The organism is Spongiibacter sp. UBA1325 (genome assembly GCF_002306875.1).
GTDB classification, from domain to species: Bacteria; Pseudomonadota; Gammaproteobacteria; order Pseudomonadales; family Spongiibacteraceae; genus Spongiibacter; species Spongiibacter marinus.
On the sequence record NZ_DBTD01000010.1, the window covers coordinates 201,348 to 259,018 of the forward strand.

A 57,671-nucleotide genomic window follows, 5' to 3' on the forward strand; every position below is an offset into this window, starting at 1 on the left:
CGGCGGCGACAGCCGACGACAGTGGTGCGGGGTGCGCTTTTGTTGCCTACTTATTTTTCGCATAAAAATAAGTAGGTCGCCCAGCAAGGGCGAAACCAGTGCTACCAGCAACCGCGAGAATGAACTTTTCGTTAGACCATCAGAGCTGGGACCACATATCCTAATCGCGGTTGAAACCGCTCCTACAGGCGCTACGGGTTGGTCGCGGTCAGGCCCGCTCCTACAGGTCGGGCAACACCGCCCTCCCCTTAACGCCGTCGCAGGGCATCAAAACGGAGCCAAGATAGATAAACAGGTATTGCGTGTATGGAGCCGCTTAGCTGCCCTCTTCCCCGTTCCTCTCATAACGCTGCCGCCGAGCCCGATCCGGCGTAATATGTATACGCATCTCCGTCTCACACTTGGGGCATTCCCAACAGGTAAACCCCTCGGGGTTAATAGCATCCGGGTCGTGAGGATGACCACAGCGCGGACAGATAAAACCGGCAAGTTCTTCACGCATAGACTAGCTCAGCATCCTTACAAGCGATGAGTAATGAATAACGATGCTGCGCTGGAGTGGTCGCTATGCCATCTGCGCCATGACCGCATCGTAGTCCCAGTAGGCTTTCAAGGAGGTGATTTTACCCTCGGCATTGGCGGTGTAGACCACCACCATATCCACGATAATTTTCATATCGCCGGGCATGGTGTTTTCCATATGAACAACATTGGCACATTCATCGCCCGCGGGGTGAGAGCTCAGGATAGTAAAATCGATACTGCCGGGGGCAATGATCATATCCCAAAACGCGGCGATCGCGTCTTTGCCTTTGTGCCCCAGCCCTGTTGGGTCCAGTGGGGAGACGCCGACCGGGTCTTGTACGACGGCTTCATCGGCAAACAATGCCAGCCACGCCTCGCGGTTACCCGCTGCCACGTATTCGCCCGATTTACGACTGGCTTCCAGCGCTAACTTTCCATACGACATATTCACTTCCCCAAAAGAGCCACCCGAGTGGGCGGCACTTACGTTCTTATAATGGTTTAAAAGCTCAACTTGAGATCGAGGCCGTAGCTCTTTGGCTCGCCAAAAATCGCGGAACGATAGAGCCCCAGACTGATGGCATGAACCTTATATTCCTCATCGTCGAGGTTTCGCCCCCATACTGCGATTTCAAGATCACCGGCGCCCACCGCGATGTCTGACAGGGCCAGGCGCGCGTTGACGATGCCGTAATCATCCATTTTGAAACCTTCGATATCGTCATTAAAGGCGGTGCCGAAACGCTCATCGGTCCACGCGTAGTCAACGGAAGCCGTTAGCATCGCGCCGCCTTGGATATTGCCGCCGCTTAGCGGGCGCTGATATTCAAGCCCAACGGTGTAGTTGTGCTCGGGCGCATAGGGCATCTCTGTGCGGTCGGCGACGTTTTTACCGAAGTCGGGGTTAGCCATGTTCTGACCGGGAATCGGGCTGGCAACGGTCTCGCGCTGATCCAAGTACTCAATAAAGTCGGCGTCGGTATAGCCGTAGGAAATTTGCAGGGTTAAACCGCGCGCCAGCACCGCCATCAGGTCCATTTCGAAACCGTCAATTTCGGCCTCGCCCACGTTGTAAACGTCGGTGAGGAAAATGGTGCTGTTGTCAGTAATTTGCTGGGTTTGCAGGTCTTCATACTCGGCGTGGAAAATCGCCGCGTTCAGGGTCATGCGGTTATCCAGCCAGCTCGACTTAATACCAAGCTCGTAGGAGGTCATATTCTCTTCGTCGAAGGGCGGCTGAAAACCTTCCTCCGTGCTGCGAACGTTATAACCGCCGGCTTTATAAGCGGTAACAACCTTTGCAAAGGTGCTGACTTGGTCTGTCCAGGCGTAGTCCAGCGTGAGGCTTGGATTAAAGTTGCTCCATTCGTCACTGCCCGACTGCTCGCCATTAGCGAAGTAGATGGAGCTGTCCTTGGTCGCCGCTCGCTTATCGACGGTGTAGCGCCCGCCCAGCGTCACGTCCAAGCGATGGGCCAATGCCGCGGGCGACCACGTGATCTGCCCATAAATAGCCGTTGCTTCTGCCTCAGAAGCAATTTGCCGATCCTCGTTCGGCTCATAGGAACCGGGCACCAGGCCAATACCGCGGTTAAATTCCGCTTCGTAGGACTCTTCTTCAAAGTAGTAAAGGCCGGCCACATAGCGCCAGCTTTCACCCACATCGCCCACCAGCTGAAACTCCTGGGAGAACTGGTCTTGATCGATATCCACATTTGCTTCAAAGAATTTGTCACCGGAGCCGTAGTCTTGGGTGATGCTCTCTTCCAATTCGCGATAACCGGTAATCGACTTCAACTGGCCAATGGCGGTGTCCCAGGTGACGGTCAGTGAGTGGCCGGAAATTTCTGTGCGGCTGGGATCGGCCTTGCGCCACCATGATCCCTTACTCTGGCGACCTTCGTTGGCAGGCGCATTGAGTTGGAACAGCGTGGAGAAAACCGGGTCGAGGGTGACGGTTTTTTGGTAGTAGTGCTGCGGCCCTTCGATTTCCGAAAAGTCGTAGGCGTAATCAACGGTAATGCTGTCGCTAACATCCCAACGCAGTGCAACACGGCCGGCCTCTTTGCGCTCTTCACCAAAGTTGTCGCCCTCGCCGGTGTTCTCTACCCAGCCATCGTGCCCGGATTTAAGGTAGCTGAGTTTGCCCGCAACGGGCCCGATTTTGCCTGATTCAATTTTGGTGAGTGACTGCCAGAAGCCGCGGTTGCCCGCACCGACTTTTTGACTAAACCCAAACTCGTCGCTGGGTTTGGCGGTAATCAAGTTGATGGCGCCACCGGTGGTGTTGCGTCCATAGAGCGTACCCTGGGGGCCACGCAGCACTTCAATGCGCTCCAGGTCGGCGACATCGCTACTTAAACCGACGCTGCGAGCGACATACACGCCATCAATATACACCCCTACTGCCGGGTCTTGAGTCGTTTGACTGTCGTTATTGCCCACGCCGCGCATAAATACCACCAACGAGCTGCGACTGTTGGGGAAAGGGGTAATAGTGACGTTGGGGGCTAACCCTGCAACATCGGCGAGATCGGTAATGCCGAATCGCTCCAAGCGCTCATTGGAAAACGCCAGCAGCGATATCGGCGTGTCTTGCAGTGAGCTTTCTCTTTTTTCCGCTGTGACTAGGATTTCTTCTAATGCGAGACCATCCGCCTGGGCGCCTGTAATCAGGCTATAACCCAGCGCAAGTGGCAGCAATGAACGAGCGCCTGAGAACGGCATTATGATTTTTCTAAACATATATTCCCCAAACAAAATCGCCGCCATTGCTGGCGGCGCTTGGACAAGCAACTGTGTAACTTAGAAGCTTAGTTTTACATCGACACCGTAGCTTTTTGGCTCGCCGAAGTAGGCCGACTGATACGCTCCCAAACTGATGGAGTGAACTTTATACTCCTCGTCGTCGAGATTACGCCCCCAGAAAGCAACTTCCAGCTCAGTAGAGCCGATAGTCATGCCAGACAAGGCAACGCGGCCGTTGACGACGCCATAGTCATCCAGGAAGTAGCCTTCGATATCGTCGTTAAAGGCGGTGCCATAACGCTCATCAGTCCAGCTGTAGTCCAGCGATGCGGTCAGCATTGAGGTGTTGGCGCCAGTGCCTACCGCGCGCTGATACTCCAGACCAATAGTGTAATTGTGCTCTGGTGCGTAGGGCATTTCCGCTTGGTCAGCAATGTTCTGGCCCTGGGTCGGCGCGCCATTACGCTGATCGATATACTCAACAAAGTCTGCATCGGTATAACCGTAGGACAGCTGCATGGTTAAACCAGGCACCAGCACCGCCATCACGTCCAGTTCCAGACCATCGATTTCAGCTTCACCTACGTTGTACACATCGGTGAGGAAGATGGTGGCATTGTTGGTCACCTGCTGAAGCTGCATGTCTTCGTATTCGGCGTGGAATACCGAGGCATTGGCGGTGATGCGATTGTTCAGCCAGCTCGACTTCATACCCAGCTCGAAAGAGGTCATGTTCTCTTCGTCGAAGGGGGGCTGGAAGCCGGCTTCGGTACTGCGCACATTATAGCCGCCAGCTTTGTAGGCGGTAACGACCTTGGCATAGGTGCTGAGGTCGTCACTCCAGGCGTAATCCAGGGTTAGGCTCGGGTTGAAATTGCTCCACTCATCGCTGTCCGATTGCTCGCCGCCAACAAAGTACACGCTGCTGTCTTTGGTGGCCGAGCGCTTATCCACGGTGTAGCGACCGCCAAGGGTAACGTCTAAGCGCTGCTCCAGCGCTTCAGGCGACCAGGTGATCTGCCCGTAGGCCGCATAGGCCTTGGCGTCAGACTTAATGGTGCGGTCTTCCACGGGGAAAATCGCAAAGGTAGGCGGCACTGGCGCGGTGTCAAACTCTTCTTCCAGGCCGTCTTCTTCAAAGTAGTACAGGCCCGCCACGTAGCGAATATTCGCTCCGGCATCACCGACCAGCTGGAACTCTTGCGAGAACTGGTCCTGGTCGATATCCACGCTCACGGCAAAGCCGGGCGCACCGCCGCCGTAGTTCTGCTCAATGCTCTCTTCCAGTTCACGGTAGCCGGTGATCGACTTCACGGTACCCACAGCGGTATCCCAGGTGACGGTTAGGCTATGGCCAGAGATATCGGTATTACTGGGCTTAACGCCGCCGGACCACGAGCCCGTTTCAGAACGTTGATCGCTGGCGTTGGGATACAAACCGGGTACAAAAGACTCGGTAGGCTGGTAATACTGCTGTGGACCTTCGATTTCTGAAAAGTCGTAGGCGTAGTCAACGGTAACGCTTTCGCTGGCGTCCCAACGCACGGCGACGCGGCCCGCTTTTTTGTCTTCAGCGCCGAAGTTGTCACCGCTGCCGGTGTTCTTCACCCAGCCGTCGTGGGCCGATTCCATGTAGGTGAATTTACCGGCGAATTGACCAACCTTGCCGCTTTCAATTTTGGTGAGCGACTGCCAGTAGTCGCGGTTGCCGACACTGACTTTCTGGCTAACGCCGAATTCGTCAGCGGGTTTTGCAGTAATCAGGTTAATGGCACCGCCCGTGGTATTGCGGCCGTACAGTGTGCCTTGCGGGCCACGCAGTACTTCGATGCGCTCCAGGTCGGCAACGTCGCTGCCCAAGCCGATGCTGCGCGCCACATACACGCCATCAATATAGATACCAACAGCGGCATCCTGGGTGGTTTGGCTGTCGTTGTTACCCACGCCGCGCATGAAAATAACCAGGGAGCTGCGACTGTTGGGGAACGGTGTAATGGTGACGTTTGGTGCTAAACCGGCCACGTCGGCCAGATCGGTAATACCGAAGCGGTCCAAACGCTCATTGGAAAATGCCAGTAGTGAAATGGGGGTGTCCTGAAGCGAACTCTCGCGCTTCTCTGCCGTTACCAATACTTCCTCTAGCGCGAGGTCGTTGGCAACGGCACCAGCCGACATTAGCCCGCAGATTGCGGTTGCCAAAAGTGAACGGCGGCCAAGAATTTTTGTCATGAGTATCTCCCGTGTCATACTGCTTTATTATTTATTGGAAGCGCAGAGTGTGCATCCATGCGCTACACCAGTAGCCGCCTATAGTCGCAGTTCCAAACCAGCACGGCCTATCGTCCATTCGGCTTAGCAAAAATCGAGTAGTTTCAACAATGTCTCACACCAGTGAATTTGCCCCACCCGCGCTACTGCAAAACCCCCATGTGCAATCGCTGTTGGCCTCGACGGCGCCGCGCAAAATACGCTTGATGCCACGGGTTCGCCAATTGCAGAGTGCCAGCAAGTCGGTGATTCTGGACTGCGGCAATGGCAGCCAATTGCTCGGTGAATACAGCCCTCAGCAACAGGGCCGCAGTCGCGGTTTAATCACCCTGATTCACGGCTGGGAAGGCAGCTCGCGGTCGACCTATTTGCTCTCCGCCGCCAGTGCCTTCTACCGCGCTGGCTATGATGTGTTTCGATTGAATCTTCGCGACCACGGCCCCAGCCACCATTTAAACCGAGAGCTTTTCAATTCAACCCTGCTTGAAGAAGTGCTGGGCGCATTGCGCGCCATACAGGCCAACTACCCTCACGACTGGCAGTTTCTCGCCGGCTTTTCACTGGGCGGAAACTTTGCCCTGCGACTGGCTGCCGCGGCCACCGAGGCGGGCATTCACATTCACCAAACCATTGCGATATGCCCCGTTGTCGACCCGGTAAAAACCATGGCGGCCATTGAGCAGGGCTGGTGGGTGTACGAACAATATTTTGTGCGCAAGTGGAAGCGCTCACTGAAAAAGAAACTGGCGCTCTACCCCGAGCTGAACTTTTCTGAGCAACTGCACGGCATGAAACGATTGCGGGACTTTAACGATTATTTTGTTCCCAACCACACGCCGTTTAACGAACCCGACGAGTATTTTCGCGCCTACGCCCTGAGCGCAGACCTGCTGAGCACATTGAGCAACCCCGCCCATATTATTGCGGCCCAGGATGACCCAATGATTATTGCCGAGGACTTCGAGCAACTGCGCGGGGTAAAACCGCTGAGTATAGAAACGCCGCGCTTTGGCGGGCATTGCGGCTTTGTTAAAAACTGGCGGCTGGACAGCTGGGTCGATGACCGAATGCTGGAGATCGTCCAGCTGCGAAAGCAGCAGCCTCGACAGGCTGCCAGCACCGAAGCCGCAACGATGACCTAACGCGCCGCCAGCGCGTCACCAATGGCAAGGATTCGCAGCGCTTCGTCAACATGCAGCGACTCCACCAGGCGGCCATCCACAACAACCACGCCCAACCCCTGGGTCTCGGCTTCTACCCAGGCTTGGTGAATTTTTTTCGCTTGCGCTAATTGTTGCTCGGACGGGCCAAAGGTTTGGTTAGCCGCGGCAATCTGTTTCGGGTGGATCAGCGTTTTGCCATCGAAGCCCAATTGCACGCCCTGCTCACAGGCTTGCACAAAGCCCGCCTCATCGTCGAGGTTAAGGTGCACGCCATCGAGCACATCCAAACCGTGGGCGCGCGCCGCCAGCACGCATTGGCTAAGCGATACCTGCAGGCCCAACCGGTCCGGAGTGTGCGGTACGCGAAGCTCCTTGGCCAGGTCCGAGGTGCCCATCACGATGGCCTCAAGCCGCGAATGGCTGCCCGCTATCTCGTCGATGGCCAATACGCCTCTGGGCGTTTCTGCCATTGCCCAAAGCTTGAGCGTCTCCGGCGCTTGCTCCTGAACAAGTAGCTGCACCACGGCCTGCACTTCTGCGGCGGATTCCACTTTCGGCAAGCACAGGGCAGAGATCGGCGCGTGAGCAAAGGCGGCTATTTCTTCTCGGCCCCAGGGGGTATCAAAGCCGTTAACGCGCACCACCAATTCGCGGTGCCCGTAACCACCTTCGGCGAGCGCATCCAGAATGTGCTGGCGGGCCTGCACCTTTTGCGACGGGGAAACGGCATCTTCAAGATCGAGGATCAATACATCGGCGTCGAGGCTTCGCGCCTTTTCCAGGGCGCGGGTATTCGCGCCAGGCATGTATAACACTGATCGACGGGGAAGGTACGCCATTGAGGTCACTCCGCAAAAAAACGCCAAGTCTAGCATAGGGCTGAACCGCCGGATCGCCCAGACCCGAGGAATTACAATTGCGAATCATTTTCAATTAGCGCAAAATATCCCGCTGCTTTACCGTCGCCAACTTGAGGACTCTTCATGACTAAGTATGTGCTAACACTGCTCTTGCTGTGCCAGTTTGGCGTTGCGCAAGCCGCGCCGGACAATCGCCGCGCTATCGTGACGCACTACACCAATTTGGCACACGCGGTGTTCGACGATGCAAAAACGACAGCGCAAACGTTGTTGAGTCGTGTTGAGGCCCTGCTCGCCGAGCCATCAGAAAAAACCTTAATGGCGGCGCGCCAGGCCTGGATCGCCGCGCGCATCCCCTACCAGCAAAGTGAGGCCTTTCGCTTTGGCAACCCAGTGGTTGACGACTGGGAGGGGCAGCTCAATAGCTGGCCGCTGGATGAAGGCTTGATCGATTACGTGGACCAAAGCTACGCCGCGAGCCTGGGCAATATCGCCGCCGACATGAATATCATCGCCAACCCCACTATTACACTGGGCGGCGGCGCGATAGACGCCACCACGATCACCCCGGCGTTATTACAGGACTTACATGAACTGGCCGGCAATGCCGCCAACGTGACCAGCGGCTACCACGCGATTGAATTCCTGCTATGGGGCCAAGACCTCAACGGCCATCAAGCCGGTGCGGGCGAGCGCCCCTACACCGACTTCAGTAAGGGTGAAGCCTGCACAAACGGGCACTGCGAGCGCCGCGGTCAATATTTGCTGGCCGCGACACAATTACTCGTTAGCGACCTCGCCTACATGACCCAGCAATGGGCTGCCGAGGGCGACAACTATCGCCATGAATTACTGTCGCTGCCCACCGAACAGGCGCTGGCGCGCATCTTCTACGGCATTGGCTCACTGAGTTTGGGCGAGCTTGGTGGCGAGCGTATCAAGGTGGCCCTAGAAGCCAACTCAACCGAGGATGAGCACGACTGCTTTAGCGACAACACGCACTGGTCCCACTACTACAATGGCCTGGGCATCAGCAATGTGTATAAGGGCGAGTACCAGCGCATAGATGGCAGCTGGGTTCGCGGCCCCTCGCTGAGCCAAGCGGTTGCCGCATCGTCAGCGCAGGCTGACAAAGCATTAACGGCCGCCCTGAGTACCACCATGGCGCGCCTGCAGTTGCTAACGCAAGTGGCCGAACACCCGGAGCGCCCACAAAAATTCGATATGTTGATCGCCCCAGGCAATGCACAGGGTCGCAACTTGCTCGGCAGTATTCTGCAAGCGCTGACAAACCAAACCCGCGCCATTGAAGACGCCGCGGCAAGCCTCGGCATCAACCCCAACGCGATTTAACGCCTTGCCACGCAACCGTTTTTTCACCCTTGTCGCCCTGGCACTGATACCACTATCGAGCTGGGGCACACCACCCCTTGAGCGACCGGCGCCTGAACTAAGCCCACAGCAACAACTTGACTGGGCCGTCGGCCGCAGCTTTGCCCACCGCCCGTGGGTGTCGTCACCGGCAACCACAACCGCACGCGATGGCCTCGGCCCGCTATTTAATGCGCGAAGCTGCGCCGGCTGCCACCCAGGCAATGGCCAGGGCCAACTTCCCGCAAAAGGTCTTGGAACGGTACTGAGGCTGCCGAAAGACAGCCTGTTTGGCAGCCAACTGCAAGACCGCGCCCTGCCCGGTTTCACAGCGGAAGGCCGAATTGCCTGGCGAGTATCCCGCCATGCGCCGCGCCCCCATCGGCAATACCTAATCGCCGAGTATCGGCAGCTTTCAGCCTCGGCACGCTTGGCCCCCATGCTGATCGGTTTGGGCAAGCTCGACGCCATTGATCGTGCCCAGATCCTGGCCTGGGAAGATGTCGATGACCGCGATAATGACGGTGTTTCCGGCCGAGCGGCCACACTGGATAACGGGCGGCTTGGCCGCTTTGGCTGGAAAGCTTCCCAAGCCTCGCTGCGCGAGCAAATTGCCCAGGCCTTTGCTGAGGACATGGGCATCGACAGTGCAATACGTCGCGCCACCCGCTGCGACCAAATTAGCGCGGCCGCTTCTGAGAACGACAGAATGGCTGCCCGCGCCCGCTGTGAGCGCGCCTCTGGCGCCGACCAGCCCGATGGCAGCGAAATCAGCTCGAAGATTCTCGGCGCGGTTGAACACTACATTGCCAATTTAGCGATCCCCGGCAGCAGGGCTGACCACCATGGCCCCGCCGCCAGAACCTTTGCCGAAATCGGTTGCGCAAGCTGCCACCGTCCAACATTCGCCACCGCCAGCGGCACGATTTATCCCTACAGCGATTTGCTGCTTCACGATATGGGCGACGGCCTGAATGACGGCGTCGCCGAGGGCGCAGCGCGCCCCGAAGAATGGCGCACTGCGCCACTGTGGGGGCTTGGAATCCGCAGCGCAGAGGCGGACAATACCCGACTGCTCCACGACGGCCGCGCGAACAGTGTTCGCGAGGCGATTGCCTGGCACGGCGGCGAAGCCCGCGCCGCGAGGCAGCGTTTCAACGCCTTATCGCAAGCACAGCAGGCCCGTCTACTCGAATTTTTAAAGGAACTGTAAATGTCTACCCCAGCGACCCTGATACAACACTGCCGGAAGTGGCTGTTGCTGCCCTGTTTCAGCCTGCTCGCTGCCTGCACCCCGCCCCCCGAACAACAGCTGCTTGAAGACACTGCGCAAACCAGCTTGCTGCCCGCTCACCGGGATTTTGCTCTGGCGGCAAAGCAGCTTTCTCAGGCCACCCAGGCATTTTGTAAATCGCTTGACGACGCGGGGCTACAAGCAGCCCAAGAACATTGGCGACACAGCGCGGTAGCGTGGTCGGGGCTGCAAGTAAAAAGCTTCGGCCCCCTGATGGAAGACAATCTAAGCTGGCAAATCCAGTTTTGGCCAGATCGTAAAAACCTGGTCGCTCGCAAGCTCGAGGGCCTGATCGCCGAGCATGCCGACGCCACCTCCTTCACCGCCAGCACGATCGCCGACGCGAGCGTGGTGGTACAAGGCTTAAGTGCGCTGGAGTATTTACTGTTCGATGAAAAAGCGGCTCAGCTTGATCGTTATCAAACCGCCCCGTTGCGCTGTCAGGTGCTGAGCGCTATCGCCGAGCATCAGAAAACGTTAAGCAAAACACTGCACGAAGCCTGGCTGCCCGATCACGGAAACTACCTTGGCACCTTTGCGCAGCCCGGCCCTAAAAACCCGGTTTATCCCGACCGCCAACAAGCCATTGCGGCGCTTTTGGAGTCACTGGTTGCCGGTGCCGAATTGATAAAACGCGATAAGCTTGAGCGGCCTCTGGGCTTTGCCAACAGCCGGGGCCTAAGCCAGGTGTACCTGCTTGAGTGGTGGCGTAGCCGCTTCTCTCGCGAAGCCATTATTGGCAACCTCAATGCGTTGCAGCGCCTTTATCTGGCAGATGAACTATACGGGATCGACGACTATCTGCGGCAGCATCAGCACAGTGAACTGGCAGAGCAGATTACCAGCACCTTTGAAAAAACCATTGTCGCTGCGCAGGCCGTTGAGGGTGACCTTTTCTCGGCCGCGACTGATCCAGCGCAAAAACCTCAGCTGCTCGCACTTTATACTGAGGTACAGCAATTACTCGACTTGCTAAAAAATGCCCTGCCGGATGCTCTGGGTATCACCCTGAGTTTTAACGGCGCCGACGGAGACTAGTATGCAACGCCGCACCCTGATCGCTGGTGCACTGGGTTTACCCGTAGCTGCAGCACTTTGGCAGTTCACATCCGCCCCAGCGCAGGCCAACTACAGCCCGGTGTGCAGCGCGGCAAACAATGCCGAGGGCCAGCCAATACTGGGGGCAATGCACGGTGATCACTGGGCTTTTACGCTGCCCGGTGACGAGCGTGGCCACGATAGCTGTGTACACAATGAGCGAGCAGAAGCGCTGTTTTTTGCGCGTCGCCCCGGCACCCACATTTATGTTGTCGACCTGAAAACCGGCAAGCTTCGCCATAAAATCAACGCCGCCGAGGGCTACCATTTTTACGGTCACGGCTGTGTAAGCGGCGATGGCCGCTACCTTTACACCACAGAAAACCACGTTGCGGATAACGGTCGCGGCGTTATTGGCGTCTACGATTGCTACGACCAGTATCGATTAATCAGCCACATGGATTGCGGCGGCATCGGCCCTCACGAACTCGCCTTAATGCCTGATGGCAAGCACATTGTGGTGGCGGTGGGCGGCATTAAAACGCTGCCAGCGAGTGGTCGTAAAACCCTCAACCCCGGAGCGCTTGAACCCGGTTTGAGCTACCTGAATTTGGCGGAGCAGCGCGTCGTCGCATTCATCCCCTCCCCCGATGCCCAACTGAGCTTGCGCCATTTGGATGTCAATACCAACGGCGATGTTGTGGTGGGCGGTCAATATCAGGGAACGACACCCTCCGCCAAGCCACTCATTTACCACCATCGGCTGGATGGCGAGATGCTTGCACTGGATATCAACACCGAGCTGGCCATGCGCAACGACTATGTCGCCAGCGTCGCCACCGACGATCAGCAAAATGTGCTTTGCAGCTTCCCCCGCGACAATCAGCTGGGGTTGTGGTCAATACCCCAGCGCCGCCTGCTGCACAGCTGGCGCTTGCGGGATTGCGCTGGCGCCGTGTATGACGCCGCCAACAAGCAGTTCATTGTAAGCAGCAGCTCCGGACAGCTAATGGCTGCCCGCGCCGGTGAAGACCAGCTGTCACCACTGGCCTACCTACCGGGCCTGCGCTGGGACAATCATTTAAGCCTGATCCCACCACATCTGGCCAATACCCTCGGCTAGCCACAGAGACGCTATGAAACGACGCCAATTTGTTAAACACGGTTTGAGCGGCGCGGCACTGACTTGCCTGCCGCGTTTTAGTCTGGCGATGGCCACGCCGCCAAACGGCGACAGTGACAACGGCGAGCGCTACGATTACGTGCTGCGCGCAGAGCGAGGTAGCGCGACCTTAGTACCTGGCAAACAGAGCGAGATACTGGGCTTTAACGGACAATTCCCCGCACCGACCATTCGTGTTCGCCAGGGTGAGCGGCTGCGCCTGCGCTTCGAAAACCACCTGGATGAAGCCAGCACCATTCACTGGCATGGCATTCGCATTGACAACGCGATGGACGGCGTACCGGTGCTGAGTCAGGCGCCTGTCCAGCCGGGTGAGAGCTTCCTCTACGATTTTGTTTGCCCCGACGCGGGCACCTTTTGGTATCACCCCCATATCAACTCCATTCGCCAACTCGGCATGGGAATGGTTGGGGTATTAATCGTGGAAGAGCGGGAACCGCAACCCTACCACGAGGTGATTATCGGCCTGAAAGATTGGCGGCTGGATAAAAACGGCGACTACCTGCCGCTCTCCATTCCCAGAGAGGCCTTCCGCGATGGCACACTCGGCACCGTCAACACGGTGAATGGCCGCCAGCAACCCACCATTGATATTCCCGCCAACCAGGCCACGCGCCTGCGCGTGCTGAATATGGACAACACGCGGGTATACCGACCGCGCCTGGATGGCAATTCGCCGCGCATTCTCGCCCTGGATGGCAGCCCCGTAATCCCTCACCGCCCCTTTGAAGTAACCCCACTGGGTGCGGGCATGCGTATGGATCTCGGTTTTGTCGCCCCGGAGCCCGGTAAAGAATTTGTTCTCTACGATCAAAAAGGCCGCTTTGGTGTCGAGCTGTGTCGCCTGCGCACGGTAGACAGTAAACCGCCAACACCGCAGGCAAACACCGTGACGAGTTTGCCGCCCAACCCGATTGCAATACCCAATCTTGAACAGGCCGAGTTACTGCGCTTTGTCTTTGAGTGGCAGGGCGCGCTGTCGCCGCTTGACCAGGAAGGAAATGCCGACCACAGCTTTTGGCTGATTAACCGCCGCGCCTGGGGTTCGCACGGCCACCATAGCCTTCCCGAACCACTGGCGACACTGAGCCTTGGCAAAAGCTATATCGCCGAGCTGCACAACGCCACGCCGCATGCGCACCCTATTCATCTACACGGGTTGATTTTTACTGTATTGTCTTCTAATAAACGTAAGGTAAACCCCTATCAGAGTGACACCATACTGCTGGAGAAGAACGAACGCGCCCGCATCGCCTTCGTTGCCGACAACCCCGGTCGCTGGATGTTTCACTGTCACGTGATTGAACACATGAAAACGGGTTTAATGGGTTATATTACTGTGACGTAAATTGTAAGGAGCGCTATTGAGAGTTAGCCACCAACGCGGCACTGAGATATCCTTTGCGCACTTGGACACGGACATCCAGTAATCTCATGACGCTTACCCGAAAAGCCACTCTGATTATCGCTAGCACCATGCTGTTTACCATTTTTTCTGGTTTGCTGGCACGTGAGCTAATACTCAACCCTCATCTGAAGAAAATCGAGAACGCTGCCGACCTGCGTGACGTGGATCGCTTCGAGCAGGCGGTTGACCGTTACCGCGCTAATCTGGAGAGCCGCATTGGCAGAATATACGCGGCAGCAGGCTTGCTTCAGGGCCTTGAAGGGCAACTCGATTGGTCCCCGGTAATCTTGCAACTCGCCCATATAGGCGGCTATGGCGAACTGGATTACTTTATCCTCGCGGATGAATCCGGTGAGAACAGAATTGTAAAAGCCGGCGAAATCGCGGAAAAAACCCGTCACCTTCCCGACAACGCCACCCAAGTTGAGATATTTAACGAGGCAGTATCGCGTCTTGACCAACAGGGCAGCGCCAGTATTTCCGGCTTGCTACTAAGCGAGGGAGACGGCCCTCTGATCTATGCTGCCGGCCGAGCCAACTGGACCACGGATAAACTGCCGTCGATATATATTGCGGTGCGCCGTATCGATGATGCACTGATCGCATCGCTGGGTGAACGGCTCGGCCTCACCGTGAATGCCATGACTCACGATGAGAGCATCAAGCAACGCGAGCACTATGGCGTCGGGCTGGGCCAGCGCAGTGAAGATGACACCTTGTACTCCCTGCTCAGGAACGACGCCGGCGACGTTATCGTACACATGTGTTTCAAAACAGCGCCGCGCGCCTTTGACGACGAAATTTTCAGCCCAACCATCGTCGCGGCCCTGATCATAGCAACGCTGTCTTGGGCGGTGGTCATCGTGCTTATGAAACGCGCCGTTATCTACCCCATTGAAAACCTCGCCCAGACCATGCGACGAATACGGCAGTCGAGTAATTATCAGCAAAAACTCAATTACAAACACAATGACGAGCTCGGCAAACTGGTCGATGAGTACAATGAGCTCCTGGAACATGTCGCCAACCACACCAGCAAGCTCGAAGCCTACTCTTACAAAGATGCCCTCACCGGCATTGGCAATCGCCGCCTTTTTCAAGAGCGCCTGGATTACCTGTGGAAGCTGGCATCGCGCCGTCAGCTTAGCCTGAGCGCCATTGTTTTCGACCTGGATTATTTCAAACAGTACAACGACCGCTACGGCCACGACGGCGGCGACCATGTATTGCGTCAGTTTTCTGGCTTACTGAAAAAACGCTTCACCCGCGAAACCGATGTGATTGCCCGCACGGGTGGGGAAGAATTTATTGTTCTGCTGTTCGATGTGTCCAAGGCCAATGCCCTGAAGTTAGCGAATAGGCTCGTAGGCGATTTACGCTTATTAGCCATCCCCCACGAAGCCTCGCCGCAATCTGGAGTCGTCTCGGTTAGCGCCGGGGTTGCGTCGTTTACCCCAATCAAAGATAACAGCCCCGACGAGCTGATTAGAAAAGCCGACGAAGCACTTTACGAGGCTAAGGCGGCGGGACGGGATCAGGTGTCTATCAGCCCTGATTCACGCGCTTGACCGCATTACGCCATCTTTCGCGCAAAAGAATTCGGACATAAAAAAACGGGGGCTTCAACGCCCCCGTTTTTCGTTCGCGCCGCTGTTGTTATTTACCCGACTCTGCACTCAGGCTAACAACATTACTCGCCGCGCCGCTGCTCACTTCAGCTTCGGGCTTAAGTATCGACTCAACAGGCTCCGCTGCGCCACTGCTCGCGCGACTGCGCTTGGCTGTGGTCGCCGACTTGGTTGAGCTGGCTTTGGTGGATGCCGCACGTGCCTTTTTAACCGGGGCCTTAGCAACAGCACCGCTGCCGGCTTTCTTCACGGCTTTTTTGGCAGGCGCTTTCTTGCGCGCTTTGGGCTTCTTGGCCTCCGCTTCCTGCTTGCTGATATCCGCCTTCACCGCATCCAGCAGTTCCTGGAAGGCTTTCTCGACACATTCGCGGTAGAAAGCAGGGTCCGGCATGCTGTCGCGATCGCCCAGAATCGACATGGTCACGACACCGGATGAGCTAAATACCAAGTGGAATAGCCCTACGCCCGGTGTGAGCAGGCCCAGCCCGTAATAGCGCACCATCTGCGCACCCGCGGAATACAGTGGGAACGGCGGCCCCGCGACATTCGACACCACGGAGCTGATACCCAGAGGCAAGTGCTGCGTCAGTTCGTTATTGACGTAGGTGTTGACGATGGGCCGCGTCATTGCTGGCGGCATCACGCCGGCCAAGCGCAGCACATCAACCAGGGGCGAGTTTTCTCCGAAGGCCTTGGCGTCCTGGCTGCTTTGATAAATGGCTTTCAAGCGCGCCAGCGGGTCATCCAGCTCGGTGTGCACTTCGACGAACACCGACCCGACCTGGTTATTCTCATCAGACACCCCGCGGCGCGTGCGCATGTTCAGCGGGATGGACACCGCCAGGCTGTCCTCGGGTAATTCGTTGTGGTGCTGCAGGTATTTGCGCATCGCCCCGCCGACCACCGATAACACCACATCATTTATTTTGACGCCGCTATGGTTCTTCACAAGCTTGACGTCTTCCAGCGAGAACTCTGCTGCTTCAAACACACGGTAGGGGCCAACAGGGGTATTAAAGCGCGTGCGCGGCGAGGTGATAGACGGCATGGGAATGCGCTTGCGCGCAACGCCCCACGCCAGCTTGCCCAAATCCGCAAGGGTATTGGCGGCGCCGCCCAGCATTTTCACACTGTTTTTCAGCTGATTAACAGCCGTCGCCGTTCCCAGATACAGCGGGCTTGGCGCGATATCGACCATGACTGTTTCCGGGGCTTCCGGCACCGCTTCGGGGTCGGGCTCAAGATCGTGAATCACCGACATAATTGACGAGCCGCCAGCGCCATCAACCAGTGAGTGATGCATCTTGGTGTAGATGGCAAAGCCCCCTTTCGGCACACCAGGGATATTGTCCAGACCCTCGATAATATAGGCCTCCCAAAGCGGGCGCGACATATCGAGTGGACGGGCGTGTAAGCGAGCAATCAGGATACACAGCTGGCGCCAATCGCCGGGCTGGGGTAAGGCGAGATGGCGAATATGAAACTCGACATCAAAATTGGCATCTTGTACCCAGTAGGGACGGTCAAGCTTACCCGGCACATTCACCAATCTGGAACGGAAAATTGAGTGTTTCTTTAAACGCCGCTCAAAGTTTGCGATCACACCCTTAAAGCGCACAAAACCACCCGGCGCCGTCGAGGGGTCATAAATACCCATTCCCCCAACGTGCTGTGGTGTATTGGGGTGTTCCAAATTGACAAACGCGGTATCGAGTACGCCTAACTGCTTCATCCTTTAAACCTCATGTTCCTGTATCCGTGCAACGGCCGATCAGTAAATTATTGTTTTGGGGCCACACTGCACACCTCTCCAGCTCAATGCACAGTTTGTTCCAACAGTGTAAAACTGAATGCTGCTCGGCGCTATAGCCTGATGGCCCAATACTGGTGACAGTTTGGGCCAGTGCCCGCTCCTAGCTCTGCCCATCCTTGGTGCGGCTGCGCTGACGCTCCGGCGGCGGAGCACCAACATGAGGCACGTTGCGTTGCCGAGCCAGTTCTATCTGCTTTTGGCGATCGCGAAAACGCTGCCGTTGCTCGTCAGTGAGCGTGTCATGGCACGCGGGGCAACTTACCCCCTCTTCATATTTATCGCTCTGCCGGTCGGCGTCGGTAATGGGCCAGCGGCAACCGTGACACAGTGCGTATTCACCCGGCTCCAGGCCTTGTTTCACGGATACTCTGTTATCAAATACAAAACACTCGCCCTGCCAAAGGCTATCGGGCTGGTCGACCTCCTCCAGGTATTTGAGAATGCCGCCCTCCAGGTGATAGACCTCTTCAAACCCTTCGCGTTTCATAAACGCTGAGGCCTTTTCACAACGAATGCCGCCGGTGCAAAACATGGCAACTTTTTTGTGTTTCTCGGGGTTGTAGTTCTGACGCACATATTCCGGGAATTGGCGGAAGCTCTCGGTTTTCGGGTCGACGGCCCCCTTAAAGGTGCCAATCTCCACTTCGTAGTCGTTGCGCGTATCGATCAGTACCACATCGGGGTCAGAAATTAAGGCGTTCCAATCTTTTGGCTTTACGTAGGTGCCCACGACTTCGTTCGGGTCGATGCCGTCGATCCCCATGGTAACGATTTCTTTCTTCAGCTTTACCTTCATACGGTAAAAAGGTTGGCTGCTATCGAAGGACTCTTTATGGCTGAGATCTGCCAACCTTGGGTCAGCTTTCAGATAGGCCAATAGACTATCGATGGCCTCGCGGCTGCCTGCGACGGTACCGTTAATGCCCTCTTCGGCCAGCAGCAATGTGCCGCGAATATTCTGGGCAAGGCAATGGTCAAGCAAGGGCTCTCTCAGTTCGTGAAAGTCCGGCAGGCTGACAAACTTATACAGCGCCGCTACAACAATGTTTGACATATCAGCCCTTGGCCTCCTTTTTACTGCCGCCGAGGCACTGCGGCGAATCGGGAACCGCTGCCGTTTTTTCCTGCCATTCCTCAGGGCTAAACAGGTGAAGGGCCAGCGCATGTACCGGTCCGGCTAATTCCTCGGCAAGTGCAGCGTAGACGGCCTGGTGTCTGGCCACTCGCCGCTTACCGCTAAAGCCCTCGGCAACAATGACAAGCTTAAAGTGAGTTTCAGAGTCTTTGGGCACGCTGTGCATATGACTTTCATTGGTCACTTCAAAGTGAGTCGGCGACAAGGCATCTGTAATTTTGTCGCGAATGGCCTGTTCAATGTGCATGGTGCTCTACTCCTGCTAAATCCTCGCCCATTATACACCGCGAGCACGCCGTGCTGCGGCGACAGCATCGGCAGCCCAAAGAATTAATTCGTCGGCCTCATCAATGAGCTCCTCCGGCGCAAGCCGGTAGCTAAGTTCAACCCATTGATGTCGGCGTTGGTATCGAAACGGCGGCAAATCGCGCTGTTCATAGTTGCCGGTATTGTGTGAATCCACCTTGAAATACAGCTGCTCATCAGCGATCAGCGCGAACATCAGTCCGTCGCAAAAAATGCCGTAGCCGCCAAACATACGCCGCGCGCTAACTGCGCCCAGCGGCTGTAACTGCTCCAACAGGTAGGAAATACCTTCATCCACAGGGCGCCGCCTCAATTAACGCCAGTCGCTCGGCCAGCAAGTCTGCGTTGGCAGCGAGTCCCCAGCGCATATAACCGTGTTCGCCACAGCGATAAACCCGGCACAGTAGTCCCTGCTTCAGGGCCTGCATCGCCCACTTTTCCGCCTGCCCCAGCGGCATTTTTAGCGTGGTAAATAGCGGCGTCACCGCACAGAGCTCGACGTCGCGCCCAAAGCAGCGCAGCAGCTGTTGCGCCTGTTGGTGGGCAGCAAGCGGCAATTGCTGCCTCATCGTTTCCTGCCATTCACGGTCGGCGAATAACTGCTGGCCAATCAGCTGCGCCGCATGATTAACCGACCAGGGCCCAAGTTGCTCGCGCAAGCGGATAATCGTCTCTGGGTGACTCAGCACGGCGCCCAGACGCAGCCCGGGCAAACCAAAGAACTTTCCTACCGAGCGCAGCAGCACAACGCGCTTATCGGCCAACAAGGCATTGGCCTGATAGGCCGGCACACAATCCACATAGGCTTGATCAATTACCAGGCAACCCTCTGGCGGCAGTAGCGCCAACCACTGCGCGACAACGGTGACCGGGAGTTGCTGGCCATCGGGATTATTGGGGCTGATCAGCACTAAATACTGAATATCTTGCTCGCGAATTTGCGCGGCCACTGCCTCGCTGCTGTAGTCGCTGAAAAACCGGCAGTGATGCCCCCCCAGCTGCCAGCGGTAGGCGTGTTCTTCGTAGGCCACGGCGGGCAACAGCACATTGCCCTGGGGGTATAACTGCGGCAGCAGCTGAATTACCGGTTGGCTGCCACCACACAGCAACAACTGCGCAACATCAACCTGGTAATAGGCCGCTGCCGACGCCTGTAATTCGGGGTTTTCATAGGGCAATTCAGTGAAGCAATGGCTCGGCAAGGCCGGAACCGGCCAGGGCCAGGGGTTGATCCCGGTGGCCAGATTTAACAAGGGCCTCGGCATGCCTTCGGGGTAGTGAAGCTCATTGGGGTCGCCACCGTGGCGAGGCGGCACGATTCGCTCGCTCATAGTAATGCTCCCACCAATGCACTTAGCAACCACACCGCGCAAACCGTATCCACCAAACGCACACTCCGCCGCACATCCCCCGGCTGGGGCAGGCGACCTGCGCCCAGCGTCGCGCGCTGTTGCTGCTGCCCATGGTAATTAGCGGCGCCTCCGACAGTGATGCCTAAAGCGGCGGCGCCGCTGGCCATTACCGCGCCGGCGTTAATGCTCTTCCAGCGCCACCCCTGAAAAACCAGGCAGCGAATCGCGCTCGCGGAGAAAGACACCAGCGCAAAGCTCAGCGCGGTGAGCTGAGCGGGAATAAAATTCAACACATCATCGCAGCGCGCTGCCACGCGGCCGAACAAATTAAAACGCGCATTGCGGTAGCCCCACATCGCATCCAGGGTATTGCTCAAACGGTGCACAAGCACCCCGCAAGGGCCCGCCACGGCAAACCAAAACAGCGAGGCAAACAGCGCATCACTGCTATTTTCCAACGTCGTCTCGATGCTGGCACTGAGCACCTGGGCGTCGTTGAGCTCTGCCGTGTCCCGGCTGACTATGTATGACAAAGCCTGCCTGGCACCGGGAAGATCACGCTGTTCTAACGCCGTTAAAATCGGCTGCACATGCTCGCGCATACTCTGCCAGCCGACGGCCAAATACAAAATGACCACGGACAACAACGCCTCCAGCAAAGGGGAGAATTCGCTCAGCACAACACTGATGCCATAGAGCATAAGCACCGGAGGCAGCACCGCGACGGTGTATGCCAGAGCACCTGCCCACAATTTGAGAGAGCCACTTCCCCGGTTGAGCCTGGCCTCCAGATAATGCGCAAATCTGCCAAAGCCAACCAGTGGGTGGCAGCGACGCGGCTCGCCCAATACACGATCGGCAAGCAATGCAAGCAGAGCGAGTACTGCGGTGGGTATAGTGAGTTCTGTCATGGTATTGGCGAGCTGCGCGGGCACAGCCATGATCTCAGGTGAGTCGATGCAAGGGGCGGGACTGTAATCAAGGGGCAATCGGCGGTCAAGGTTGGCGCGGTTATTCGCCCTGCAAGCGGTAGAATTCGACGGCGTTTTCCCACAACACACAGCGCGCATCGCTATCGCCCAGTGCATTGCCGATGATCTCAATATCTATTGGATTAAATGGCCTAGGCGAGCGCGTTGAAGGTAAGTCAGTGCCGAACATCAAGGCCTTTGGGTTAATGCTATGGAGGCGTTTGACGACCTGACTGACAGCGAAGTCGACCCGTCCAAAGCCCGTTGCCTTAACCTTGACGCCCCTCTCAACCAAACGATACAGCAGCGGCAACCCGGCCTTACTCAAGCCCAGGTGATCAATACTTACCGCCGGCAGCGCACACAGCGGCGTTTCCAATTCTTCCAGTGCTGCGCTGTCGCAGTAGATTTCCGTGTGCCAACCCAATAGCTCGTGCACCCGATTTGCAAACGAAAACAGGTGCTGCACCGACTCCGAGCCCCCGCGCCGCAAATTAAAACGAACGGCGCGAACCCGCTGGCGGTCGAGTGCCACCAAAGTATCATCGGGCGTGTCATGGGGCAGCTGGGTAACGCCCACAAAGTGCGGGCCGAGGCTGGCGAGCGCGGCTTGCAGGTAGGACTGATCAAAGCTCTGAAATGACCCAGACACCACTGCCCCGCCGGCAATGCCGAGGTCAGCGGTCTGGTGGATGTAGTCGTCGACGGTAAACGCAGACGGCAGAAAGCCCTGGTTGCTGGTCAATGGGTAAGCGGGATCGATGATGTGCAAATGTGCATCGAAAATAAGATGGTCCATTGCCACTCCGCTCCAACGTTGGGTCGCTGCTCAGGGCCGTGAAGATGCCCGATGAGCTTGATCAAAAATCATACAGCGCATCCAACATGGCAGATGAATAGCCACTTTGCAAACCTCAGTGCGCAGTAGCCAGCTGAGACTTAGCCGCGATCCACTGAGACATATACTGATGACTGCGCAGGCTGTGGTGGCGAAGCATGGCACCGATAAAATTGCCCTGGCGATGAACAGCCAGCTCGCCAGATAGCCGACCAATACGCGACCGAAGCGCTTGGCTTGGCTCTGCGGACGTAAACGGCGCCAGGCAGCGCACGGCGCGCTCTTGGGCACTGCGCCAGTTCGATTCATCGCGGTATAGCGACACCGCTGCCTCAATCAACGCCTGCGGCGAATCCGCAACCACCCCGCCCCAGTTGGCTGGCGTATCCACCATCCCCTCCGCGCCAATGCTTGTGGTTACCGAGGGAGTTGCCTGCTCCATCGCCTCCAGCAGCTTGCCCTTTTGCCCGGCACCAAAGCGCAGAGGCGCGATACAAACGCGGGCCTGTCGCATCACGGCGGCGGCATCTTTGGCCCACCCTTTCAGCAAAAAACCCTGTTTTTCACTGTGCAATTGCTGCGCTTTTGGAGGCGGGTACGCCCCGTACACATGACACTGCGCCGATGGCAGTTGCCGGCGTATCTCGGGCCACAATTCGCTGCGTAAATAACGCAGGCTGTCCCAGTTTGGCTCGTGTCGAAAATTGCCAATACAGATAAAATGGCGTCGCTGCGCGTAAGGCAGCGGCGACGCCGTTCCACCTTCACTGCTAAAAGGCAGGTGATGCAACAGCTCGGCACTAACGCCGTAGTGGGACTGCAGCAGCGATATCTCGGCAGTAGAAATCATCAGGCTAAGGTCGCATCGCCATATGGATGCCAGCTCGCGCAGCGCCAGCTCACTACTCAGTAACTCGCTATCGGGCCGCATGGTGTTCTGCCCGCGCTTGAGCGCCTGATGGCGGGCGTCGCGCAGGCAGTGAAGATCCTGAGTATCGAGTATGCACATCGCCTGCGGGCACTCTTTGGCCACTCGCCAGGAAAATTGCTCCTCGGTGAGAAAGCGGTCAAACACAACCAGGTCTGGCTGCATTTTTCTAAGCAATTGATTGAAGCTATCGCAATTTAGCCGAATCTCGACCTCATCCACCGCGATGTCGCTAAGCGGGTAGCGGTGTTCAGACAGCGCCGCCGCACAGGCGAACGTCACCCTACCGCCAGCGGCTTGCAGACAGCGAATCAGTGACAGTGTGCGCCGCCCCGCCGCAGACGAATTTGGCTCGGGCCAAACGTGGCCGATATATAAAATGTTCTCAGGGGCGCTCAATATCGCCTTCCTTCAGATGGCTAGTCAAAATCGCTGTACGGAATGGGAGGCTCAGGCGGCGTGTAAATGGGCTGCCAGCGATCATCGAACTGGTACTTCACATACAGCGATGCATGATTGGGCTCGTAGAAATCAGCTCGATAAATATCCGCTGCCAAGCCGATATACCAGTGGCGACTCACGCGCCGCTCTATCGCCGCTTCCAAAAAATACCCCGGGCCACCGCCAGCGCCGCCGCCAGTGGCGAGTTCATACAAGGGGTCCTCATCGCTCTGCGAGAACGACACGGCTCCGCCGAGCAAGTAAGACCAGTGTTCACCAACGCGACCGAAGTAGCGCACCGGAATGGACAGCGATACGTACTGCTGCGGGCTGTAATAGGCACCGTGTTGCAAGCTGTATTCACTCAGGTTCTTATCGTAGCTCAACCACATGGCATTGAGGCCGATACGCAGGTTGCGGTTCTCCTCGGCGATAATACGGCGGTAGACGCCCCCCAACAGCCCAAGCCGCTGGTTGTCGGCGACATCGTCGCCATGCAATTGATGAACCTGCGCGCTCGACCAGTAGCCGTAGCGGCCGCCCTGGTCATAGTTCAAACCGAATTTAATGCCGCTGCGCAGCACCCCGCCCCACTCCTTACCAGCCCCGGTGGCGCCGCTTGGAACCGTCATACCCGCGTAGGACAGCGCCGTGCCGGTTTCGGGTCGTCGAGACGCTGTGGCAGACCAGCCGAACTTACCCAGTTTGCCGCGAATCGACGCGCCCCCCACCCAGTCTTGTTTGGTAAAACCCAGTGGCGTGGTGCCGATATCCACTTGCCAGTTGCGCGCCTGCCACCCGACACCAACGGCCGTGCCGCTTGCCGATTCCTCAAAGGGTATGCGCGTGATGCCTGGCGGGGTATTGCCATCGGGGTCGAGATAGTCAACCTTCCCGGAATCGATGGACACACGATCGACACGCAATAGCGCGTGTCCATCGTAGCGGGGAAAGGGCCAGCGCAACTCAATCGGAATTTGCTGCAAGCCAGTTCCGGAGCGACGCTCGGTGAGGTCTATACCCGCTTTAATGTATCCCGACTGCCGTTCGCGCAGCTCGTCAATGGCGGCCACCACACTGCTACCCAGCCAGTATTCGCGGTCGGCATTGTCATACAGTTGTCGGCGTGCGTCTTCAGACAGCACCGTATCAACGGGCTGCCCCTGCGCACGCTGCAAGGCGGCGTAGGCATAACGCTGCGCCGCCGACCAATCTTTTGCCGCGATGGCCTGCTGCATCGCCGTGCGCAACTGCTGATCGCTAACGTCGCCGCGCTTGGGCAACAGTGCCAGCCACCGCTCGCTTAATGCTGGTTTTCCATACTGGCTTTGCAGCGCCGCCGCCTCTAACACCTGCTCACCCGTCAACTGTGCTCGCATTGAAAACAGCGCTTGCTGATGCTGCGCAAAGGCGCGTTGATCGCCAGATTTCCCGCTCAAGCTCAACAGGGCCAGCAATGCCTGGGGGCGGTGTTCACCGCGAATATCAGCGGCATCGCGATAGTAGCGGCGGGCTAGAATAGCCTTGTCACGCTCGGCGAAGTACTGCCCTTTTGCCATCGCATAGCGCGCTGATAAGGCTTCCAACTCGGCATCACTCAAGCCGTTTGCATTCGCCTCGGTACGCAGTGGCCGATACCACCGTTCAAAGGCATTGAGGTCGCCCATCTCCAACCACAGCAAAGCCACACGTTGCTGCCTCTCGATACTCTGGGAGCTCATAGGCAACAGCGGCTCAATCAGTGCGCGAGCGCGCTCTTCCTCGCCCTCTTGCCACCACATTTCCGCCAGACTGAGCTGAGTATCGGCATCATCGCGATAGCGCTCTTCCAGCGCCTGCAGGCTTTGCAATCGGCCCTGACGGTCATCGACAGGCAAGCCTGCCACCGCTTGCGCAAACTCCAGACGCAATAAATTGCTGCGCATGGCATTGCTGCGGCGCGCCCTGGGAATCGAGCGCAGCTGTTCTATGGCCAGGCCCGGCCGCCCTCTGGCTGACAGGTATAAGGCGTAGGCGAAAACGCCTTCAGCATCGCCGCTAACCCCAGGCGTTTTGGCCATATATTGGTCAGCACGCTCGCTATCGCCAAGTTCGATCATGGCCTCCGCGGCATCAAGCCGCTGCCACGGTGAAAGCGGCGGATAGCGCAATAGTTCCTCAAGTGCCGACGACACCGCCGCGCTATCTCCCGACTCACGGGCCCGCGCCAATTGCTCAACACTTTGCTCGCGCAGCCACGCTCGCCGCAACGGTGCGACACGAGCGCGCTGCGCCGCGCTATAACGCCAGTAGACCTGCTCAGCTTGTCGCGGGCCACGCCACTGGCGGTGGAGCTGAATTCGCCCCCACAATGCATCCTGGTTATCGGCTTCACGCGACAGTGCCTGGCGGTAGAAGGCATCTGCACCGGAAAAATCGCCCTCTCTGCGCGCCAGCTCAGCCAAGCCAATCAATGGCTCGACTTCACTACCCTGAATTGCCAATGCGTCGTAAAAGGCTTTGCGCGCACTGGCAAATTGCCCGGCTTCCAGAAGCGCTTCGCCACGACGAAGTGCACGCCAATATGCCGCGGTATCTATCAGGGAACGCCAACGCGATTGTTGGTCAGGATCGCGGTTGACACGTTCCGCATCGCGAAAGTAATTCAGTGCCTGTTGGTGCTCGCCGCGCCGCAAATATACAAGCCCCAAGCCACCCAGTACTTCGGGGTCGTTGGGGCGGCCATTCAGGGCGTAGCGCAATTTGCGCTCTGCCCCGACGAGCTTGCCCGCCTCCAGTAACGCTAAGCCCTGGCTGCGCGCGCGATAGTGAGGGTCGCGCATTAAGCGGCGCTCCTCCTGCCGCATCTCCAATGCCAGCGCTTTGGCCTGTACCGCTGCTATATTGTCGGGAAATCGCTCGGCCAACAGGGTATGTGTGCGTATACGGCTCGGCCCGATGGGCTGCTCAGCAAGGGCCGCAAGCCAACGTTGCACCGCTTGTTGAGCGAGTGAGGGGTCGTCGAGCAAATCGCGTAATATACGTTGACCAGCCTGGCTATCCGGATTCTGCGAGAGCAATTGATCTGCCAGCGCTAAGCGCAATGGCGCCACGTTGGGGTACTGGTCGTTCAGCGCGCGAAGCCGGCGTATGACGACAGGTCTTTTTCCGTCGACTCGCGCCAGTATCTGCAGATACTCCAATTCACTGGATAGCAACACAAAGCCGCGAGGGTAAAGCTGTATGAGTTGCTGCGCCGCTTCCTTTACCCGACCGGTTTTCGCCAGCAGAGTCACCTGCTGCATCGCTGATTTTTTGTAGCTGTGCAGAGCAAGGTAATCGGTAAGCTGCAAAAATGTCTGCGTTTCACCAAAACGCGCTTTCAACTCCGAAAGCATGCGCTCTGCGTCCTCAACATTGCCGTCGCGAACCGCAAGCCACACTCGGTACACATAAGCGCTTTGTGCATCTGGGTTGATCACATCCAAGCGCTGCAACTTGGCTCTGACCAAGTCATCCCGGCCCAGTAACTGCGACTCAATCAGCTGTATTTCGATGCTTCTTTGTAAGGACTCATCCACCGTCAGCGAATCAGTGCGCCCACCGGTGACAATGATATCGGCCGTCGTCGCGCCCTCATCTGTCTCACGCAAATTCAGTGGATCGCGCTGCCACAGCAATACGCCCACCGCGCACGCCAATATAAGCCAGAGCAGGCCTGTGCGGTTCATGAACACCCCGCTTGCCAATTTGGCTGCACCGCGCCACTAGCCGAAAACCGCAGCCGACCCGTCATCCATGCGTCAGCAAATAAATCCAATACCCGATTGTAATAGTCGCGCTGGCCGAGGCTGTCGCTATTGGTTCTGCCATTGCGCACACGTTGCTGCTGCGCTTCCAGTAGCGTCGTTTTGCCGCTGTTCGACAGCATCGGTAATAGTGCAGCAGAGAAGCCCCATGGGCCGTTGCCTCGCGCCGTTGCACTGCCAACATTGACCACCTCGGGAACATTGTCGCGCTCCTGGGTAAGCGCCAGCATCACGTCAAAGTGATTGCGCAATGCCGCTGCCGCCCTCGCCTCTGGGTGCAACATGCCCACCCAGAGATACACGCGTATCGCATCATAACTACCCCGTTGACCGCTTTTGGGGTCTTGTCGCCACGCGCCCTGGCGCCAGGCCACCCAATCGGGGCTCAAGCCATTTGCCGCCGTGTCGCGCAGCAAGTCGGGCAAAGCAGCGGCCAACTCCGGCCAAACGGAGTTGGGCTGCAGCTCAGCAAAGCGGCTAAAGATCTGCGGCATCCAATAACTTGGATTGAGCCGCAATGTATTGTCGCTGACAAAACCCTCAGGCGCCGGCATTAGCACCCTGCCAACGGTGTCGATGACGCGCGTTTCCTGCTCGGCGATATGCCTGGCTAGAAAATACCCCTGCGAGCGATAGTGGTGATCCCCCCAGAGGCGGCCCGCCTCAGCAAGGGAGTAGGCGATCCAGGTGTCGGAGTCTGCCGCTGAGTTGGCATCCAGCACTGCCCCGCCACTGTCCTGTGAACGGCCCCACAACCAGGCGGGCAAATGAGTGCTTAAATCGCCCTTGGCAAGGTATCTCTCTGTCCAGGCGTGGAGGTTTGCAAAGCGCTCCCGGTCGTTTGCCAACAGGGCAAAAAACATCGCGTAGGACTGGCCCTCAGAGGTCGTAATCTGGCGCGGGTCACTGCCATCAATGACCCGGCCATTCTCTATATACTGCTCTGCGAAACGCTGCCATGCGGGCCAGCTACACTCAGCCCACAGCACGCTCGGGAACATGGCCAGCAATAGTGCCCAACACCGACGAATCACTCGTCCCCCTGTTGCAGGCGGCGACACGCCACACCACTGAGTAAGCGCCAAAGCACCACGGCCAACATCAATACCACGATGATGCTGATAATACCTAGCAGCATTGGATAGCGAGAGAAGTGGTACCAGATAAGGTCCCAAACGCGCAGTTTACCGACATAGTATTTATCGCCGACATTGAAGCTCGCTTGCCCTCCCTCTCGAAATACCACCACCGAGCCATACATCTCGGCAATTTTTCCGCTATCTGCCAGCGCCTCTCGCACCATGGCCATATCACTCGGTTGTGCAGCAAGCACGGCAACAACACTTCTGTCGTCGTTATAGGGAGAGCGCATCCCTAGCAGCGCCGCAAAGGGCCCACTGGCGCGCACTTCCACTTCCGCTGTTGCCGATGCCAATGTTGGCGCCGCCCCGGCCCAGGTATCGCTTTCAGACACGATATTTTTGCGCGGTTTCTGCAACATGCGCTCGCTGCGATCAAACAATAACGGTAAATCCTCACCGCCTTGTGTAAGCTGACCGTTGGCGGCAATCAATAGCACATCGCGATCCTTTAATGCGGCTTCCTGCCAATCGTCATACAAGGCCATTGCCAACGCCGGGTAACCGGAACTGGCTCCCGCAAAGCTCATTAGCTGCAGGTAGGTTTGGATAATCTCTTTGTTCTTGCTGTCGGGCAGCAGCACAGCCGTTTCTGACAGGTCGGCCATACGCGTAAAGGGATAGGCGGCGTTAGCGAACGCACGCAGATTGGGCATCTCGATGTAGTGCGCGAAGCCGGTAAAATCAACGGTTGAATCGGCATCGACAACAGCGTAGCGCTGGGCGGGCGCCAAGCTTTTACACTCGCCACTATTGATACCGGCAAAATCAAACTTAAACTCCAGCTGATTGCGGCTGCCGACCTTGAAGGCCGGAATACGCAGGCGCTGATTGGCCGATAAGAAGCCATCATTCAGCAAGGGCACACGGAAACGCTTGGCCTCACCGGAGAACCCTTTGCGAGTTAAGTTAAACGCCTCAATAAACTGTTCATTAATGCTCAGGCTCATTTGCGAGCCACTGCCATCTTCAACCGGAGGCGAATATCGGTAATCCAACTCTACGGGAATACCGCGGCTGCGCCAGGTGAACAGATCCGGCGGAAGCTGGAAGCCCACCCTCACCGGTGGCGGTGTGCGGCCTTCGACTTGCAATTGGTTGAGGTTATCAACCAGCTCGCCAAAGCGAACGGGGCGATCGGTGGGCAGCCAATTCGGCGCATCGTAGGGCTTTCTTGGCTCGCTTTGCACCGCGCGTTGAATCTCTGCGACAGGCCCGGATAACAACTCACTACCCAGCACCAAGCCCCGTGCCGCCTGAACCAAGTCAGCATCATCGCGCCCCTGGATCAACAACAGCTTGGCTGCGGGGTTCTCAGGGTGGCTGATCATTTGCAGGGTCGGCGCACTGACTGGAGGGAAATCCTGCAGCGCGCTCGGACGCTGTGTATTGGTCATAAACACCAAGGCGTGCTGCTTAGGCAGACGCTCCGTTTCCACCGGGAAGCTCGCCCCGCGCCAGCTTGCAAGTGCCCCAAACCAGGATGTCACAATACCCGCTGCGTGCAGCCTTTCCAGGCTGCCCTCACCAGTGAGCACTACTGGTAGTTGCAGGGCGCGGTAATCTCGCCGATCGAAAAATGGTGCGGGCAATTGCTGCAGATTGTTGGCAACGGGCAGCACGCGGCTGACCGTTCGCAGGCGGGTGTCACCGGTTAACTCTGCCCAAATGCTTGGGCTATCGGGGCTGTAACACTCTTCTGGTGGTTGCCCGACCAGTTGCACACGCACTTGGTTAAAGTCAGCTAAGTAGCGCGTGTTCAGCGGAATACTCACCTTTTGCTGCAAGCGTTTTTCAGGATCAACAGCCACCGCCGACATAAATTCGCCGTTCAGATACACCTTCAGGTGCGATAAATGGGGCACCAACGACGGTGAAAATGAAAAGCCCAAATCCAGCGTGGCTTCTTCAACGAGCTCGTCCAACCGTGAGCCAAAGCTGAGTCCAGCCGAACTTTCACTACCGCGCAGTAATACACTCTGCGGAAAGCCCAACTCAGTCAACGAGTAATCATAGCGTCTCAGCTCTTCAGCCTGTCGCCACTCGGAGGGCGCTGGCATCAGTTGCTCAGCCCACGTCGGCATACACACTGCCCATAGCAGCAACAGCAGCCATCGACAGGTGTTACTTGCTCTCAGTGTCTTGTCACGCTGACTCATGCTTCTTCCACCCTAATTAAAATTGGCTGAGGGCGAAGACTCTTCGCCATCCCCACCAGCGCATTAATTGTAGTCAGTAACTGGGGAAGCGGCCGCGGCCCCGCCCTCAGTAGACGTCGATAGCCCTGTATGCTGATGCTCATTACCGCCGCCATACTGGTCAGGGGTTTATCGACGCTCATATTTTGTTTCCAGCTCACCCAGTTATCAGCGCGTGCAAATGTACACTGCACATAATTCACCATGCTGCTTGGAGACTGATCACACAGGCGCAAGCCGACAACCTCTCGCCCTTTAAATACTGTCGTCATGGCGAAACTGTATTCCCTGCCCGCGCGATCCATAATGACATTCACTTGCTGCCCCACTTGCTCTGCAGCATCTGGAGATAGCTCAACCCGCGCACCGCTTAAGGAAAAGTCTACCAATTGCGCGTGCAACAAATGCCCGCTTGGCAACTCCAGCGCTACAGGAAATCTCACCTGCACGCGATGGTCGCTGCGCAGCTGTTTCGCTTCGGCGGCAACGGCCACAGCGCCGCCCAGGATCAATAAGTTGTAAACCACCCAGAACAGGTTGAGTAAGACCGCACTGATCTCATTACTCGGCCCCGCATACAAACGCCACAAGCCAACCAAAAAACCAAAGGCGTTGAGCAGCACCAGCAAGATATACGGCCGGGACATAACCCAGTCGAAATATTTTTCGTGGATCAGCCCGCCTTTAGCGGTGACATTAAAGGTGCCCTTGTGTGGCGCAAACAGCGCCACCGTGGTCGGCCTGGCAATGTACCAAGACAACACCGTTTCGTAGACTTCCCCCCAAAAAGAGTGCCGATATCGCCCCTGAATTTTGGCGTTTACCACCGAGGAATACAGCATATGGGGCAACACATACAGGAAAATCATAATGGCGGGCGCGTAGATAATATAAGTATGCAGCAGCAAAAACGCGAGCGGCGCCAACAGGAATACTAAGCGGGGAATGCCGGATAGAAAGTGCAACATCGCATTGAAGTAACACAGGCGCTGTCGCAGCTTTAAGCCGGGACCCCGCAGGGGGTTATCCAGTCTAAGAATCTGCGCCATGCCCCGTGCCCAGCGAATACGTTGACCGATGTGGGCCGAGAGCGTTTCCGTCGCCAACCCGGCCGCCAGCGGCGCGCGTATGTAAGCGGAGTTGTAGCCGAGCCGGTGCAGCCGCAGCGAGGTGTGGGCGTCTTCGGTGACAGTCTCAACCGCAACACCACCAATTTCCTCCAGCGGGCCACGGCGAATAATCGCGCAGGAACCACAGAAAAACGTCCCGTTCCACAGGTCGTTGCCATTTTGTATCAGGCCGTAAAACAAACCGCCCTCGTTGGGCACCTTTCTGAAGTTGCTGAGGTTTCTCTCAAAGGGATCCGGTGAGAAAAAATGGTGGGGAGTCTGTACCAGCGCCAGCTTAGGATCACCTAAAAACCAACCCATCGACAGCTGAAGAAAGGCGCGGGTAGGAATATGGTCGCAGTCAAATATCGCAACGTACTCGCCGCGCGACTGTTTTAAAGCGTTGTTGATGTTCCCCGCCTTCGCATGGCGATTATCATCGCGGGTAATGTAGTGCACGCCCACGTCGCGGGCGAAATCGCGGAAGTCATCCCGCCGGCCGTCATCTAAGAGGTAAATTTCCAGCTTGTCTTTGGGCCAATCCAAACCCTGGCAAGCGTAAATTGTTGCCCTCACAACCTCCAGGTCTTCGTTATAACTCGGCACAAAGATATCTACCGATGGCCAGTCGGCGGTATCTTTAGGCAATGATTTTGCCGGTCGGTTGAGCGGCCAGATATTCTGAAAATAGCCGAGTAATAACACCAGCCAAGCATAGAGTTCAGCGAGTAAAAGTACGATGCCAAGTGCCAGACCGAGAGGGTCATCAAAGTTCAGCGTTGAGCTGCAGCGCCACCAGATATAGCGGCAGGAGATCAACAGCGACAGTACGATCATCAGCATCTGCGGGAAACGACCGGGCAAACGGTTGAACACCAGTAGAATGCCAAACAGCGCCGTTGCGAAAACAAACTGGGCCAGCGGATCAAGGGGGACGGTAATACACAGCACTGCCAGCACGGCCGCAAGCGCAATCGTTAGTGGTTGGCGATGGCGCCTGGCAACATTGGCATCTCGCGTTTGCCAGAATGACGGCTGAAGCCAAGCCTTGTTTGCCAGCCCCTGCAAACGGCCCTTGGCCCCGCCGACCGCATACCGTAACCGCCGTGAGAATCCCCTTGTACGACTTTTTTGCGGCGGCGTGCGCATAAAGAAGAGCCAGAAAACCTGCACAAGGATACGCAGCGGGTCGAGCAGCTGGGGACGAATTAAGGAAATATGAGGAAAAAACACTTCTGGCAGTCGCCAACTTTCGCAACCCGCAATTCGGTTGCGTAAAAACAGCGCAGAAAAGAGCAACCAACTGACTAACACACACTTTCCGGGCAGCGACACGACCTTAACACCGGCGTAGTACCGGTATCGCGCCCGTAAAATAGATGAAAAGTCCTCCTTCATTCTACTCGACTCTGAAACTCGCTCTGGCACCAGAGCGCAAGGCTCTGAAAGTCCTGAGCCGCTTGGCTATCCGGCGCGCGGGCAATAACCGATGCTAATTCGGCCTGGGCCTCGGCGATGATAAGGTCTTCATGCACCACCCCCGGCACCATTTGCTCTTCAAAATCATCGGCGATCAGGTTGGCAATGGCACTGGCCAGGGCTTGAGCTGGCTGCAAACGGTTGATGAGTATTCGATAATTCGACGCAGGCCAATGCCCCGCATCTTGCTTTAACAAGGCGTAACTCGCGGCATCCGGTGCTGCGATGTATAGGGTCAGGTCTACATTGGGCAGCGAGTAATGCGGCAGGGAGCGTGACGTCGGGCCATCAATCAATACGCAGTCCAGCGGCAGTGAGGCCAGATCCGCAACAACGGCGTGTAATGGCGATTGACCTGCCACCAGTGTTGGAAAAAAGCGCGATAGCTCATCGGCATCGAGCTCGCCGAAGGGCAATACCCAGCGCCCATCGTCATGCTGCAGTGTTGCCTCTTTCCAGGAAGCACCCTCTAGGCTTGCCTTCGCCCATCCCACCTTTTCTTCGGGGTTTACCGCCAGGGCCAAACGCAGCATATTGTCGACGTTGGCATCGATGCACAAACACCGCAGTCCTTGCTGCTGAAGGGCAGCCGATAGATTCGCCACGACTGCTGTCGTGCCAACACCGCCGTGCATACCACTTACCGTAATCGTCAACATAGTACTGTGCGTTCCACAACGTAGGCCACTACGTAAGTCGCAAGGCGAGTCACAACGTGAACCACTGGGTGAGTTTCAAGCACGCGTCAGCACTCGCTATTGTCATCGCGGCGATTAAGTGCCTGCAATAGCGGCCAGCGAGTCATCAGCCGCGAGCGTTCACTCACTCTGAAGTTCTCTTTATAGGAAAAGGCCGCGCCCGCACCCAGCGCGCGCATCACCGATCGTATATCACGGCTCAATGGCTCAGCACTGAGCTTGCCAACGCGCTGAGATTCTCGAGCGTGCTCCTGCAGCTCCATTGTTTTTTCCTTGGGCGGAATATCCATACACTAAGTCCCAAATCTAGCCGAAGCTCGCGTCGGCAACCATTGGCAATCACACCTATATTTATAGGGTTTTTGTCAGGCACAGCCGCGATTCCTAGCCATTCTGACGCCCCCTGCGCTATAGTGCAATCACCGCGTATTACGTCCCGAAATATACGAGACAGCACAGCGAATGAGTATTCAGGCGATACAACACAGTTTTGAAGAGACCCTGTCACAGGACGGCTTGTTCTGCTTGCTGGGTCATTCCTACGCCGATTTCATCGCTACACTTTCGCTGCTTTCATCAAGTCACCAGAGTTTTGTCTTTCAAGAAACGCAGAAAAACGTCTTCAATGGCCTGGATGAGCAAGACCAGCAGGCGCTGGCAAATCTTTGCCAATCTCGTTCAGCGGGCTGCTTTTTCAACCACAGTTCGAAGACACTCAATTTAAAGCAACTGCTGCGCGACACCGAAAGGCTCTCGCTACCGCGTAAAAGCGGGCTTTGTGTCGTCCTAAATGAAGACAGCTTCGACCGCTCTTCACCCGCTAAACTTCAACAGGCGCTGGGCGCGTGGCGCCGCTTTTGTCGGCGCGGCCAATACCGCATCATGTTTCTTGTTTGCGGCCCCTGTGAAACACTGCGGCCACTGTTAAAACGCCACAGCAAAACCTTGTCCGGGATCGCAACACAAACCCGCATGTCCAAGCTGCGCTACTCGCTACTCATTGATCACTGGCTCAGCCCCCATGGCATGCTGGCACACCAGGAATTTTTGCTAGAGCTCGACAGCCATCATGCGATCGAGCATCTTGAGCAGTTACTGAAGCCACAGGCGAACGCCACGATCGAGAGCAGTGACGTCGACACCATCTACACCGTGCAGCGCCTTAAAGAAGAGCTTTACCAAAGTGCGAATGTCATTGCCGAGCAAAGCGACAACAGCGCACTGCTTGAAAGTCTGGACGGCGTCGTCGCGGCAACCGTCATCTTCGACTGCCAACAGGCCGACGATATCGAAACCCTGGCGTTAATGATTTACCAGCTTCGCGCAAGTGCCGGCGAGCAGCTAAAGATTCTTGTACGCGAGTCACTGCGCTGCCTGCGTGCGGCAGATGAGGCCTACTTGCTTAGAGCTGGCTGCAGTCTAATCATCCCCCATGGGGTCCATGCAAGCGCTGTACACAGCTTAGTGGCAGCAATTCAAGGCCACGTATTTACGCGCAACCTGCCCAGCAGCTTGAATAAACTGATAGAAACGCGCCCCTATTCCAGCGACTACGGCTACACCGAACCGGCTGCCTTCGCTCGCTACGCAAGGCGGGCCTTCGACAACAGCCTGTTCAGTGAACTTCAGCATTTGATTGTTGAACTCATGCCGTTGCCAGGCATCAGCATAGAGCAGATTTTTGGTCTGTGCCGCCTGCGACGAGAAGGAGACTTACTTACTGTCGTCGACGGTAAAGTGTACTTTTTTCTCTACGCCTGCTCTTTACGAGACGTAGATACGGCGCTGCGCAACAGTTTAGATTTGCCGGTGAATGATTTATTCGCCAGCCGCCTGCTGCACTGTGATGCCGACGATATTGATGAACTGCTAGACAAACTCTTGCTAGCCTCCCCGTCCATCAATGCACAGCGAGCCCGCAAACTAATGGACCATCGTTCACAGCACCGCCCGCTCGCCCCGGCAGAAAAGCAGCGCGGCGCGGCCGCCTTTGCAAAACGCCGCCGACTGGACACCACAATACAAAGTGAGAGCGAGTAAGCAGCCATGAATATCCATGACTTTATGCTCACTGTGAGCTGCAGCCTGGTCGTCGGGCTACTGCTGGGTTATTTTTTTCGCGAGGCGCTGCTGGGTTTTAGTCAATTCATGCATCGCCATCTTGAACCCCGCCATCTTCGCCGCTATCGACCGACGACACCAACGGCCAATGCCCCCTCAAACAAGGATGACGCCCAACAATGAATGGCAAGGTCCGCAAGCTTCAATCGCAGGAGTTAGTGCTACCCGAGCTGGCGATCTGGAACGCCTATTTTTTAATTAAGTTGGTGCTGTATTTTCAGGGAAAAATGCAGTTTCACGTCGTGGAAAATATCGCATTTGCGATCTTTCTTTTGTTACCGGTTTCTCTTCCTGTATTGCGCGTGGCTCGTCAGATCAGCGCCGTGATCTTCGCGCTATGGCTAATCCATCTGGATTCTAATCTGCCTCCACTGGAACGGTTATTTGCCCAACTCGAACAACTCTCCCACTTTGAGTCGGACTATCTCGTCGAACTCGCCTGGCGTTTTGTGCCCGATATCAACCCCCTAATCGCGGTTGTAGGCATTGCCGTTTACGTCATAGCCAACCGCTACTTTCGTTTAACATCATTCGTGCTATTAGCACTTTTCGCAGCAAGCCTTCACAGCCTGAGCCCACAGCCGACCGCCCCCATCGCCAGCCTTCCAGCAGACGGACGCAGCGAACATAAAGCGCAGGCGAGTGGCTCGCCGCAGGGCGACGAGGCACTAAACAATTACCTGAGCAGTTTCTTCAGCCGAGAAGCTCGACGCCAGGTTCGCTTCCCGCCTCTCGCGCAAGAACGCCAGGCCTTCGACGTTATTTTCCTCAGCGTTTGCTCCCTCTCCTGGGACGACCTTGATGTCGTTGAGCAGCGACAGCACCCGTTATTGCAGCGCTTTGACTTTGTCTTTGAACAATTTAACTCGGCCACCAGTTACAGCGGCCCGGCTGTCCTCAGGCTAAGCAGAGCGAGTTGTGGGCAGCTACCCCACTCTGGGCTCTATGAAGAGACCAGTGACCAGTGCCTGCTAATGACCCAGTTTACGCAACAGGGTTACGACCATGCCCTGTTGATGAATCACGATGGTCACTTCGACAATTTTCTCGAGAGCACACGCCAACTTGGCCACGTCGACGCTGAACTGTTTCCCCTTGCGGGCATCCCCCAAGCACAGAAGGCCTTTGACGGATCGCCGATATACAGCGACCTCGCGGTGTTGGAGAACTGGTGGCAACAGCGGCTACAATCGCCATCTCCCTCAACAGTCGCGCTTTACAACACCACCAGTCTGCACGATGGCAACCGCCTACTGGACAGTCGGGAAAATCTGCGTGGCGCACAAAGTTATAAGCGCCGAATGGATCGCTTATTTGGCGATATTTCACGCTTCTTAGACCGCCTTCAGCAAAGCGGCAAAAATGTTGTTGTGGTGCTAGTTCCCGAGCACGGCGCGGGGCTGCGCGGCGACGCCATGCAAATTCCGGGAATGCGTGAAATTCCCACACCGGCGATTACAAAAGTGCCGGTTGCCATCAAGCTCATTGGCCCAAACCTGGAGCGTCAGGGCCCCGCCGCGCGTATTACTCAGCCCAGCAGCTATCAAGCCATTGGCCAACTGCTGGCCGACTTTATGGCTGCCGATATTTTTGCCAGTAAGCAATTTAGCACCAGTGACTGGCTGAGCACCCTTCCCCGCACCGAGCCCGTCTCTCAGAATGATGGCAGCACAATGCTCAGTATCGACGGCGAGAGCTATCTGTCACTCGATGGCAGCAGCTGGACGCGCTACTAGCGCCTGTTAAGACTACCAGGGCCTGTGAAGAGGCCCTCTCAGGCTAGTGGAAGAGGCGTGTATTGTGCTCGCTGATTTGTTCGTTGAGCGTCCAGTAGTCATATATAACGCCAAGCAGAAACACGCCGCCCGTTAGTAAATACACAATCCCAGTCAGCCATTTACCGAGGTAGAAACGGTGCAAACCGAAAATACCCAGAAAGGTTAGCAATATCCATGCGACGGAATAGCTGGCAGTGCCTGATTGATAGCGACGATCGGCGGAGCGTTCCATGGCGGGAATCAACACTAAGTCGATAATCCAGCCGATAAAAAACAAGCCCAGGGTAAAAAAATACAGTGTTCCGCTTATCGGCCGTCCCAAATAGAAACGGTGAGCCCCCATGAAGCCGAATAGCCACAATACGTAGGCAATAACGATATTATGAGTATCACTGCCGGGCGCAGATAACTTAGTAGACACTTCCCCTCCCACTGCTCGCAGTTTTCGTTACGCCACCTTACACGGGGCGCAAATGGAATAGAATGGATAACGGCATCGCACCCTTGCCCGCGTTCGGCTCCTCAACGTTCGCGATGCTATAGCCCGCCCGTTGAAATACTAAAGACCAGTCACCGAGCGTGCGAAAATACCACGGCGGCGCATCCTTAAATTGCTGATGAAGGTGGCCAGGCAAGCCTTCCCAGCTGCCCGTTAACCACCTTGAGTAGTAACTCTCGCCGCGTGTAATAAAACAGGGGTGCAAGGTTTGCACCAATAAATGGCCACTAGCCGACAAGGCCCGCTTGAGCGACCTCAAGGGCTGCTCGACTGATTCACCCAGCAGAGAAAAGTTACACACCGCCAAATCGAATGTTTGCGGCCATGCCACCTCATCTAGCGCCTCATAGGCAATGCACTGGCAATTCTTACTGCCCCGCGCTATTGCCTCCGCCACCAATTCGGCGACGGCATCAAAACCGACAACGTCAACGCCGTGCCCAGCAAGCTCACGCATTAGCCAGCCCTCTCCGCAACCCACATCCAGAACGCGTTGCGGGTGATGGCTCAGCACAGCGTTAACAATTGCCCCATTTGTTACCGCCACCCGGCTGGCGATTGCCTGTTGATCAAGCGCAGCAACCCAAGGCCCCGCATTCCTTTGCCAGCTCTCTACTATCTGTTTCTCGCTGTCAGCCACCGTATTTTTCCCTCCGCTCCATTGCGCTACGCACCGCTATTCGTCCGTTAAAAAGTCGCTGACAGCCCACGCCAGGCAAAGTACCATTTCCGGGTTATCTCGCAGCAGACAACTCACTATGCCCAGCATTCGCTTCAATGATCAAACCCTGGACTACCTGCCAACGGAGACTGTGCTGCAGTGTTTACTGCGTCACCGCCAGCAGATTCCTCACGGTTGCCAAGCAGGTGCTTGCCAAAGCTGCCGAGTCAAAGTAAACGGCCCACTGGCGGCGCAGCAAATGCACCTCGCGCAACAGGGGCTGCGCCCCGATGAGCGAGCCGACGGTATCGCGCTTAGTTGCCAGTTACAGCCCTCAGAAGGCTTAGAAATTCGCGGTGTTTCCCCAAAAAATGACCAACACACTGCCAGTATTGTCGCGCGAAGCGCTCTGAACGAACAGGTTTGGGAACTCACCCTGGGCACGCGACTGCGCTGGCAGGCCGGTCAGTACTTTAGTGTGTCAGTAAACGGCGTCGATTACCGCTGCTATTCCGCGAGCAACCTTGCCGACGATGGCAACCTGAGGCTGCAACTTCGCCGCTACGAGGGCGGGCAAGTCAGCGACGCGCTGTGCCGCGCCGAGATAGGTAGTGAGGTCACGCTGCAAGGCCCACTCGGAGATTTCACACTGCGCAGCGACGCGCGAACCAAGCGCATATTATTACTGGGTAACGGCACCGGCCTGGCGCCGCTCCTTGCCCTGGCCCAACACGCCTTGCAAGAACTCCCCGCCACACCCATTACATTGATCCACGCCTATCGCTCGACACAGCAACCCTACCACTGCACGACGCTAGATGCGCTGGCCAAGCAGGCGGATATCACCGTGGCAAGCGCCAGCTGGGCAGACAGCGCCGCCTCGGAACTGGACAATATGCTTGATAAGTTGGGAGCGCTGTCCGACACCGCCTGCTACCTGAGCGGCAGCACTGACTTCGTCCGGCACTATCAACGGCGCCTTTTTATGCGCGGCGCGTCACGCTCCCACATATTCTGCGAGTCCTTTCTGGATTTTACTCAGCGGGCATAAAAAAGGCCGGCATATGCCGGCCTTTACACTCACAAAAAATGCGCGTCTTACAGGAACAGCTCACCACTTTCGGCACGCTGCTCCAGCAGCGCAGGAACGGCAAACACATCGCCGTAACGTGCTTGTAGATCTTTAGCGCGCGCCACGAATGCCTTCAAACCATAGGCATTAATCGCCTGGAAGACACCACCCGTTTGCGCGGGAAAACCAATCCCCATAATGGAACCGATGTTGCCGTCGCCGACGTTGGTTACCACGCCTTCTTCCATCGCGCGTACGGCTTCCAGGCATTGGCTGAAGACAAGGCGGTCCTTAATGTCTTCGTAGGGCATATCGATGTATCCATTTGGCGCATACGCCTCTTTGAGGCCAGGCCACATATGCTTTTTGCCACCTTCGGGATACTCGTAGTAGCCGCCACCGTGAACTTTACCGCGACGCCCGAACTCATTCACCATGCGGTCGAGAATGCGGGACGCTGCATTGTCTTCCCACACTTTGCCCTGCGCTTCTGCATCGGCTTTGGCTTGCTGGCCGTTTTTGTACGCGGTTTCCTGGCTGATTTCATCGATCGCCGCCAGCGGTCCAACAGGTGAACCATTGTCGCGCGCCGCCGACTCGATAAGTACCGGATTAACGCCCTCTTCCAGCATCTCAGCCCCTTGAGATACCGTTTTACCGATAACCCGAGTGGTGAAGAAGCCTGGAGCATCGTTTACAACGATGGGGGTTTTACCCAGCTGCTGGGCCAAGTCGAAGGCTTTCGCCAAGGTCTCGTCACTGGTCTTTTCGCCGCGGATAATTTCAACCAGAGGCATCTTTTCAGCGGGCGAGAAAAAGTGCATGCCAATGAAGTTTTCAGCGCGGCTGCTCGCCTGCGCCAACTCGGTGATTGGCAAGGCTGAGGTATTCGAGGCAAACACTGCACTGGCATCCAGCGCCGCTTCCGTTTCCTGCGTTACCGCTGCCTTGATCTTGCGGTCTTCAAATACCGCCTCAATCACCAGCTCACAGCCTTTCAAGTCTGCGTAGTCAGCGCTGGGCAGAATGCGCGCCATGTACTCCGCTTTCTTCTCTTCGGTCACCTTGCCCTTGCTGATGCCTTTATCAAAGTAGGCTTCGGCGTAGGCCTTACCGCGCTCAGCATTTTCCATGCTGATATCTTTGAGTACGACGTCAATACCTTTCTGAGCGGCCATTGTCGCAATACCCGCACCCATTTGACCGGCACCGATGATGCCGAGCTTCTGGCAGCTGAATTTCTCAGGGCCCTGCGGACGGCTGGCGCCGCGGTTCAACGCTTCCATTTGCACGAAGAAGGCGGTCATCATATTGCGGGCCGTTTGATCCAGCAGCAAGCTGAGGAAATAGCGACCTTCAACCTTCTGCGCAGTATCGAAATCGACACGGGCAGAATCAACCACACAGGCAAAGATGGCGTTTTGTGCCGGCATCAGGTTCTTGGTCTGGACCATAACATTGGCGGGGCCAAAGAAGGTCAGCCCCTGGTTGGCTTCCTCTTCAGGGCCACCGCCAGGCATTTTGTAGCCTTCGCTATCCCAGGGTTGCTTAACGCCGCCCTCAGTGTTGGCATTTTGCTTGATCCACGCCTTGGCTTGGGCGTGCATATCCGCTTCGTCATCGGCCAGGGCATTAACCAGGCCCTTCTCCAAGGCTTTATCCGCCTTCAGGCGTCGGCCCTGGCTAATCAGGCCAATCGCTTCCTGCATACCCAGCAGGTAGGTCATACGCACAACACCGCCGGCACCAGGCATCAAACCGATCATCGCCTCCGGCAAGCCCATTTGAATGCCTTTGACGGCCACGCGATAGTGACACGCCAAGGCGATTTCAAAACCGCCACCCAGCGCCGGGCCATTCATACCCACCGCTACGGGCACACCCAGGGTTTCCAGGATACGCAGTGGCGCTTTGGTCGCCATAATGCCGTCGTACATTTCTTTTTTCTTATCGGCAGGTGGATTCAGATCCATCTCCAACATCTCTTTGATGTCGCCACCAGCAAAGAATTGGTTGGGCTTGCCACTGCGCAGATAAATACCGGTGACGCCGCCAGCCTCGACCATGCCCTGCAATTCTGCCACGGCTGCGCGCATGGCCTTGTCGTATTCCAGGCCCATGGTATTTACAGTTTTACCCGGCTGATCAAAGATCAATTCAACGATGCCGTCTGCGTCTTTCTCTAAACGAATATATCCCATTGTTCTGTATCTCTCTTTGCCGCTCGGCAGCCAGTGCCGAGCCAAAAATTCACTGTTCCCGCGAATTACACGCGCTCGATGATGGTCGCGATGCCAATACCACCGCCTGCACACAGCGTAACCAGGCCGCGCTTCAGGTCACGACGCTCGAGTTCATCCAACAGGGTGCCGAGAATCATTGCACCCGTCGCACCAATGGGGTGACCCATGGCGATGGCGCCGCCATTGACGTTAATTTTCTCATCGGGAATACCGAGACGGTTTTGGTAACGCAGCACCACCGACGCGAAGGCCTCGTTGAGTTCAAACAGGTCAATATCGTCAACGCTCAGGCCGGCTTTTTTCAGTGCTTTCTGTGTCGCGGGAACGGGACCGTCCAGCATGATGGTGGGCTCACTGCCAACCAGCGCACAGCTAACGATACGTGCGCGCGGGGTTAGGCCCTGCTCTTTGCCAGCGGCTTCGCTGCCGATCAGTACCAGACCGGCGCCGTCGACAATACCCGAGGAGTTACCCGCGGTGTGCACGCATTCGATATTTTCCAACTCCGGGTATTTCAGTTTGGCGACGCCGCCGTGACCGAAATCGTTAAACATTTGGAAGGCCGGCTTCAGTTTAGCCAGGCCCTCGGCAGTGGTTTCAGCACGAATCAACTCATCTTGCTCTAACACCACAACGCCGTTCATATCGCGGACGGGAACGATGGACTTGAAATAGCCATTGTCACGCGCCTGCGCTGCGCGGTGCTGTGAGCGCGCTGCGTACGCATCCACCTCTTCACGACTGATCCCATCCATGGTGGCAATCATGTCGGCGCCCAAACCCTGGGAGATAAAGTAGGACTTCATCGCCACCCACGGATCGCCGGTTGCACCGCCGCTGGCACCAATACCGAGGCGCGACATGGACTCAACACCACCGGCAGCCACTAGCTCTTCAAAACCGGAAGCGACTTTAGCCGCCGCCATATTCACGGCATCCAGACCACCTGCACAGAAGCGGTGAAGCTGCGCACCGGTAGTAATGTCGTCCCAGCTCGAGTAGACCAGTGCCGCTTTGGCAATGTTCTGTCCCTGCTCCTTGACTGGCTCGCCACAGGCGAGGATCAAATCTTCGACCTTGCTGGTATCCAAATTGAGGCGCTCTTTCATCTCCTCAAGAAGATTCGTCACCAGGTCAATAGGTTTTACTTCATAGAGCGAACCGCCCTGTTTGCCCTTGCCGCGCGGGGTGCGAATCGCATCGTAAATAAAAGCGTCTGCCATGCTGTGTCCTGCCAAAGTAGATTGGGGTTACGTCAAATAGGCAAAGCATGGCGTCTGAGCTGGGATGCGGGCAATAACATATCCGGTCAATGGACTGACATCTATGATATTTCGTTTTATTTAACAGCCACTTAGCCGAAGAAGGCAGGTGTTAGCTTTCGCTATCGCGCTCTCGCTGACGAAACTCGCCCGGCGTGATGCCAGTCCACTTTTTGAAACAGCGGTGAAACGCCGAGGGATCGGTAAATCCCATCAGCGCCGCGACGCCGTTAATGGAGAGCTCTGAGCCACTCAAGTAGGCCATCGCCGCATCGCGCCGACACTCGTCTTTAAGTTGCTGGAAGGTCGTTCCCTCTTTTTTTAGGCGCCGCCGCAGTGTTGGCGCCGACATATTGAGGGCCTCGGTGATCCGTTCAAAACTGGGGAAACCTTGCGAGAAATCCTGGCCGATCATGGCGCGTACCCTGGCGACCAGGCTGCCATCGTCACGACCACTGCTCAGCACCATGAGCGGATAAGGCGCCGTGCGCAAAAACTCTTTTAAGCTGCGCTCGTTCTGCACTAGCGGAAAATTGAGATAGCGCGTGTCGAAGACAAATTCATCACGCAGCTGGCCATAGTACACAGGGCATTCGAACAGCTGCTGATAGCGCACCACACGCGCCCGCTCCCGGGGCGCCTGACCAGCGAAGCGCACTTCTTTTAGCTCGATATTTGTGCCCACCAGCCAGCAAAAGAAACGGTGCCACAAACTCAGGCCATAGAGGTCGGAGGCCTCCACAAAATCGCCGGCAAAGCCTTTCTTGACACTGCCATAACCCACGATGGCACTGTCTCGGCGTGTATCTAACTGAATCTGGGTATCGGCTTCGTAGAAGGTGCGAAAGAACTCGCAGGCGCGTTTGATCGCTTTGCCCAGGTTGTCGCAACCCAACAGGCAATAACACATCATACGAAAAGCGCCCGGGGTCACCTTGTGGCCGAGCATCAAGCCAAAGGCTTCATCCTGTATCAGGCTCATTACCTGTTGATACAGGCGCGTGTACTGCATCGCGGTGATATGAGGCTGATAGCCGTCGCTGCGGCTGTCTATCGGATTGAAGGGAATCTGCGCATATTGCAGAATTTTGCCCGCATCGTAGCCGCGCTCCACCGCTAGGTTGAGCAGAGAGCGAGCAAAACGACTGGGAACAGCTTCAAGATCCATAAACTTCGCTATTAGTGTCGGACAAATGCACAGCTTGTTGGCCCCTGCCTCCGCCGCACGACGGAGCAAGCCCCAACCAAGTCACAAATTTACCGCCAGAATGTTAACACCCCTCTACACTGTCTGCTAAGTTGTGAAGATAAGGTAATAAACGCAGATTCGCTTGCACAAATGGATAACAGAGTGTCTTAACAGTGATGGAAGAGCAACGTTTCGATCTTTTCTTAACCGGCCACCTGGCTGTTGGCAGCGACCGCGATCGCGCTGTCCAACAGCTGGCCGCGCTGTTTAAGCGCCCGCCCGACCAAATAGACAAACTCTTGCGCGGGCGCAGCAGCCGTATTCGCAAGGCGCTCAATGCGGCGGAGGTACAGCGCTTGCAGGCCGGCTTCGACAAAATCGGAATTCTTACTGAAGCGCGGCCCTGCCCCGAAGGCACCCCACAACAGCGCGCCATCGCTGAGAATATTGGCGACAGCCAGGATACCTTGTCACTGTGCCCGACGGGCAGCCCGGTGCTGCGCGAAAACGAGCGTCGGCAGGTGGATGCCATCAGTATAGACACAAGCGCCCTCTCTTTGGCGCAAGTGGGCAGTCGCCTTCAAGAGCCCAGAGAGACCGCAGTAAAGGCGCCCAATACCGACCACCTACACATTCTCGACCACGACTAAAACGCTTACGTCACTGGCGGCAGTTCAGGGCTTAAAAAGGGCATGCCGCCTACCCCTTTTTACTCACACTGCTCTGGCGAGGCAGGCGCATCACCACTTTGAGGCCCGGCCGATTATCTTCCAGGCTAATTGTGCCGTCATGCAACTTCACCACCGCATGCACCAAACTCAAGCCCAGACCATTACCGGGGTGGCAGCCGCGGCTGCTTTCTACACGGAAGAAACGCTGAAAGACTTTTTCACGATCAGCATCCGGCACACCGATGCCCGTATCTGCGACATACACGCGGTAGCAATCGGGCTCAACCGATAAGCCCACCTGCACCTCACCACCCTCCGGTGTGTACTTAATGGCGTTATCCACCAGGTTCGCCACCGCTTGAAAGAGTAGGTTTCGGTCCCCGGTGACTTTGCCCACCCTCGCCAGCGCGGTGTTGAACTGCTGGTCTTTCTCCATGGCCAGCGGTTCATAAAGCTCGATAACGTCAGACACAAGGGTGCACAGGTCGACATCGGCGAAACCGGAGCGGCGGTTACCTGACTCCACCTGAGCAATGCGCAGCAACGCACTGAAGGTGCCGAGCAAGCCGTCCGCTTCCTCTATTAATGCCTCCACCTGCTCGCGATTGGCAGGGTCGCTGCAGTCGTCGTGTAAATCGCTGAGCTTATTTCTAAGACGCGTTAGGGGCGTTCTTAAATCGTGGGCAATATTATCGGAAACTTGCCGGACCCCGGTCATCAACACCTCAATGCGGTCGAGCATCTGGTTGACGTTTTCCGACAGGCGCCGGAAGTCTCCGGTGCTGCCACTGACATCAATGCGCTCGGAGAAATCGCCGCTCATGATACGGTGCAGGGTGGTATTGATGTGCTCGATCCGCCGCAAACTCAGCCCAGCGGTGATCGCACCGCCAATCGTCCCGAGGATAATAGTCGCGACCATGGAACGCGTTAATGCCCCAGCGACCAGCTTTGTACTGTTAAGCACATCGGCATAATGACGTGCCACTAACAGGCGCTCGCCACTTGGCAGCTCGGTGGACAGCGCAACAAACTCGTTGCCGACCGGGTCCGCCATATTGGTTAAGGACTCAAAGTCGAAACCAATCCAGCCATTGCGGTATTCCTTGGCGTCGGGCCACTCATTGAGGTTGCCGGCGATTTTGCGTTTCTCGGCGTCGCCGACAAAATAAAAAAACCGAATCAGTCGCGTCGGCCCGCTGTGCACCTCGACGAATTCGTCAACGGCTTCGCTACCGCCCTCTTCGTAGGCTTGGCTAAGCGCCTCCAACTCAAGCTTGACCGAGCGATGTACGTCGCTAAAGAAATCGTAGGCGATAAAGGCGTAAATCAACGCCAGTACCATAAATACTGCCACGCTCAGCCACGCGACGTAGCTGACCAAAAACCGGAAGGTAAAGCTGGTAAATATCTTACTCAGAATCATCCAACATATACCCGGCGCCGCGAACAGTGTTGAGCAATTGACGATCAAAGCCCTTGTCTATTTTCTGCCGCAACCGGCTGATATGCACGTCGATAACATTGGTTTGGGGGTCAAAGTGATAGTCCCAAACATTCTCCAACAGCATGGTGCGGGTCACGACCTGACCGGCGTGGCGCATCAGGTATTCCAACAGTTTGTACTCGCGAGGCTGCAGGTTGAAGGTTTCACCGCCACGGGTCACTTTGTGTGCCAACAGGTCCATTTCCAGATCGGCAACCTTGAGGCGTGTCACTGCAGAACTGGACTCGTGGCGACGCAGTATCACTTCAATGCGCGCTAGCAGTTCGGCGAAGGCGAAGGGTTTAACCAGATAATCGTCGCCGCCCGCTTTTAGCCCCTTCACCCGGTCATCTACTTCACCCAAGGCGCTCAGTATGAGCGCCGGTGTGGCGTCGTTGGCCGCTCGCAGGGTTTGAATAATGGTTAAGCCATCCACATTGGGCAACATACGATCGACAATCAGGGCGTCGTATTCCTCTGTGGTTGCCTTGACCAACCCGGACTTGCCATCGGCCACGTGCTCAACCTGATAACCACTCTCCCGCAGCCCTTTTACAATATATTCAGCGACACTCAGGTCATCTTCGATCAATAGTATGCGCATCGCGTACGGCTTCCCTTGTTCATTATTGTGACTCACTACACAGTTTTTCTTGGCATTCGCTATTGCATCAGCGGTTGCCCACTAAGGGCCTATGGCTAAACCCCTACGGTACATCTACGGATTATTTCCCGGCGCCGTGCTGGATATTCTAAGTCCATGCTCAACAACGATAATTCCAGCATAGCCGAGGATACAAGCACATGATCACGATCACTCAGACCGCAATCATTCCCGCTTCCCTGCATCGCGTGATCCTGGCCCTCGCCGCCACTCTGCTTTGCACCCTGGCTCACGCCGGTAAAAGCAACAGCTACGATGGCGAGCTCACTTTACCCGCCGACCATCGCCCTGGCTATCAGCCAACCCTGCGTTTTTGCATCGAAAAAGATGAAATGACAGGGAGCTTTATCGCCCACAGCGCCACCGAAGCCCGCTTTAATCGCATCTGGATGAACCAGCACCGCGCTAAAACAGGCAATGCGGCGAAAAAAGAGCTTATCAAACTCGGCGCCAAAGCACTTTACCGCGCTATTCATAAACGTGCATCCATGAACTTTCTTCCCGATGAAAATGGCCGGGTTCGCGTCGCGAAATCCAGCAAGAACTTCGCCGTCGACTACAACCTCCACCTCCGCAGCAGCTCACTGGCCTTCGGTGTGGCCGTAAATTTCTAGACCCAAGGGCAATAAACATCGGCCGCCATAGCTCTGCTACAATGGCGGCCGTTTTTATTTGGGTAGAAAAAAATGACTCAACAGGCTTTTCCCGTAGCCGGCGTTTGGCCTCGCCTCGCCGCCGCTGTTTATGACGGCTTCCTGATGTTTGCCGTGTTATTTGTCGCCTCGCTACTACCGGCACTTCTGCTTAATGCCAAGCAGCTGGGCAACTCACCGGCAACCGATAGCGTGGTGCACGAACTCAATGCCCCATTGCAAGGCTGGGCCTACAGCGCCTATCTGTTAGTACTTATTGTTGCCTTTTACGGCTGGTTCTGGAGAAAAAGCGGGCAAACCCTGGGCATGCAGGCCTGGCGCCTAAAACTGGAGTCAACTTCTGGCGAGCAGGTCACATGGCAGCAAGTGATGATTCGGCTACCTGTGGCAGCGCTGGCTTTTTTCCTTTTTGGAGCCGGATACTGGTGGGCGTGGCTGGATAAGCAGGGAAGAAGTTGGCAGGACATTGCTTCGTCGAGCCGCGTGGTACAACTTCCCAAGCATAAGAAATAGAGGCGCTAATTACGTGCGCTTCATCATCAGCAAGCCTCCGACCGCAAAACAGATGATGATCGGACACACACTGGCATAGATGGGGTCGAAGCCATACACCAGGCTCGATGGCCCCAGAATATCCTGCAGGGTGCGGAACACGATACCGACCATCACCCCCACGAAGATACGAAAACCCATTGTCACATCGCGCAGCGGGCCAAAGATAAACGAGATCGCCACAAACACCATGCCCAGTATGGTTACCGGCTGCAGCAGTTTATTCCAAAACGCCAGCTCGTAGTCGCCCGCATTCAGCCCCTGCTTATTCAGGTAACTGGCATAACGCCACAGCCCGCTGATGGAGAGGTCCTCAGGATCCAACACAAGAACATTGAGCAGCTCCGGTGACAGATCAGACTCCCAGTCTCGCTGCGGGAAAAACTGCTGCTCAGCACGCTGTTCACTGAAATCAACTTGCCGGACATCCTCAAGCATCCAGCTGCCACCGAGGTAATTGGCCCGTTCAGCGTAGGTACTTTGCACCAGCCGTTGCTGATCATCGAAGCGATAGATGCTCACCCCGTACAACACGCCGTTGGGCTGAACCGCATTGAAATGCATAAAGGCGTCGCTTTCGCGGTGCCACATTCCGTGCCGCGAGTGACTGCTGGTCGACTTTTGCAGCGCAATCGCGCGCTGACTTTCCGCAATTTGCTGGGCTGCTGGCGCAACGTATTCGGCGACGAACAAGCCAATCAAGGTGATAAATAGCGTCGGCCGCACCACCGCCATCACCAACTTGGCGGTTGACACGCCCGCCGCTCGCATTACCACCAGCTCGCTGCTGCTCGCCAAGCTACCCAGCCCCGCCAAACAGCCCACCAGCGCCGCAAAAGGCAGGTACTTATAGAGACTGCCCGGAGCCACCAAGCCGACATACTGGAGTACAGAGACAAAGGTATAGTCGCCCCGTATCTCTTTCAGCTCGTCGATCAGACTGGAGAGTAAGTCGATACCGACGATGACCAACAAAACCAGCAAGATAGCCGCGGCAACTGTGCGCCCGATGTAGCGATTTAATTTATGCATGACACTCAACCACGGCTTCGCCTCCAGGTCAGCCACCAGTGCCGCAACACGCTATCCCAGTAAAGCAGGATAAGCCCCAGCGTGAGAAAGATGAGGTGAATGACCCACATTCCCGGCAGCACTGGCCAATTGCCCTTGGCAATGGCATCGCGCACGGCATTGAGCGCCACCAGATAAAACATGTAGAGCATAAACGCCGGAAACATTTTGCCGTAGCGCCCGCGACGATGATCCGTTTTACTCAGCGATACCGCGATCAATGCCGCGATGGGCACCAACACGCTCAGAGAGATCCGCCACTGAACCGCTGCGATATCCTCAAGGGCATCACTGCGCCATAACTCTCGCGTTGATTTTCCATCGATCTCTTGGCGATAGGTTTTTACTTCCGGGTCGCGCATTAGCTGGCTAAGGCGTTCAAAGCGGGTAAATTGATAATCGGACTGCCCAGGCTCGCCAACATACCGCACCCCTTTGTCCAACACCAAATGGCGCTCGCCAGTGGCTGCATCCACTTCAAATCGACCGCTCTCGGCGGTAACCAGCGACACCAAGGGGCGCTCGCCCCCGCCGCTTTGCTGAGGCTCGGCCTGAGACATAAACACAGAGCGCATCGTCTGGGAATCGCGATCAGTTTTTTCGATATAGGTGACCCTGCCACTGCCCTTATCAATTCGAAAGCGTCCCTCAACGGCCGCCTTCACACCGATTTCTGCGCGACTCTCCGCAAGCTTCGCCGCATAGGCCTGTATACCTGCGGGGCTCACCACCATGCTGATATAGGCCACGATGGCAGCAATGATAAAGGCGGGAATTTGGGTGTAGAGCAGCAGTCGACGACGGCTCATGCCGCAGGCACTCATTACCGTCATTTCGCTATCGACATAGAGGCGGCCGTAGGTCAGCAAAATACTGATGAACAGCCCCAGCGGCAGCACCACCTCCAAAAAACCGGGAAGGCGGTACAACATAATAAGAAACAGCACATCGGGCGAGAAATCGCCCGACGCCACCTGTGCAAGGTACTTTACAAACCGCCCGCTCATAATGATTGCCAGCAGCGTTAAAGTAACCGCAAATACAGATTTAAAAATTTCACTCGCAAGGTAACGAAAAAGAATCACAGCTACCAAGCCCCTCTGCTGGCAAATGGTTTCACGCGCAGATAATACCCTTTACACTAGCGTCATAACACGCTGCCCGTCCCGGTTTTGGACGCAGCAAGCACCGATATAAAAATCTGGCCCGCATTATCGCTTATCGCGGCGCCCTCTGCGAATGTTTGTCTGAGAGAGAATCAATGCAAATCAGCCTAAAGCCCTGCAAAGACCCGAAAACCATCGCCACTGACTGCCTTGTCGTCTTCAGCAATGGCCAGCTAAGCGGCGCCCTCACCGCTATTAACGAGGCGAGCGATGGCGCAATCGACGCACTGCTGAAACGCGGCGATTTTAAAGGCAAGGTCGCAGAAACACTTTATATCCCTTATTTACCCGGTATTCGCGCCAAACGGCTGCTGCTGGTCGGCACTGGTGACAGCGAGACCGTCAGCGATGCCGACGCTGACAAACTCCTGCAAAGCGGTATTGCTGTATTGAACAAGCAGCAGAGCAAAGACTGCTGTCTTCTGTTTGGCGATCTGCGCGTCGACGGGCGCAAAGCCAGTTGGCTGCTGCAGCGCAGTGCCCAGCTGCTGGAAGTGTCCCGCTACCGTTACAGCGAAACCTTGAGCAAGGCAAAACCGGGCAGCGCATTGCGGCGCGCCGTGTTGCAAGGCAGCAACAGCGACAGCAACCGTAAGCTCGTCGAATATGGTCAACAAACGGCGGAAGGCATTAACGTCACTCGTCGCCTTGGTGATTTGCCCGGCAATATATGCACGCCGGATTTTCTCGCGAAAGAATCACGCAAACTCGCTCGACAGTTCGAGAAAGTAAAAGTTAGCGTGCTCGATGAGAAAAAAATGCAGCAGCTCGGTATGGGCGCCCTGCTCTCGGTTAGCGCCGGCAGCGACCAGCCCGCGCGCTTGATTGCCATTGAATATCAGGGCGCGGCGAAGAGTCAGCGCCCGCACGTACTGGTGGGTAAAGGGGTCACTTTTGACACGGGCGGCATCAGCCTTAAGCCCGGCGCCAAGATGGATGAAATGAAATATGACATGTGCGGCGCCGCCAGTGTGGTGGGCACACTTCGCGCCGTTGCCGGAGCAGAGTTAAAGGTCAACGTGGTCGGCATTGTCGCGGCGGCCGAAAATATGCCCAGCGGCCGAGCAACCAAGCCCGGTGATATTGTCACCAGTATGTCGGGGCAAACCATCGAAATACTCAATACCGACGCCGAAGGCCGATTGGTGCTCTGCGACGCTCTCACCTACGCAGGCAAGTATAAACCCGCGTCAGTCATCGATATCGCAACGCTGACAGGCGCCTGTGTTGTTGCCCTGGGTAAACACGCTATCGGCCTATACAGTAATCAAGACGACTTTGCTGCAGAGCTGCAAAACTGTGGTAACGAGGCACGCGACCGCGCCTGGCCTATGCCCTTGTGGGATGACTACCAGCCGCAACTGGACAGTAACTTTGCCGACATGGCAAATATCGGCGGCCCCGAGGCCGGCAGCGTTACCGCCGCCTGCTTCCTGTCGCGCTTTTGTAAAGACTATCGCTGGGCACATTTGGATATCGCGGGCGCCGCCTGGCTGTCCGGTGCCAACAAAGGCGCTACTGGTCGCCCGGTAGGTCTGCTCTTCAACTACCTGCAAAGCAAGGCAAAGGACTAGGTGACACGCGTCGATTTTTACATTATCGGCAGTACCTCGGCCGATGCGGCAATGGATTTCAGCTGCCGGCTGGCCGAGAAAGCATGGCGCGGTGGTCATCAAATATTGATGTACTGCGCCGATGCCCAGCAAGCCGCCGAACTCGACGACCGTCTTTGGCAGTTTAAGCCAGAGAGTTTTCTTCCCCATGAGCTGGGTGCAGAGGGTGGCGCTGACATAGCGATCTGCCACGCAGGCGACCACACCGCCATGGGCGATCATTGCGACCTGCTGATCAATCTCGCCCATGATGTGCCCGAGCCATTCAGCCGCTTTACACGGCTGGCAGAAATTGTCGATCAACGCGAGCAGTCGCTGGCGGCATCGCGGCAGCGCTACAGCTTTTACAAGCGTCGCGGCTACCCGCTGCACAATCACAACGTCGGCCAATAAGGGGGACTGCAATGAGCCACACCAACGACGAACAACTTCCCCTGTTAGACGAACTGCAATCATTAAAAACCGTTCTCAGTGACACCGGCGACGACATCCCGGTGCTGAACGACATTATCCACACGCCCGATACCGAGCCCGCCGAGGCTTCAGATAGCGCGGAACAAACAGCCAGTAACAGCAGTGACTGGCTGGCCGGCGGTGACGACGACCACAGCAGGGAGATTTTTTTACAAGAATTGATCGACGATATGCTGCCCGACATAGAAGCGGAACTTCGCAGGCGTCTGCTTAAGCTCGACGGCGACGTACTCGAGCGCTGGTATCAACAAAGCCGTCAGCGCTAAGGCAGCGCGCCAGAGCACCGGCGCTCGCCCCCGGCGTAAAACCTCTCCAAACAATCCTCTCGCGCTTTGGCCCAGAGCACCAAAACTCAGTATACTTATCGCCTTTTTGCGTTAGCGCCTTCCCGCGCTCTGCGCCCAACAGTTATCGCCGAACGGAAACCCATGGATAAAACATTTCAGCCTGCGGACATTGAAAGCAAGTGGTACCAGACCTGGGAGGAAAAAGGGTATTTCTCCCCCGCCGGAGATGGCCCTGCCTACAGCATCATGATCCCACCTCCCAATGTCACCGGCAGCCTTCACATGGGGCATGCGTTTCAGGATTCGATCATGGATGCGCTCACCCGCTATCAGCGCATGAAAGGCGCCAAAGCGCTGTGGCAAGTGGGAACCGATCACGCAGGTATTGCCACCCAGATGGTCGTCGAGCGCAAACTCGCTGCGGAAAGTGGCCAGACCCGTCACGACCTGGGCCGCGACGCCTTCCTGGACAAGGTATGGGAATGGAAAGAGGAGTCTGGCGGCACAATTACTCGCCAGCTGCGTCGCCTCGGCGCCTCTGTCGACTGGCAAAACGAACGGTTTACCATGGATGACGGCTTCTACAAGGCCGTTCAAGAGGTCTTCGTTCGCCTTTACGACGACAAATTAATCTACCGCGGTAAGCGCCTGGTCAACTGGGATCCCAAGCTCCACACCGCCATTTCCGACTTGGAAGTTGAAAACAAAGACGAGAATGGCCATCTCTGGCACTTCCGCTACCCATTGGCTGACGGCCAAACAACCGCCGATGGCAGCCGCTACCTTGTCGTTGCCACCACCCGCCCGGAAACCATGCTCGGCGACACCGCCGTCGCGGTAAACCCCGCAGACGAGCGCTACCAGTCGCTGGTCGGTAAATTTATCGAGCTGCCGCTGGTCGGCCGCCGCATACCCATCGTTGCCGACGACTATGTCGACCGCGAGTTCGGGACTGGCTGTGTCAAAATCACCCCCGCGCACGATTTCAACGACTACGCACTTGGTCAGCGTCACAAGCTGCCAATGATCAATATTATGGATCAGGACGCTGCCATCCTCGGCCGCGCAGACGTCTACAACAGCGATAGTAGCGCGAACGATGAATTAGATGCCGGCCTGCCCGAGGCCTATGCAGGGCTGGACCGATACGCCGCGCGAAAGGCCATTGTCGCCGACTTAGACGCAGCAGGCCTGCTGGAAAAAGTCGACGATCACGCGCTGAAAGTCCCCCGAGGCGACCGCTCAGGCCTGGTGATCGAGCCCCTGCTCACCGACCAGTGGTTTGTGGCGACGGCAAAATTAGCCGAGCCCGCCATTGCCGCCGTAGAAGACGGCCGCATCCAATTTGTACCCAAGCAGTATGAAAATATGTATTTCAGTTGGATGCGGGACATCCAAGACTGGTGCATTTCTCGCCAGCTGTGGTGGGGCCATCGCGTGCCCGCATGGTATGACAGCGAGGGCAATATCTATGTGGCCCGCAATGAAGAAGAAGCCCGCAGCAAGTATGGTTTGCCCCCCGAGCTGGCGCTGCAGCAGGATGAAGACGTACTCGATACTTGGTTTAGTTCCGCGCTGTGGACCTTTGGCACCCTCGGTTGGCCGGAGGCGACCGAGCGCCTGAAAACCTTCCATCCCACCGATGTGTTGGTAACCGGCTTCGACATTATCTTCTTCTGGGTCGCTCGCATGATCATGATGACCATGCACTTTATGAAAGACGAAGACGGCAGCCCCCAAGTCCCGTTCAAGACGGTTTACGTCACTGGTTTGATACGCGACGAACAAGGGCAAAAAATGTCCAAGTCCAAGGGCAATGTCCTCGACCCCTTGGACATGATCGACGGCATTGACCTCGACAGCCTGTTGCAAAAACGCACCGGCAATATGATGCAGCCTCAACTTGCCGAGAAAATCGGCAAAGCAACGCGTAAAGCCTTTCCTGAGGGTATTGGCGCCCACGGCACCGATGCACTGCGTTTTACCCTCTACTCGCTGGCCTCGACCGGCCGCGACATCAACTGGGACATGAAACGCTTAGAGGGCTACCGGAATTTCTGTAACAAGATCTGGAACGCTGCCCGCTATGTGTTGATGAATACTGAGGGCGAAGATTGCGGCACGGGCAATGAGCCCGTCGAACTCAGCCTCGCCGACCGCTGGATCTGCGCGCGCCTGGAACAAGCGCAGCGGCGAGTGGCTGATGCGATGGCCGCCTACCGCTTGGATCACGCCTCTCAAGAGGTCTATGAATTTATCTGGAACGAGTACTGCGATTGGTACCTGGAACTCTCCAAGCCAGTCCTTTGGGACGACAACGCCAGCGCCGAAGCAAAACGCGGCACGCGGCGTACGCTCATCCAGGTTCTTGAAGCAACCCTGCGCCTTGCTCACCCCTTTATGCCCTTTATCACCGAGGAAATTTGGCAGCGCGTGGCCCCAATTGCCGGCATTAATGCAGGCGATAGCAGCATTATGCTGCAGCCCTATCCCTGCTCAAATGATCAAGGCATTGACGAGCAGGCCCTTAGCGATGCCGAATGGTTAAAAGCTGTTATCACCGCAATACGCAACATTCGCGGCGAGATGAACGTGCCCCCCTCGAAAGCGCTCAATGTGCTGCTGCGCAACACCAGCGAGGAAGATAGCCAACGCCTGGAAGCCAATCGGCAATTCCTGCTGAAACTAGCAAAACTGGACGATATACGCGTCCTGAACGACGGCGAGCAAGCGCCGATGGCCGCCACACAACTGGTTGGCGATATGGAGGTTCTCGTCCCGATGGCAGGCCTCATTGACAAGGCCGCGGAGCTGGCTCGCCTCGACAAGGAAATTGCCAAACTGGACAAGGACATCCAGCGCTTGAGCGGAAAGCTTGGGAACCCCGGTTTTATCGACAAGGCACCGGCAGCGGTCGTCGAGAAGGAAAAAGAAAAGCTGCAAGGCCAGCAGCATGCTCGCCTGCGACTCGTTGAACAACGCGGCGAAATAGAGGCGCTGTAACGCCGCATTGCCATGCTTTGATCCAAATGAATGGGTCAAAGCATGGACAACAGCGCTAGAGTCGTTATAGTAAACAGCAATCTCGGCAGCGCTATTCACCCAACTGTGATGTTTTCTCGTTTCGCTGACAACCGGCAAGCCCGGCTCCCCGCCCCGAAGCAGACCGCTCTGCCCGCTTCCTATCTCTTTTTCCCGGACTGGTGGCAATTTTCTCGCCGCCCGACCGAAAGCACCTTTATGCGACCCGACTGCGACAAAGAGGATAAGCAATGAGCGACCGCGTAACTGGCACCGTGAAATGGTTTAATAACGCCAAAGGGTTTGGCTTTATTACCCGAAACGAAGGCGAGGACGTATTTGTCCACTTTCGCTCCATTCAGGGGGACGGCTATCGCACCCTGGACGAGGGCCAGAATGTCGAGTTCAAACTTGTAGAAGGCCCCAAAGGGCTGCAAGCCGAGGACGTGCTCAAGGTCTGAGCCTGGCCGCCGTGTCGGGGTCCTGCTCCGACGGTATAGCGGCATCAATGGCGCGGTAAAGTTGCGATGGTAACAGTGGGTTAGTTAATACAACGCGCTCACTCGCCGCCGGCAGCGACTCTTCGTGCTCAGGTCGCTCTCGCAAATAGATGACGGTGACCAACGCTTCCAAGCAGGCCTCACGTCGATCACTAATTACCAACTGCGGCGAGGCGTCTGGTATCTTGGCCAAGTGTTTTTGCAGGCCATGCACATCGGTAACGAAGTGAGCACGCCAACCTCGCCGGCTCAGCGCCGCCGACAGCGATAAACGCAACCGCTCATCACTGACCAGCGCGATAATCGGCAGGCCAGCGGCGTCGACATCCGCATGATTCAATTCCAGCTTTTGCGCGGGTAACAGCACCGAGAAGCAGCTACCGGCATCGTCCACACTACTCACCAGGATATGCCCGCGCATGAGCGACACGAGTTTTTCGGCGACAGCCAGCCCCAAGCCCACCCCACCAAAACGACGGTTTCGAGAATTTTCTGCCTGCACAAAGGGCCGAAATAACTCGCGACTGCCCTGCTCGGGAATCCCCACACCGTTGTCGTGAACCTCAAAGACAAGTTCGGCCCAGTCGTAGTACTGCCGCTCCACGTCGCTGGCGGGACGCACTTGCAGCTCAATAATGCCTCTCGGCGTACTGTAAACAGAAAACTTAACCGCATTCTCAAGCAACACTAACAGTAATTGCCGCAAGCGAATGGGGTCGGTAAACAATTGCTCTGGCAACCGCGGATCGATGCGCAATAGAAACTGCTGCTGATTCCTGGCCACCATGGGCGCTACCGCCAAGGCGACTCCCTCCAGGTAATCCCACAGCTGGACATTCTCTTCCTCTAATGTCACGTCACCGGTTTCAAGCAGTGAGTAGTCGATAATGTTGTCGAGGGTTGCCAATAGACTCTGAGAGGAACGGCGAATGGTATCGAGCATTAACCGCTGCTCGCGGTTCAGGGCCGACTTTGACAACAGGTCAGTCATACCCACCACAGCATTC

General features: G+C 56.5%; 48 protein-coding genes (1 of these 48 only partly in view). 19 read left to right on the forward strand and 29 right to left on the reverse strand.

The window, feature by feature from the left end; genetic code table 11:
* Positions 1-316: 316 nt before the first annotated feature.
* The 4 genes from B3K78_RS12920 to B3K78_RS12935 all read right to left on the reverse strand — a co-directional run bounded on the left by B3K78_RS12920 (position 317) and on the right by B3K78_RS12935 (position 5,502).
* Complete coding sequence (locus B3K78_RS12920) at positions 317-502, reverse strand: hypothetical protein (protein ID WP_286695770.1); 186 nt, start codon at positions 500-502, stop codon at positions 317-319.
* Positions 503-565: 63 nt separating this feature from the next.
* On the reverse strand, positions 566-970 hold the full coding sequence (locus B3K78_RS12925; RefSeq protein ID WP_286695771.1) for a nuclear transport factor 2 family protein: 405 nt from the start codon (positions 968-970) through the stop codon (positions 566-568).
* 56 nt (positions 971-1,026) lie between these two features.
* Positions 1,027-3,270, reverse strand: a complete 2,244-nt coding sequence (locus B3K78_RS12930) for a TonB-dependent receptor (protein ID WP_286695772.1) — start codon at positions 3,268-3,270, stop codon at positions 1,027-1,029.
* A gap of 60 nt (positions 3,271-3,330) precedes the next feature.
* A complete protein-coding gene (locus tag B3K78_RS12935; protein WP_286695773.1) occupies positions 3,331-5,502 on the reverse strand; it encodes a TonB-dependent receptor in 2,172 nt (723 codons plus the stop codon).
* A 149-nt stretch (positions 5,503-5,651) separates the two neighbouring features.
* On the opposite strand from B3K78_RS12935, the gene B3K78_RS12940 reads away from it, so the two are divergent.
* Positions 5,652-6,683 carry a YheT family hydrolase gene (locus tag B3K78_RS12940; RefSeq protein ID WP_286695774.1) on the forward strand — a complete coding sequence of 344 codons (1,032 nt, stop codon included), beginning with the start codon at positions 5,652-5,654 and terminating at the stop codon, positions 6,681-6,683.
* Here B3K78_RS12940 and B3K78_RS12945 read toward each other — a convergent pair.
* Positions 6,680-7,543: an HpcH/HpaI aldolase/citrate lyase family protein gene (locus B3K78_RS12945; RefSeq protein WP_286695775.1), complete on the reverse strand. Its 864-nt coding sequence runs from the start codon at positions 7,541-7,543 to the stop codon at positions 6,680-6,682. The two genes, B3K78_RS12940 and B3K78_RS12945, sit on opposite strands and share 4 nt — an antisense overlap.
* A gap of 144 nt (positions 7,544-7,687) precedes the next feature.
* Here B3K78_RS12945 and B3K78_RS12950 point away from each other — a divergent pair, with 144 nt between their 5' ends.
* From B3K78_RS12950 to B3K78_RS12975, 6 genes are all read left to right on the forward strand, one after another.
* On the forward strand, positions 7,688-8,917 hold the full coding sequence (locus B3K78_RS12950; protein WP_286695776.1) for an imelysin family protein: 1,230 nt from the start codon (positions 7,688-7,690) through the stop codon (positions 8,915-8,917).
* The gene (locus tag B3K78_RS12955) at positions 8,871-10,148 is read left to right on the forward strand and encodes a di-heme oxidoredictase family protein (RefSeq protein WP_286695777.1); all 1,278 of its coding nucleotides are present in this window, start codon (positions 8,871-8,873) and stop codon (positions 10,146-10,148) included. The genes B3K78_RS12950 and B3K78_RS12955 overlap by 47 nt, the downstream gene beginning before the upstream one ends.
* Positions 10,149-11,267: an imelysin family protein gene (locus tag B3K78_RS12960; protein WP_286695778.1), complete on the forward strand. Its 1,119-nt coding sequence runs from the start codon at positions 10,149-10,151 to the stop codon at positions 11,265-11,267.
* Between the two features lies 1 nt (position 11,268).
* Positions 11,269-12,390: a DUF1513 domain-containing protein gene (locus B3K78_RS12965; protein ID WP_286695779.1), complete on the forward strand. Its 1,122-nt coding sequence runs from the start codon at positions 11,269-11,271 to the stop codon at positions 12,388-12,390.
* Positions 12,391-12,403: 13 nt separating this feature from the next.
* Positions 12,404-13,798, forward strand: a complete 1,395-nt coding sequence (locus B3K78_RS12970; protein WP_286695780.1) for a multicopper oxidase family protein — start codon at positions 12,404-12,406, stop codon at positions 13,796-13,798.
* 86 nt (positions 13,799-13,884) lie between these two features.
* Complete coding sequence (locus B3K78_RS12975) at positions 13,885-15,426, forward strand: GGDEF domain-containing protein (RefSeq protein WP_286695781.1); 1,542 nt, start codon at positions 13,885-13,887, stop codon at positions 15,424-15,426.
* Positions 15,427-15,514: 88 nt separating this feature from the next.
* On the opposite strand, the gene B3K78_RS12980 is transcribed toward B3K78_RS12975, so the two are convergent.
* From B3K78_RS12980 to B3K78_RS13045, 14 genes are all read right to left on the reverse strand, one after another.
* On the reverse strand, positions 15,515-17,218 hold the full coding sequence (locus tag B3K78_RS12980) for a WS/DGAT/MGAT family O-acyltransferase (protein ID WP_286695782.1): 1,704 nt from the start codon (positions 17,216-17,218) through the stop codon (positions 15,515-15,517).
* Between the two features lie 181 nt (positions 17,219-17,399).
* On the reverse strand, positions 17,400-18,353 hold the full coding sequence (gene trhO, locus B3K78_RS12985) for an oxygen-dependent tRNA uridine(34) hydroxylase TrhO (protein WP_286695783.1): 954 nt from the start codon (positions 18,351-18,353) through the stop codon (positions 17,400-17,402).
* A 1-nt stretch (position 18,354) separates the two neighbouring features.
* On the reverse strand, positions 18,355-18,681 hold the full coding sequence (locus B3K78_RS12990) for a BolA family protein (protein WP_204995833.1): 327 nt from the start codon (positions 18,679-18,681) through the stop codon (positions 18,355-18,357).
* 30 nt (positions 18,682-18,711) lie between these two features.
* Positions 18,712-19,038, reverse strand: a complete 327-nt coding sequence (locus B3K78_RS12995) for a TfoX/Sxy family protein (protein ID WP_286695784.1) — start codon at positions 19,036-19,038, stop codon at positions 18,712-18,714.
* Positions 19,031-20,071 (reverse strand): aminotransferase class I/II-fold pyridoxal phosphate-dependent enzyme, encoded by a 1,041-nt coding sequence (locus B3K78_RS13000; protein ID WP_286695785.1) that lies wholly within the window; start codon positions 20,069-20,071, stop codon positions 19,031-19,033. Before B3K78_RS13000 ends, B3K78_RS12995 begins: the two co-directional genes overlap by 8 nt.
* The gene (gene cbiB / locus B3K78_RS13005) at positions 20,068-21,003 is read right to left on the reverse strand and encodes an adenosylcobinamide-phosphate synthase CbiB (RefSeq protein WP_286695786.1); all 936 of its coding nucleotides are present in this window, start codon (positions 21,001-21,003) and stop codon (positions 20,068-20,070) included. The genes B3K78_RS13000 and cbiB overlap by 4 nt, the downstream gene beginning before the upstream one ends.
* Before the next feature lie 100 nt (positions 21,004-21,103).
* Positions 21,104-21,862: an amidohydrolase family protein gene (locus B3K78_RS13010; RefSeq protein WP_204995836.1), complete on the reverse strand. Its 759-nt coding sequence runs from the start codon at positions 21,860-21,862 to the stop codon at positions 21,104-21,106.
* 115 nt (positions 21,863-21,977) lie between these two features.
* Positions 21,978-23,228: a glycosyltransferase family 4 protein gene (locus B3K78_RS13015; RefSeq protein WP_286695787.1), complete on the reverse strand. Its 1,251-nt coding sequence runs from the start codon at positions 23,226-23,228 to the stop codon at positions 21,978-21,980.
* Between the two features lie 20 nt (positions 23,229-23,248).
* Complete coding sequence (locus tag B3K78_RS13020; RefSeq protein WP_286695788.1) at positions 23,249-26,980, reverse strand: cellulose synthase subunit BcsC-related outer membrane protein; 3,732 nt, start codon at positions 26,978-26,980, stop codon at positions 23,249-23,251.
* Positions 26,977-28,092 carry a cellulose synthase complex periplasmic endoglucanase BcsZ gene (gene bcsZ, locus B3K78_RS13025; RefSeq protein WP_286695789.1) on the reverse strand — a complete coding sequence of 372 codons (1,116 nt, stop codon included), beginning with the start codon at positions 28,090-28,092 and terminating at the stop codon, positions 26,977-26,979. Before bcsZ ends, B3K78_RS13020 begins: the two co-directional genes overlap by 4 nt.
* Complete coding sequence (gene bcsB / locus B3K78_RS13030; RefSeq protein WP_286695790.1) at positions 28,089-30,356, reverse strand: cellulose biosynthesis cyclic di-GMP-binding regulatory protein BcsB; 2,268 nt, start codon at positions 30,354-30,356, stop codon at positions 28,089-28,091. Before bcsB ends, bcsZ begins: the two co-directional genes overlap by 4 nt.
* Complete coding sequence (gene bcsA, locus B3K78_RS13035) at positions 30,353-32,902, reverse strand: UDP-forming cellulose synthase catalytic subunit (RefSeq protein ID WP_286695791.1); 2,550 nt, start codon at positions 32,900-32,902, stop codon at positions 30,353-30,355. Before bcsA ends, bcsB begins: the two co-directional genes overlap by 4 nt.
* Positions 32,899-33,642, reverse strand: a complete 744-nt coding sequence (gene bcsQ / locus B3K78_RS13040) for a cellulose biosynthesis protein BcsQ (protein ID WP_286695792.1) — start codon at positions 33,640-33,642, stop codon at positions 32,899-32,901. Before bcsQ ends, bcsA begins: the two co-directional genes overlap by 4 nt.
* An 86-nt stretch (positions 33,643-33,728) precedes the next feature.
* Positions 33,729-33,971, reverse strand: a complete 243-nt coding sequence (locus tag B3K78_RS13045) for a hypothetical protein (protein ID WP_286695793.1) — start codon at positions 33,969-33,971, stop codon at positions 33,729-33,731.
* Between the two features lie 172 nt (positions 33,972-34,143).
* On the opposite strand from B3K78_RS13045, the gene bcsE reads away from it, so the two are divergent.
* The 3 genes from bcsE to bcsG are packed head-to-tail and all read left to right on the forward strand — an operon-like array spanning position 34,144 to position 37,538.
* Complete coding sequence (gene bcsE, locus B3K78_RS13050) at positions 34,144-35,721, forward strand: cellulose biosynthesis protein BcsE (RefSeq protein ID WP_286695794.1); 1,578 nt, start codon at positions 34,144-34,146, stop codon at positions 35,719-35,721.
* A 6-nt stretch (positions 35,722-35,727) separates the two neighbouring features.
* Positions 35,728-35,925: a hypothetical protein gene (locus B3K78_RS13055; RefSeq protein WP_204995845.1), complete on the forward strand. Its 198-nt coding sequence runs from the start codon at positions 35,728-35,730 to the stop codon at positions 35,923-35,925.
* On the forward strand, positions 35,922-37,538 hold the full coding sequence (gene bcsG, locus B3K78_RS13060; protein WP_286695795.1) for a cellulose biosynthesis protein BcsG: 1,617 nt from the start codon (positions 35,922-35,924) through the stop codon (positions 37,536-37,538). The genes B3K78_RS13055 and bcsG overlap by 4 nt, the downstream gene beginning before the upstream one ends.
* Positions 37,539-37,581: 43 nt before the next feature.
* Here bcsG and B3K78_RS13065 read toward each other — a convergent pair whose 3' ends face one another.
* Together B3K78_RS13065 and B3K78_RS13070 are read right to left on the reverse strand one after the other, a co-directional pair.
* On the reverse strand, positions 37,582-38,001 hold the full coding sequence (locus B3K78_RS13065; RefSeq protein ID WP_374972931.1) for a TM2 domain-containing protein: 420 nt from the start codon (positions 37,999-38,001) through the stop codon (positions 37,582-37,584).
* Positions 38,002-38,038: 37 nt separating this feature from the next.
* Positions 38,039-38,719, reverse strand: coding sequence for a class I SAM-dependent methyltransferase (locus tag B3K78_RS13070; protein WP_286695796.1), 681 nt, complete (start codon positions 38,717-38,719; stop codon positions 38,039-38,041).
* A gap of 118 nt (positions 38,720-38,837) precedes the next feature.
* Here B3K78_RS13070 and B3K78_RS13075 point away from each other — a divergent pair, with 118 nt between their 5' ends.
* Positions 38,838-39,791: a 2Fe-2S iron-sulfur cluster-binding protein gene (locus B3K78_RS13075; RefSeq protein WP_286695797.1), complete on the forward strand. Its 954-nt coding sequence runs from the start codon at positions 38,838-38,840 to the stop codon at positions 39,789-39,791.
* A 47-nt stretch (positions 39,792-39,838) separates the two neighbouring features.
* Here the strand turns inward: B3K78_RS13075 and B3K78_RS13080 are convergent, their stop codons facing one another.
* The 3 genes from B3K78_RS13080 to B3K78_RS13090 form a co-directional block, all read right to left on the reverse strand.
* Complete coding sequence (locus tag B3K78_RS13080; RefSeq protein ID WP_286695798.1) at positions 39,839-42,013, reverse strand: 3-hydroxyacyl-CoA dehydrogenase NAD-binding domain-containing protein; 2,175 nt, start codon at positions 42,011-42,013, stop codon at positions 39,839-39,841.
* A 65-nt stretch (positions 42,014-42,078) separates the two neighbouring features.
* Entirely contained in the window at positions 42,079-43,278 is a 1,200-nt protein-coding gene (locus B3K78_RS13085) for an acetyl-CoA C-acetyltransferase (protein WP_204995850.1), read from the reverse strand.
* Positions 43,279-43,429: 151 nt separating this feature from the next.
* A complete protein-coding gene (locus tag B3K78_RS13090) occupies positions 43,430-44,485 on the reverse strand; it encodes an AraC family transcriptional regulator (protein WP_286695799.1) in 1,056 nt (351 codons plus the stop codon).
* A gap of 197 nt (positions 44,486-44,682) precedes the next feature.
* On the opposite strand from B3K78_RS13090, the gene B3K78_RS13095 reads away from it, so the two are divergent.
* Complete coding sequence (locus tag B3K78_RS13095; protein ID WP_286695800.1) at positions 44,683-45,156, forward strand: hypothetical protein; 474 nt, start codon at positions 44,683-44,685, stop codon at positions 45,154-45,156.
* Between the two features lie 49 nt (positions 45,157-45,205).
* Here the strand turns inward: B3K78_RS13095 and B3K78_RS13100 are convergent, their stop codons facing one another.
* A complete protein-coding gene (locus B3K78_RS13100; RefSeq protein ID WP_204995853.1) occupies positions 45,206-46,603 on the reverse strand; it encodes a sensor histidine kinase in 1,398 nt (465 codons plus the stop codon).
* Positions 46,590-47,267, reverse strand: a complete 678-nt coding sequence (locus B3K78_RS13105) for a response regulator transcription factor (protein WP_027873707.1) — start codon at positions 47,265-47,267, stop codon at positions 46,590-46,592. The genes B3K78_RS13100 and B3K78_RS13105 overlap by 14 nt, the downstream gene beginning before the upstream one ends.
* Before the next feature lie 200 nt (positions 47,268-47,467).
* Here B3K78_RS13105 and B3K78_RS13110 point away from each other — a divergent pair, with 200 nt between their 5' ends.
* Positions 47,468-47,941 (forward strand): hypothetical protein, encoded by a 474-nt coding sequence (locus tag B3K78_RS13110; RefSeq protein WP_286695801.1) that lies wholly within the window; start codon positions 47,468-47,470, stop codon positions 47,939-47,941.
* A 72-nt stretch (positions 47,942-48,013) separates the two neighbouring features.
* Positions 48,014-48,493, forward strand: a complete 480-nt coding sequence (locus B3K78_RS13115) for an RDD family protein (RefSeq protein ID WP_286695802.1) — start codon at positions 48,014-48,016, stop codon at positions 48,491-48,493.
* 9 nt (positions 48,494-48,502) lie between these two features.
* Here the strand turns inward: B3K78_RS13115 and lptG are convergent, their stop codons facing one another.
* Positions 48,503-49,564, reverse strand: coding sequence for an LPS export ABC transporter permease LptG (lptG, locus tag B3K78_RS13120; RefSeq protein ID WP_286695803.1), 1,062 nt, complete (start codon positions 49,562-49,564; stop codon positions 48,503-48,505).
* 5 nt (positions 49,565-49,569) lie between these two features.
* The gene (gene lptF, locus B3K78_RS13125; protein ID WP_286695804.1) at positions 49,570-50,688 is read right to left on the reverse strand and encodes an LPS export ABC transporter permease LptF; all 1,119 of its coding nucleotides are present in this window, start codon (positions 50,686-50,688) and stop codon (positions 49,570-49,572) included.
* A gap of 176 nt (positions 50,689-50,864) precedes the next feature.
* Here lptF and B3K78_RS13130 point away from each other — a divergent pair, with 176 nt between their 5' ends.
* From B3K78_RS13130 to B3K78_RS13150, 5 genes are all read left to right on the forward strand, one after another.
* Positions 50,865-52,343 carry a leucyl aminopeptidase gene (locus B3K78_RS13130; protein WP_286695805.1) on the forward strand — a complete coding sequence of 493 codons (1,479 nt, stop codon included), beginning with the start codon at positions 50,865-50,867 and terminating at the stop codon, positions 52,341-52,343.
* The gene (locus tag B3K78_RS13135) at positions 52,344-52,775 is read left to right on the forward strand and encodes a DNA polymerase III subunit chi (RefSeq protein WP_286695806.1); all 432 of its coding nucleotides are present in this window, start codon (positions 52,344-52,346) and stop codon (positions 52,773-52,775) included. It begins immediately after the preceding gene.
* Between the two features lie 11 nt (positions 52,776-52,786).
* Positions 52,787-53,122: a hypothetical protein gene (locus B3K78_RS13140; RefSeq protein WP_286695807.1), complete on the forward strand. Its 336-nt coding sequence runs from the start codon at positions 52,787-52,789 to the stop codon at positions 53,120-53,122.
* 162 nt (positions 53,123-53,284) lie between these two features.
* Positions 53,285-56,146, forward strand: a complete 2,862-nt coding sequence (locus B3K78_RS13145) for a valine--tRNA ligase (RefSeq protein ID WP_286695808.1) — start codon at positions 53,285-53,287, stop codon at positions 56,144-56,146.
* Positions 56,147-56,415: 269 nt separating this feature from the next.
* Positions 56,416-56,625, forward strand: coding sequence for a cold-shock protein (locus tag B3K78_RS13150; protein WP_204995861.1), 210 nt, complete (start codon positions 56,416-56,418; stop codon positions 56,623-56,625).
* Here the strand turns inward: B3K78_RS13150 and B3K78_RS13155 are convergent.
* A protein-coding gene (locus tag B3K78_RS13155; RefSeq protein ID WP_286695809.1) for a sensor histidine kinase crosses the window boundary here: on the reverse strand, positions 56,615-57,671 show its end. It continues 1,514 nt past the right edge of the window; only the last 1,057 of its 2,571 coding nucleotides appear in the window; its start codon lies off the right edge, out of view; the stop codon is at positions 56,615-56,617. The genes B3K78_RS13150 and B3K78_RS13155 overlap by 11 nt on opposite strands.

Excerpts from the sequence above, each read along its gene's own strand:
- B3K78_RS13140 (WP_286695807.1), top strand. The coding sequence starts at position 52,787 with ATGAGCCACACCAACGACGAACAACTTCCCCTGTTAGACGAACTGCAA.
- B3K78_RS12950 (WP_286695776.1), top strand. The coding sequence starts at position 7,688 with ATGACTAAGTATGTGCTAACACTGCTCTTGCTGTGCCAGTTTGGCGTT.
- B3K78_RS13145 (WP_286695808.1), top strand. The coding sequence starts at position 53,285 with ATGGATAAAACATTTCAGCCTGCGGACATTGAAAGCAAGTGGTACCAG.
- bcsG (WP_286695795.1), top strand. The coding sequence starts at position 35,922 with ATGAATGGCAAGGTCCGCAAGCTTCAATCGCAGGAGTTAGTGCTACCC.
- B3K78_RS12920 (WP_286695770.1), bottom strand. The coding sequence starts at position 502 with ATGCGTGAAGAACTTGCCGGTTTTATCTGTCCGCGCTGTGGTCATCCT.
- B3K78_RS12965 (WP_286695779.1), top strand. The coding sequence starts at position 11,269 with ATGCAACGCCGCACCCTGATCGCTGGTGCACTGGGTTTACCCGTAGCT.
- B3K78_RS12970 (WP_286695780.1), top strand. The coding sequence starts at position 12,404 with ATGAAACGACGCCAATTTGTTAAACACGGTTTGAGCGGCGCGGCACTG.
- B3K78_RS12980 (WP_286695782.1), bottom strand. The coding sequence starts at position 17,218 with ATGAAGCAGTTAGGCGTACTCGATACCGCGTTTGTCAATTTGGAACAC.
- B3K78_RS12975 (WP_286695781.1), top strand. The coding sequence starts at position 13,885 with ATGACGCTTACCCGAAAAGCCACTCTGATTATCGCTAGCACCATGCTG.
- B3K78_RS13020 (WP_286695788.1), bottom strand. The coding sequence starts at position 26,980 with ATGAACCGCACAGGCCTGCTCTGGCTTATATTGGCGTGCGCGGTGGGC.
- B3K78_RS13080 (WP_286695798.1), bottom strand. The coding sequence starts at position 42,013 with ATGGGATATATTCGTTTAGAGAAAGACGCAGACGGCATCGTTGAATTG.
- bcsA (WP_286695791.1), bottom strand. The coding sequence starts at position 32,902 with ATGAAGGAGGACTTTTCATCTATTTTACGGGCGCGATACCGGTACTAC.
- B3K78_RS13105 (WP_027873707.1), bottom strand. The coding sequence starts at position 47,267 with ATGCGCATACTATTGATCGAAGATGACCTGAGTGTCGCTGAATATATT.
- B3K78_RS12945 (WP_286695775.1), bottom strand. The coding sequence starts at position 7,543 with ATGGCGTACCTTCCCCGTCGATCAGTGTTATACATGCCTGGCGCGAAT.
- B3K78_RS13000 (WP_286695785.1), bottom strand. The coding sequence starts at position 20,071 with ATGAGCGAGCGAATCGTGCCGCCTCGCCACGGTGGCGACCCCAATGAG.
- B3K78_RS12990 (WP_204995833.1), bottom strand. The coding sequence starts at position 18,681 with ATGCACATTGAACAGGCCATTCGCGACAAAATTACAGATGCCTTGTCG.
- bcsB (WP_286695790.1), bottom strand. The coding sequence starts at position 30,356 with ATGAGTCAGCGTGACAAGACACTGAGAGCAAGTAACACCTGTCGATGG.
- B3K78_RS13010 (WP_204995836.1), bottom strand. The coding sequence starts at position 21,862 with ATGGACCATCTTATTTTCGATGCACATTTGCACATCATCGATCCCGCT.
- B3K78_RS12925 (WP_286695771.1), bottom strand. The coding sequence starts at position 970 with ATGTCGTATGGAAAGTTAGCGCTGGAAGCCAGTCGTAAATCGGGCGAA.
- B3K78_RS13055 (WP_204995845.1), top strand. The coding sequence starts at position 35,728 with ATGAATATCCATGACTTTATGCTCACTGTGAGCTGCAGCCTGGTCGTC.
- B3K78_RS13045 (WP_286695793.1), bottom strand. The coding sequence starts at position 33,971 with ATGGATATTCCGCCCAAGGAAAAAACAATGGAGCTGCAGGAGCACGCT.
- B3K78_RS12935 (WP_286695773.1), bottom strand. The coding sequence starts at position 5,502 with ATGACAAAAATTCTTGGCCGCCGTTCACTTTTGGCAACCGCAATCTGC.
- B3K78_RS13100 (WP_204995853.1), bottom strand. The coding sequence starts at position 46,603 with ATGATTCTGAGTAAGATATTTACCAGCTTTACCTTCCGGTTTTTGGTC.
- B3K78_RS13110 (WP_286695801.1), top strand. The coding sequence starts at position 47,468 with ATGATCACGATCACTCAGACCGCAATCATTCCCGCTTCCCTGCATCGC.
- lptG (WP_286695803.1), bottom strand. The coding sequence starts at position 49,564 with ATGCATAAATTAAATCGCTACATCGGGCGCACAGTTGCCGCGGCTATC.
- B3K78_RS13090 (WP_286695799.1), bottom strand. The coding sequence starts at position 44,485 with ATGGATCTTGAAGCTGTTCCCAGTCGTTTTGCTCGCTCTCTGCTCAAC.
- bcsQ (WP_286695792.1), bottom strand. The coding sequence starts at position 33,642 with ATGTTGACGATTACGGTAAGTGGTATGCACGGCGGTGTTGGCACGACA.
- B3K78_RS13095 (WP_286695800.1), top strand. The coding sequence starts at position 44,683 with ATGGAAGAGCAACGTTTCGATCTTTTCTTAACCGGCCACCTGGCTGTT.
- B3K78_RS13150 (WP_204995861.1), top strand. The coding sequence starts at position 56,416 with ATGAGCGACCGCGTAACTGGCACCGTGAAATGGTTTAATAACGCCAAA.
- B3K78_RS13085 (WP_204995850.1), bottom strand. The coding sequence starts at position 43,278 with ATGGCAGACGCTTTTATTTACGATGCGATTCGCACCCCGCGCGGCAAG.
- bcsE (WP_286695794.1), top strand. The coding sequence starts at position 34,144 with ATGAGTATTCAGGCGATACAACACAGTTTTGAAGAGACCCTGTCACAG.
- B3K78_RS13075 (WP_286695797.1), top strand. The coding sequence starts at position 38,838 with ATGCCCAGCATTCGCTTCAATGATCAAACCCTGGACTACCTGCCAACG.
- B3K78_RS12930 (WP_286695772.1), bottom strand. The coding sequence starts at position 3,270 with ATGTTTAGAAAAATCATAATGCCGTTCTCAGGCGCTCGTTCATTGCTG.
- B3K78_RS13115 (WP_286695802.1), top strand. The coding sequence starts at position 48,014 with ATGACTCAACAGGCTTTTCCCGTAGCCGGCGTTTGGCCTCGCCTCGCC.
- cbiB (WP_286695786.1), bottom strand. The coding sequence starts at position 21,003 with ATGACAGAACTCACTATACCCACCGCAGTACTCGCTCTGCTTGCATTG.
- trhO (WP_286695783.1), bottom strand. The coding sequence starts at position 18,353 with ATGTCAAACATTGTTGTAGCGGCGCTGTATAAGTTTGTCAGCCTGCCG.
- B3K78_RS12960 (WP_286695778.1), top strand. The coding sequence starts at position 10,149 with ATGTCTACCCCAGCGACCCTGATACAACACTGCCGGAAGTGGCTGTTG.
- B3K78_RS13130 (WP_286695805.1), top strand. The coding sequence starts at position 50,865 with ATGCAAATCAGCCTAAAGCCCTGCAAAGACCCGAAAACCATCGCCACT.
- B3K78_RS12940 (WP_286695774.1), top strand. The coding sequence starts at position 5,652 with ATGTCTCACACCAGTGAATTTGCCCCACCCGCGCTACTGCAAAACCCC.